This window comes from Paenibacillus sp. F024, assembly GCF_057814255.1.
The window spans coordinates 1-57,671 of the sequence record NZ_JBVASZ010000003.1; the positions used below are offsets into that span (position 1 = coordinate 1).

Below are 57,671 nucleotides of genomic sequence, written 5' to 3' on the forward strand. Positions count from 1 at the left end.
ATTACTCTGCAAAATGTATGGACTAAAGACGCTTTTGTAAATCGCATGCGCATGAATGACGAACATCGGAAAGCCGTATGAGGGAAAACTTCACGTACGGTTTGATGAGGAGGGGCTGAAAAAAAAAAAAAAAAATTCAGTCCTTTACTCTAGAGATAAAATTTTAAGAGCGGCCTATAACTATGTATGCTTATGAATCGTTTTATGGTTCAAGAAAGCGGCCTTTCAAGAAAGCGTAGGTTTGCTCTAGCTCAGATATTGCTTGCTTCTGGTTCCTTTAGCTTCTCTTATAGCCGCTCTAAAGCATGGCCCAGATTTATTAAACTTTGATTAATTTTGGCTTCGCTCATAAAGTACCTTGCCCTCCTTTTCAATTTTAATTTTAAGCTCTGAAGAGGCTTCTTCCAACCGAATGACATCAATCGGAAGCAATGTATCCAAATCCTCTAAAGACTGTAATATATTCATCCACGCCTTCAAATCTGCGTCCGGTGCCTGGACAGCCAGATCGATATCCGATCGTTCTTCCGCATCCCCCCTAGCGCGTGAGCCGAAAAGGAGAACCCTTTCGATTTCTTTAAAAGGGGACAAGGTATCAATAATGTGAAGATACAGAGGTTCCTGGAGAATCATCATAGCACGTCCTTCATCCAAGACAACAAAATGGAAAAGAAAAAGACTCGATCCAAGGGTCGAGTCTTTAATGCAAAATCTGAGTTACTTTGTATAAGGCAAGTAGCGCTTCACCACGACTGCCGCTTGAGCGCGTGTAGCTGTCCCACTAGGGCTAAATGTATCTTCAGTCATGCCATTCATAATTTTGGCATTCAGTGCCGCTGCAATTTCCTTGTGGGCCCAAACGATTTGATCGGCATCTTTAAACTGGGAAAGAAGTTCCTCCTGTTTTGAAGCTGATACTGTGGTAGCCACGTCGGCATATGTAAGTGCACGAATGACGATGGCAGCCATCTCTTCACGAGTCACCGGAGCTGCAGGGCGGAAGCTGTTATCCTCATAGCCATTGATCAAGCCCGCATAGGTCGCAGTGGATACGGTGTCCGCATACCAAGCCGAAGCGTCCACATCGTTAAAATAAGTGCTAGAGGTAACCGAGGTCAGACCCAACGAACGAACAACAAGAGCGGCAAATTCAGCGCGTGTAATGCTGCGGTCCGGCTCAAACTGCGTAGGGGTAACACCATCTACAATCTTTTGTTCAACCAAGACTTCGATATCCTTCTTAGCCCAGTGGGAAGACAAATCATCAAATGCGGCAAATGCCAAGACGGGCGTTAACATCGATACAATCATCAAGACCGCGAGGACTTGAGCGACTTTTTTCAAAACCATATTCTTCATTACTATAGTAATCCTCCTGTAATATCTGTGATTTTCAACAAATTCTACTATACCATCTTATACCTCCGTTTGAATACCCTAAATAATGGGTGAAAACTTGTTATATTTTTTTAATCAGGTTATACTTGTAAGCAGTTAAATGCAAATTATAGAGAATTGTGTCATTTTTTGAAGTACTACATAGATGTCAGGAGCGAACCGGAAAATGCAGGAAGAAATTAGTTTGCGAGAGGTTATTGATATCGTATGGAAAGGTAAAAAATTAATTGCAGCCGTTACTCTTATTTGTATGCTGATTTCTGGTTTGTATAGTTTTCTTATGTTATCTCCCATCTATGAGGCGGAATCCATCGTGCGCTTTAGTAATAGTCTCAAGGATAGCGGAGAAAGAAATGTTGCGGTAGATGCGCCCACCTTGAATTCATATATGGAGAGTTTAAAGAGCGATGTGTCTCTTAATAGAGTGATAGAAAAATTAGAATTGGACAAAAGCGGATTTAGCATTAATAGCTTGCGTAATAATATAGAGACTTCACTTGTAAAAGATGCGAATGTTATCAAGATCAGGCTAAAAGGCGGGGATCCTGTAACGATAACGCGGATAACCAATTTATTGGCATTCGAATTGGGAGTCCGTGCAGAAATAACAGACCGTACTGATATTGTGGTTAAGGCCAAGAACCGGTTGCTTCAGCTTGACGACGAAGTCAAAATTGCACAGAGCGAATTGAATGAAACAAACAAGCGATTGCAAGAAACTCCGGAAAAACTAGTTACGAAAAAGTCACTGGCGGAAGATGCTTTCCTGAACTCTTTAGCCACTGAATCTAACAGAATAAACAGTAGAGATGCGGCGGCATTGCAAATGATGAACGAGGAAGTCAACCCTGTATATACTGAGTTGCAAACTAAAATTGCACAAGTATCGATCAATCTAGCTAAGCTTCTTGAAGAGAAGATCACGTTGGAGAACAAAATCAATACCAATGAAAAAGCGATTACTGATGTGTTGGGGCAGCTGGATAATGAGAAATTAACGGCTAGAAATACAGAACGTTTTCTCAATGGTTTAAATGCCGTATTTATTTCCCCTGCAATAGAACCGAATGAGCCAAGCGGACCAAATAAGCTAATGAACATCATGTTAGCGGCGGTTGTAGGGGTGATACTTAGTGTATTGATGGTCTTTTTCAGGCATTACTGGAAGAACAGCCCTGGAGCGACCGATAAGAATTCTATGTTGTCGGCTTAAGAATCAAACAACTCATTACATACCAATCAAGACATTTGATGATGATGTAATGGGTTTATTTCTTTTCATATGCTTTACAGGGGGGCGAACATGAGCAAGCATGGAAGAACGGCAATTCTTGTCATCATTGACGTCATCATTATTGCCTTAGCCGTTTATTTAGCCTATTTGCTGCGGTTTGATTTTAAAATTAGACAAGAATTCATCTCCACATTGCCCTATGCAATAACGGCTGAAGTACTAATCACCATCGGTTTCTTCAGCTATTTCAAAATCTATAAACGGGCGTGGAAATATGCCAGTATAGGCGATTTAATATCAATAGTCAAGGGTGTAACCGCCGCTACGATGTTGTTCTTTTTGATACATAAACTTGCGATCCATCCCTTTTTTCCCAAGGTCATTGTTCCTCGCAGTATTTATATACTTGCTTGGATCATTGCGATTACAGGGATCGGCGGTTCACGCTTTCTCTGGAGAATGATGAGGGATAACTATTCCAAAATAAAGCCTCATCATCGCCGGGCTTTAATTGTTGGAGCAGGGGATGCAGGTACGATGGTCGTCAAAGAATTAAAGCATACACTTTCGGAACTTTATCCAGTCGCTTTTATCGATGACGATCCGAGAAAAAGGAATCTCGAAGTACTAGGTGTTCCAGTGGTTGGAGACCGAACAATGATCATGGATGCCGTCGCACGACACGAGATCCAAGATATCATTATTGCAATTCCCTCCGCCTCTAGAAGTGAAATTGCTGAAATCGTTGTGATTTGTAAAAATACGGGCTGTAAAATTAAAATGATTCCCCGTATGAACGATATAATAAACGGCAAGATCTCAATTAACATGATTCGAAATGTCAATGTCGAAGATTTGTTGGGCAGAGAACCAGTGAAAGTCAATTTGGAGGAAATTGCAGGGTATCTTTCAGGTCACATTGTTATGGTTACAGGCGCCGGAGGCTCTATAGGTTCTGAGTTATGTAGGCAAATCGCTTGTTTTTCGCCAAAACAATTAATTTTACTGGGACATGGAGAAAACAGCATATACGAAATTGAACTGGAGCTTAGAAAAAAACATACTGATTTACTCGTTCAGCCGGTCATTGCAGATATCCAGGACAAATACCGTATCAAACAGGTGTTTGAAGAGTTTGGTCCCAAGGTGGTTTTTCATGCTGCAGCCCACAAGCATGTCCCGCTGATGGAGCGCAATCCTATGGAAGCGATAAAAAATAATGTTTTTGGAACAAAAAATCTTGCGGAATGTGCTCATGAATATGGCGTGGCACGCTTTGTGATGATTTCCACCGATAAGGCGGTAAACCCGACTAATGTGATGGGGGCAACGAAGCGAATTGCCGAAATGATGGTACAAAGTCTGGATAAAATCAGCCCTACGCAGTTTGTAGCAGTCCGATTCGGGAACGTATTGGGAAGTCGTGGCAGTGTTATTCCTGTGTTTAAAAAACAGATCGAAGAAGGCGGCCCTGTGACGGTAACGCATCCGGATATGATTCGTTACTTCATGACGATTCCGGAAGCGGTGCAGCTGGTGATTCAAACCGGTGCCCTTGCAAAAGGCGGGGAAATCTTCATCCTGGATATGGGCAACCCCGTGAAAATAGCTGACTTGGCAGCGGATTTAATCCGCTTATCAGGGTTAGAACCGAATAAAGATATACAAATTGTTTATACCGGCATTCGACCGGGAGAAAAGTTATTTGAAGAAATTTTAACCAACGAAGAAGGCGCGATTGCCACCAAGCACGATCGTATCTTTGTAGGCCGGCCATTGGATCTGTCTTTCGAGGAACTGCAATTAAAGCTGAAGCAGCTTGAATATTTGACTTTAAGAACAGAAGCGTTAAATGCTGAAGAAATCAAAGCGGTATTGAAAGAGATGGTTCCAACTTACCAGTGGCTTGATGTGCATGGTGAACAAACTAACGCAGCTATTCAAGAGGCCATTCGCACATCCCTTGAGTTGGTTGCCGGGTTGGAAAAGAAATGATATAGGGGAGTATGTCCATGTATAAGCAATACGTTAACAAAGTCAAAAGCCATGATGAACGGAAATCGATCCTGTTTTGGTTACTTATGGCCTTTGTTGTACTATTTTTGTTTATCGCCCCATTTTATAAAGGTTTATTTAATGGTGGTCAGGCAACCTTTGAAGGACCGATCTATTCAGCTGTTGTATGGAGTTCTATCGCCCTTTTCTTACTGTCTATTTATTTGTTTTCTAACAAACAGATGATAGGCCGTAGAGATTTTTTAGGAGTCTTGGTATGGCTTTTTCCTTTAAGCTATCTGATTTCATCGATTAATGCCGCTTCTTATCATTCTGCAATCAACAGTATTTATTTTAATGTGATTTATGCGGTGTTCTTCATGATAGGTTTGATTTTTGCACAAAAGAAGACAGGTTTAGTTGTCATACTGTATAGTATTGTTCTCTCAGGGTACTTCCTTGTAATTTACGGTCTGATGAACTGGTTTGGGAATGCCAATTATCAGGATGCGATTTTGCCAGGAAACCGATTGTCCAATGTATTTCAATACCCTAACACCTATGCGGCATATTTAATTGGGATATTTTTGAGTGCATTGCATTTGGTTCATGCATCTAAGAGAAAATTTACAGTTTTAATACATACTATCATGCTTGTCCCAATCTTCGTTTCACTGCTATTGACTGTATCTCGTGGCGGGTTATTAATTTTCCCGGTGCTTTTGTTGGTCTACTTGTTATTTCTATCATGGACAAGGCAGTTGATTACTCTGTTCTTAGTGGGAATTTCGGGTGCCGCATCGCTTTTCATCTTTAATTCAATGGTCGGTATAAGAAGCCAGCTTGCCAAGGAATTTGTCAGTACCGTTTCTTTGCAGGGTTGGAGTTGGCTTATCGTTTCTTCGGTAATAGTGTCTGTTGTGGTTTTATTGATCCTAAGATACGCGGCTGCGCCGTTGTACAGTAAATTCCCTCAGACTAAAGTTTTCCGGCTTGTCGATTTTATTATCCCGTTCGCTGTAACTATCATTGCTGCTGTGGGGTTATATCTTTTACTTGGAACCTCAATCATTACTGATAGACTGCCGTCCGGTATTAAACAAAGAATCGAAAATTTGAATTTGGACAGCAACAGTGTGCTATCAAGAGGGAGTTTTTATCAAGATGCTATTCAAATTGTGAAGGATTACCCTATTTTGGGAGCAGGCGGGGGTGCATGGAGCAACCTGTATGATACCTATAAAAGCTACCCCTACACCAGCCGCCAGGCACATAATTTTTTTCTGCAGTATCTGGTCGAAACGGGAGGTATAGGGTTCATTATACTACTAGGTTTTATAGGATATATATATTATATTTTCATAAAAAAATACTATAGGCAGGGAAATAAGTCGGATGGGGACGTACAACTGATTTTTTTGGTAATATCGGTTTCCATATTGGGGCACAGTATCATAGATTTTGATATGAGTTTTATTTACGTTGCTGTATTAGTATTCTTATGTCTGGGTGCAATGGCTTACCTGCCGGAACCAGTCAAGACCTCAACAATAACTGAACCGTCCCCCCAAAATCAGTGGTATAAATGGTTCCCTTTAGTATTCGGGTGTCTTAGCATTTTTGCATTTATATTTTCGATATTGTCTTTAAACGCAAATTCATCATTCGCTGACGCCTTGAAAACAGCAGCCGAATCGAAGGATTATAACCTGATAACTGAAAAATTGGATAAAGCTTTAGATCTGCAGCCCAATCATCCGGATTATCAATTGTTTAAAATCAATTTATTGAGACAAATTTATCAGCAGACCAAAGATGAGAAGTTTTACTTGGAAGCTCAGGAACGGATTCAGCAATTGAAGCGAACAGAGTCGTTTAACCGTCGTATAGTAGAAGAAGAGTATACATTATATCTGATTAAAGAAGATATTCAGCAGGCGTTGTCTCTGATTTCATCAGAAGTTAACAGATTTGCGTGGGATATCAGTCTGTACGAAAGAATCATAGGATTGAATTTTGATTTAGGAAATCGTGCTCGTTTAACAAACGCTCCATCAAAAATGGATGAACATTGGGGAAAAGCACTTGAGGTTTATCAAGTGGTGGAAGAGAAAAGGGGGAATTTTGATCAGCTTTCTCCTGCCCAGAGAGGTGAGGCCAAGGATTTTAAAGTGACTCCCAAAATGGCTTTGGCGGTAGGTCAAATCTATTACATGCGGGGAGACTATGCTACAGCCTCTTCAGTTTTTGGAATAGGCCGAGTTTCAAACGATTTTAATGATCCGGTAAATCGAATGGTAGCTAGGTGGTATTTGGCTTCATTACAAAAGCAAAATAAAAATAATAACTCACTTTTGGCTTTATTATTGAAAGCTGATCCACAGGAGAAAAATCTAATTCAGTCCATCGTGGATCAAAATTTTTAAATGAGATTAGGAGAACTATTATGATCAATTTCGCGATCATCGGATGCGGGCACATTGCTAAAAAACATGCCGAAGCCATTCACAATATAGAAGGGGCATCATTAATAGCGGTGTGTGACAAAATATCCGCTAATATGGAATATTATGTTAACCATTACGGTGCCGAAGCTTTTGAGAATTTATCCGAATTATTAGCCGATCCATCAATTGATGTCATCAATATTTGTACTCCAAGCGGTTATCATGCATCTATTGCTATTCAAGCTGCCAAGGCAAAAAAACATGTAATCATTGAGAAACCCATTTCTTTGACCATTGAAGATGCCGATGCCATAATTTCAGCATGCAAAGAAAATAACGTTAAATTATCAATTGTACATCCGAACCGTTTCCGGCCTATTATCATGGAAGTTAGAAAAGCAATAGATGAAGGAAGGTTTGGCAAGCTAAGCCATGTAAATGCAACTGTACGCTGGAACCGGAATCAGGCTTATTATGAACAAGCTCCTTGGCGGGGGACCAGATCATTGGATGGCGGTGTGCTAATGAATCAGGCGATTCATAATTTGGACTTGCTGATCTGGTTAATCGGGGACATAGAAGAAGTTTATAGCATGAATGCCACGCGTCTAAGAAATATTGAGACGGATGATGTCGCGGCAGGAGTGGTTCGTTTTGCGAACGGAGCTTTGGGTGTAATTGAAGCAGCAACAACGATTTACCCGCGTAATTTAGAAGAAACGTTCAGTATTTTTGGTGAGGAAGGTACTGTGAAAATCGGCGGTACTACTGCCAATCTGATTGAGCATTGGAACATGGCTTCGATGGATGAGCAGAAAACTGCAGAATTAATGAAAAAAATCAAGGCAGATCCTTTGGGGAAACCAGGACATCAATGTATTATTGAAGATATGATGGCTGCCATCTATGATAACCGCGATCCAGTAGTAACAGGTGAAGACGGCAGAAAAGCTTTGCAGTTGGTATTGGGGCTTTATGAATCTGCTGAAAATAATCAGCCCGTAAAGTTTGCTCGTGAAGTGAGTTATACCTGATTTAGTTGGGTTAGGAGGAGAAAAAATGGAAATTACTATTGATTTGAATGAAAATCCCTTGGCAAAACACTTACTGAACAAATTGGAAACAAAGCAGGCTGTCATCGGTGTTATCGGTTTAGGATACGTTGGGTTACCGTTGGCTGTTGAAAAAGTAAAGGCAGGTTATCAAGTCATTGGGTTTGATATTCAGGAAAAACGAACGGAAATGGTTAACCAGGGGATTAATTATATCGGGGATGTAGTTGACGAGGAGTTATTGCAAATCACAAGAGATCAGCGTCTAATAGCAACTACGGACTATTCGAAAATCAAAGAAGTGGATGCTGTAGCTATATGTGTGCCTACACCTTTGGACGTTTATCAGCAGCCAGATACTTCTTATGTAGAGAATTCAGCTAAGGAGATTGCAAAATATCTCCACAAGGGAATGCTTATTGTACTAGAAAGTACAACCTATCCGGGAACAACAGAAGAAGTCCTGAAACCTATTCTTGAATCAACTGGCCTTGTTTGTGGACAAGACTTCTTTTTGGCGTATTCGCCCGAACGGGTTGATCCAGGAAATAAAACGTTTAAGACTAAAAATACACCAAAAGTTGTAGGTGGTGTTACGTCTATATGTACGGTTATTGCTGCCGCGATGTATCGTAATGTTTTAGAAGGAGAAGTACACGAGGTATCCAGTCCAGCAGCCGCAGAAATGGAAAAAATTTTAGAAAATACATTCCGTAATATTAATATTGCCTTAGCTAATGAAATGGCCATATTATGTAACAAAATGGGAATTGATGTATGGGAAGTGATTGATGCTGCGGCGACTAAACCATACGGTTTTATGCCGTTCTATCCCGGACCTGGTTTGGGAGGCCACTGCATCCCGATAGACCCGTTTTATTTAACATGGAAAGCTCGAGAGTATAACTATCATACACGGCTTATCGAAACTGCGGGTGAGATTAATAACAGCATGCCGGACTTTGTTATAGATCGTTGTATGAAAATATTAAATAAAGAAAAGAAATCTTTAAATGGTTCTAAGATTCTTGTTCTTGGTATCGCTTATAAGAAAGATATCGATGATTATCGTGAGTCCCCTGTTATACCAATACTAAAGCAATTGAAGGAAGCTGGAGCAGATTGGGTTGTAACTGATCCCTATGTCAAGGAATTTAAGTTGGATGGGGAAATTATTGATACGTTTCAGTTAACGGAAGAACTAGTCAAAGAGGCTGATCTTGTGTTGATCACTACGGATCACACTAAATTTGATTATGTAATGATAGAAAAAAATGCTAAGTTAATTTTTGATACTAGGAATAGTATGAAACAGATCGGGAAAGCAGAAAATTATTATAAATTATAATAGACAGTTTGTTCCCAAATTAAGAAGGTGACCTATCTATTGTTTTTGTTTAATAGGATAATAAATAAACGAATATTTAAGAGCGATTTTATAAGAAATGTTTTAACTTTAATGACAGGTACAACGATTGCTCAAGTTATTCCTATCGCCATTTTACCTATACTCACAAGAATATATAGTCCAGAAGATTTTGGTATATTTGCATTATATATGTCAATCACATCGATTTTATCAGTTATTGCTACTGCAAGATATGAACTAGCAATAATGCTACCAGAAAATGATAACGATGCAAAAAATGTAGCTGTACTGTCTCTTTTAGTGTCCGCAAGTTTAAGTTTCATATTTTTCTTATTATTTTTTATATTTAATGGTGTGATTACAAATTTTTTTGGAAACCCTGAACTCTCTAATTGGCTTTATTTAGTTCCATTATCCGTTCTGTTTACCGGAATATATCAGACCTTGAATTACTGGAGTAATAGAAAAAAGGATTATAAATTGCTGGCAATAAATAGAGTTTTGAAGACGACAAGCACATCTGTTACCAATATTATTCTGGGGTATAGCAAGAGCGGGATTATAGGTCTTATTGGTGGTGCTATTTTAGGTCAAATTATTGCAACAGTATTATTAGGGTGGTCTGCTTGGAAAAAAACTAATTTAAAGAAGTCTTCGATATCAGGGAGGCTTATAAGGCAGAATGCGAAAAAATATATAGAATATCCGATGTATAGTACACCTACAGCATTGCTAGATACGGCTTCATTGCAAGCGCCGGTTTTTTTTCTGGGGAAATTTTTTGAAAGTTATACCGTTGGTTTTTTTAACCTAACATTAAGGGTAATCAGCGGTCCTGCAAGTATTGTTTCATCTGCATTGTCGCAAGTATTTTACCAAAAGATTTCTAGTTTGAAAAATAATAATCAACCAATAAAACCATTCCTATTAAAAACAATATTAGGGTTATTAATGATTTCTTTATTTCCTTTAGTAATATTCGTTTTCTTTGCACCTAACATGTTTTCGATTATTTTTGGTGAAGAGTGGAGAATTGCTGGCGAATATGCACAAGTTCTTTCAATTGCATTTGCTGTTAGATTTGTGGTTTCGCCTCTAAGTACTATCTTCTTAGTATTGGAACAAGTAAAAAAAATTGCGACCTGGCAAACTTTATATTTTATAACTACAATGATTGTACTAGTTATTAGTATGAATTATAATATTGAAACTTTTATTCTTGTATATACGGTACATGAAGTGTTACTATACTTATTTTATTTATTCTTGATGTTCAAAGAAGTGAATAAATACAGTGTAAATGTAATGATTAATTCAACAGAATAAGTCTTACTTATTCTTACTTACTGATATTAAGGAGTAAGAAATTCCGTGAATAAAAATCTCAGAAATATTGGGCTAATCGTATTACTAAAATTATTGTTAGAAACAACATATATATTTTTTGTAAGTACAAAATTTGAATATATGGGTTTTTATAATGACATTAATTTTATTAAGCTTATTGAATCTTACTTAATTACAATATCAATATATTTGGTTCTAAATAAACAAGAAAACAAAATTTCTTCTATAGTAATCATTCTTCTTTACTTTTTGATGATAATACCAACTCTTTCATTATATGCTATGAAGAATGAGTCACGTTTATTTATGTATTTTTTTATCGCAAGTTATTTAATAACTCTATTGGTGACAAGATTACCTCGACTTAAATTGGTTAAGATTAGAGTGAGTAATTATATATTATTTTTAGTATTAGCTTTTGTTTCATTATTCACATATAGTTATTTGTTAGTGTATAATGGGCTGCCTAAAATAACAGCTCTTAATCTTCTTAATGTCTATGAAGTTCGGGATGAATTTAATTATGGACCTTTGAAAATTATGAATTACTTAATAGTATGGCAAGCAAAAGTAATAAATCCATTTATTATTGGAGTTTCACTATATAAAAGAAAATATCCATTAGCGGCAATTGGGGTTTTTTTGCAAATAAGTTTATTTTTATTTACTGGTCACAAAAGTTATTTATTAAGTATTATTTTGATTCTTGCAATAATTTACGGTGCTCAGAAAAAAAAGATTTTTATTTATAGTGTTCTAGGATTAAGCGCAGTGGCATTTTTTAGTTTTGTTCTTTATTTGTTCAGTATAAGTGATCTATATGCTTCAATATTTATCCGGAGGTTACTCTTTATTCCTGCCCAGAATTATTTTTATTATTATGATTTTTTCTCAAAAAACGAATACATGTTTTTGGCGCATTCTGTTTTAAGTTGGCTTTTTAAAAACCGGTATGATACTCCTATTCCGAATTTAATAGGAGAGATTTATTATCATAACCCAAATTCATGGGTTAATACAGGTTACTTAGGTGATGCATTTATGAATTTTGGTTTTATTGGATTGATAGTATTTTCCGCAATTTTAGGTTTTGTACTTTTAATTTATGATTCAATTTCTAAAAATATTAATATTGTAGTGGTTATTTCTACGAGTATTATAAGTTTTCAGAATTTGGTTGACGGTGGTTTGCTAACAACTCTTTTAACAGGAGGGCTTATCGTTTCCATGCTTATATTATATTTATATTCGAATACAGACAAACAAAATATTGAATATATAAGGGTTAGTTTAGATTATAAAAACGATTTATAGCTTAAATATGCTTGATCAAGGAGTTGAAAATAGTGTGTGGAATTGCAGGAATAATTTCAAAAAAAGAATATAAAAAGAATCAGTACGAAAACATAAGCAAGATGTTAAATGCCATTGCTCATCGTGGACCGGATGACGAAGGGATTATTGAAGAAGAGAATATTATTTTGGGTCATAGACGTTTATCCATAATCGATCTTAGTGATGCAGGGCATCAGCCCATGAAATATAAGCATTATACAATAGTCTTTAATGGTGAAATTTATAACTTTTTAGAGATAAAAGATATTTTAATTCAAAAAGGTCATACCTTTAAAACTCAAACTGATACTGAAGTGTTACTTCATTCTTATGAAGAATGGGGAGCAGATTGCCTTAATTATTTAAATGGCATGTGGGCATTCGTTATTTTTGATAAAAAAAATAATATTTTATTTTGTGCTAGAGATCGTTACGGTATTAAACCCTTTTATTATTTCAATAACCAATATGCATTTTTATTTGCATCTGAAATCAAGGGTATTTTGGCTGCAGGCATTAAAGCTCAACCTAATATTGATACTTTAATGGCCTATTTGGTAGTAGGTTTTTCTGACCATACAGAGAACACTTTTTTTCAGGATATTTACCAACTATCACCAGGTTATTATGGGATTTTAGATATAAAAAATGGTGATTTTTGTACTGAGCAATATTATAATTTAAAAGATCATATAAATAAAAGTACTGATTTTAACGATAGCATTGAAAAATTGAAGTCATCGATAAAGCTTCATCTTAGAAGTGATGTGCCAGTAGGAACATGTTTATCAGGAGGAATAGATTCTTCGATCGTTGCGGCAACGGCATCAGAATTGATTAAGAATGATTTAAATACTAAATTTATTGCAGTGACTGCACAATCTGAAATATCAGAGAAAGATGAGAGTGGTTTTGCTAAAGAAGTTGTTGATCACTGCGACTTGGAATGGCATTTGGTAAAACCAACATATCTTGATTTTTCGGAACATATTGAAGAATGTTTACGTATTCAAGAAGAGCCTGTGGGTGGGCCATCTGTTTTTATGCAGTACTGGGTAATGAAAAGAGCAAGAGAAGCTGGTGTCAAGGTAATGCTTGACGGACAGGGTGGAGATGAAATATTTCTTGGGTACGAGAGGTATTACCCTTTTTATTTTAAGGATTTATTAATAAATTTTAAATGGTTTTTGTTTATTAAGGAGTACTTTTTAGCAAGTAAACATTCTAAACTATCAATGAAAGAATTAACTGCATATACATTATACTTTACAGTAATGTCACTTCGAAAGAAAAGACTATCAAGTCGGTTGTCCTTTTTAAGGAAACATTATCTTGAATTAGGGTTGAATGCACTTAAAAAAAATAAATCAGAAATAACTAATGTATATGATCTTCAAGCGTTGGAATTGACAAAGACTAATTTACCTCACTTACTTCATTATGAAGATCGTAATTCTATGGCGCATTCCATTGAAGCGAGGGTACCATTTGTTGAACATCAAACCATTGAAGCAGGACTTACTTTGAAAACTAAAGATAAGATTCGGAATGGATATACTAAATATTCATTAAGAAAATATGCTGAAGAAATATTACCTAAGAGCATTGCATGGAGACGAACTAAAATTGGTTTTGAAGCACCGGATAAGTTGTGGATCAGCAAACATATGCTTATTATGCAAGAAAAAGTAGATAATTCAAAAGTATTGAATTTAATATGTGAAAAAGTTCCTCAATTAAATCAACTTCCACTAAATATTAGTTGGAGACTCTATAATATCGCTGTTTGGGAGGAACAATATCTTGTCAGTTAAAATATGTCATATGACTTCTGTACATCCACATACAGACACAAGGATATTTTTGAAAGAATGTAAATCACTTAGTGATTCCGGTTACGAGACGCATTTAATAGCACCTGATGCTCCAGAAGGGATTATTAATGGAGTGTATACACATGCTGTAAAAAAAACTTTGGGAAGTCGTTTAAAGCGAATGACTAAAACTGTTTGGAGAGTATACAGTATATCGAAGCAAGTTAATGCGGATGTATATCATTTCCATGATCCAGAGTTAATTCCAATTGGATTGTTGTTAAGATTTAAAGGGAAAAAAGTGATATATGACGTACATGAAGATGTTCCAAGACAAATTTTGTCAAAGTTTTGGATTCCCAAATATCTCAGAAAGTTTATAGCTGCTATTTATGAGGTATTTGAAAACTATGCTGTAAAATATTTCGATGGTATTATTACTGCAACACCACATATTAATAAACGTTTTTTATTATTGGGTTGCCAGGCAATTAATGTTAACAATTACCCACTTTTGAAAGAACTGCAGGTATCTGAAACCGACTGGTCGAAAAAAGAACAGGCGGTTTGCTATGTTGGTGGTATTGGGAAAATCCGTGGTATTTTTGAAATGATTGAGTCAGTTAATCTAACTGATGTAAAGTTGTTACTGGGTGGCAAGTTTTCTAATAATAAAGAACGAGATTTAGCAATACAAATGGATGGTTGGGGAAATGTAATAGAGTTAGGATATTTAAACCGAGAAAAAATTGTGGAAACTTATTCGAAATCTTTAGCAGGATTAGTAGTTTTACATCCAGTCTTAAATTATCTAGATGCACTACCTGTGAAGATGTTTGAATATATGTCAAGCGGTATTCCCGTAATAGCTTCAAATTTTCCTTTATGGAAGGAAATTATTGAAACCAATAATGCAGGGTTATGCGTTGATCCGTTGAACCCTGAAGAAATTGCAAAAGCAATTCAATGGATAGTAGACCACCCTGATGAAGCAAAGAATATGGGTGAAAACGGACGTAAAGCGATTGAGGAACATTATAACTGGGAAGCTGAAAGTAAAAAATTGATAAATTTATATAAGCATTTGGAAAATCAATAAATAACTTAAGGTGGTATCGCTATGAAAATACCAATGCTCGATCTATCTGAACAATATCAAAATTTAAAGGAGGAAATTGGACAAGCACTGGAGCGAGTGATGTCCTCTTCTCATTTTATTTTGGGCAGTAATGTAAAAAAGCTGGAGCAAGATATAGCACAATACAGCAATGTATCCTTTGGAATCGGCGTTGCTAACGGGAGTGATGCGTTGCATCTATCTTTACTTGGATGTGGAGTTCAACCGGGGGATGAAGTCATTACAACGGCCTTCACCTTTTTTGCAACAGCAGGGGCTATCGCCCGTATAGGTGCCAAGCCTGTGTTTGTAGACATTAATCCAAGGACATTTAATATAGATCCTGCAAAAATTGAAGCTGCAATTACAGATAAAACCAAAGCCATTATTCCAGTACATTTGTATGGTCAGACTGCGGATATGGATCCTATTACTGATATTGCTAAAAAATACAACTTATTTGTTATTGAAGACGCTGCACAAGCCATCGGCGCTAAATATAAAGGGAAACACGTTGGCGAATTAGGAGCAACGGCCTGCTATAGTTTCTTTCCTACGAAGAACTTAGGTGCTTATGGGGACGGCGGTATGGTTGTTACTGCTAACGAAGAAATCGCGGAAAGAATACGTGTGCTAAGGGTACATGGAAGTAAACCGAAATATTATCATCATGTACTAGGATACAATAGCCGATTGGATGAACTGCAAGCTGCGATTCTAAATGTGAAATTCCCCCATCTGGATGAATGGAGCTTGCTGCGAAGAGAAAAAGCATTTTTCTATACCCAATTGTTAGAAGAACAAGTATCCCAATTTGTAACGACACCTTATATAAAAGAACACAATTATCATATTTTCCATCAATATACTATACGGGTGAAAAACAGGGATCAATTGCAAGTCTATCTTAAAGAACAAGGCATTGAAACGATGATCTATTACCCCAAACCGCTGCATCTACAGCCTGTATTTGTTGAGCTAGGTTATCAAAATGGTGATCTTCCCGAGACGGAAAAAGCCTGTCAGGAAGCAATATCTTTGCCGATGTTCCCTGAGTTGAAGGAAGAACAACAACTCTATGTTGTAAATAAAATTGTAGAGTTTTATCAGGAGGCGCAATGAAAAAGATACTTACTATCGTTGGAGCCAAGCCGCAAATTATAAAAAGTGGAAGTCCTTTCATGATATATTAGTTCATACTGGTCAGCATTATGACATAAAATGTCGGATATTTTTTTGGGAATTAAATATTCCTAACCCGCATTATGCTCTGGGAGTGGGTTCAGGTAATCACGGTAAGCAAATTAGAGATATGATGACCAAAATTGCGAAAAACCGGGCGTGGTTCTCGTCTATGGCGATACGATTTCAATCCTTTTCACGGCTTGTTTGTTGCAAGTAAATCGTATTTTCTCTTATTCTAAATTGAAGCAGGGGTAAGAAGTTTCAACAAGACAATACCGGATGAAGTTACATAGTGTTTACGGATCATGGATCCAATATTCTTATTGAAACTGATGGAATTCCCGTCCAAAGAAGAAACTGAAAGACTTTGGATTATACAATATCATTGAAGAAAGCAAAGACTATCAAAACGGTTAGTCCAGTTTCATATTTGGAAATGTTGATTTTGAAAAAAAATGCTGGTAGCATCGTTATGGATTCAGGTGGTGCATTAAAAGGAAGCCTATTATGCAAAAGTCTCTTGCTTTATATTACGTGACCAAACTGGAGTTGTTAGAAACACTTGAAGCCGGTTGAAATAAGCTTCTTGATCCTCTCCATCAAAGCTTGAAAGACTGAATTTCTATAAAGGGATGCTGATACTATGAAGCCTTTGTCCATAGGGGAGAATGTTGTTATTAAAGAAAATGTTACATTCGGAGAAAATGTAACTATTGGTAATAATGTTGTAATCTATGAAGATGTTATTATTGGAGATCATGTGCTGATTCAGGATAATGCAGTTATTGGAAAACAGCCTACGCGGGCCAAAAATTCCATTTTACCGGATGTGAAAAAGCTGCCCGCGGCGATTATTGGTTCTGGGTGTACGATTGGAACCTCAGCCATTATTTATGCAAATGCAGCACTGGCCGATGATGTTTTTGTTGCTGATTTAGCTACGGTACGTGAACGAGTAACCATCGGCGAAAAAACGATTGTCGGCCGCGGAGTAGCGGTCGAAAATGATTGTAAAATAGGGAAGAAATGCAAGCTGGAAACAAATTGTTATATTACCGCTTACTCGGAGCTCGGAGATTATGTGTTCGTTGCACCATGTGTGGTAACAACAAATGATAATTACATGGCTAGAACCCAAGAACGTTTCTCCAAGTTTAAAGGGGTAACGATCAAGGATGGTGGAAGGATTGGAGCTAATTCTACTATTTTGCCCGGAAAAGTGATAGAAGAAGACGGAACAGTAGCGGCAGGAAGTGTTGTGACGAAAGATGTTAAGAAAGAAGAATTGGTTGTAGGTGCTCCTGCCAAAAAATTAAGGAATGTGCCTCAAGAACAGTTATTGGGAGAGCAGGAAATTTAAAAACTCAAGAGGTTAAGATGAATTGATTGAAGCAGGAGTAAACATTCATGGAAAAAATTTGGATTATAAAGACAGGAGAACCTTTGCATACAGACGGGCAGGATGTTCGTTTATACCGTATGGGAATTTTAGCATCAATGCTGAGTGAAAATGGGTATGAAGTTACATGGTGGACATCAACAGTTGATCATGTGAGAAAAAAACAAAGGTTCGATCATAATAAATTAGTTAAGATAAATAATAATCTTGAAATTTATCATTTACATTCTATTCTGTATAAAAAAAATGTCAGTTTTTCCAGAATTGTTAGTCATAGACAAATGGCAAAAGCTTTCAAAATATTATCTAGAGAAAGTACTCCACCAGATATAATATTATGTAGTTTTCCTACATTGGAGTTTTGCGTTGAAGCAGTAAGGTATGGTGAAGAGTTTGGTATTCCTGTGATTATTGATATTAGGGATTTATGGCCGGATATTTTTGTGGATCTCTTTCCCAAAAGATTTAATTTTTTATCCAGGTTTCTTTTATCTCCGATGTTTTCAATGGCCACTGAAGCCTGTAGAAAAGCGACTGCGATTATTGGCATTACTCCTGAATTTGTACAGTGGGGACTTAACTATGCTGGTAGAAACTCAACTGAGCTTGACAAGAGTTTTCCATTAGGATATATGGAATCTATTCCTGATAAAGATAAGATTGCCGAGGCAAAAAAGAAGTGGGAACAAGTAGGTATTGGTAACTCAAAAAAAGAATTTATAGTATGTTTTTTTGGTAATTTTGGAAGACAATTTGATTTTGAAACTGTAATAAATGCGGCAAAGATGATCGAAAAAAGAAACAAAAATATTAAATTTGTATTGTGTGGAAGTGGGGATCAGTTTGATCACTATCGTTCTCTAGCTAATGGTGTTTCCAATATTCTGTTTCCTGGATGGGTTAATACTAATGATATATGGACATTAATGAAAATGAGCTCAGTAGGGCTAGCGCCTTATAAAAGTAAAAAAGATTTTATGTTAAGTCTACCCAATAAGATTATTGAATATATGTCCTCCGCTCTTCCTATTATAACCAGTTTGGATGGGCGATTAAGAAAGATGGTTACTGAAGGAAATTTTGGTATTTATTACAAAAATGGTGATGCAGAAGCTTTAACTGAACTCTTAATAAATTTATATGATAATCGTGAATTGCGAGTGGAACTATCGGACAAGTCTTTTGAATCATTTCAAAGTTCATATTCAGCAGAAATAGTTTATAATGATTTGATTAATCACATGAATAAAGTTTATTGCAATTATCAAGCAAAAAAATAAGTTGAAGCTTGAGAGGATATAGTTATGAAACGTTTATTTGATATTATTGTCTCTTTAATAGTATTAACTTTACTATTGCCACTTTTAATAATCATTGCATTATTAATTAAAATAAGTTCAATAGGACCAGTAATATATAAAGGTAAGAGAATTGGTAAATACGGCAAACCATTTCTAATGTATAAATTTCGCACAATGGTAGCTAATGCAGAAAAAATTGGAGGCACCTCAACGGCAGAAACTGATCCTAGAATAACCAGAGTTGGTGGAATTTTGAGAAAGTATAAGCTGGATGAGATTCCACAATTATTTAATGTTCTTAAAGGTGAAATGAGCCTTGTTGGTCCTAGACCTGAAGTTGAAGAATATACAATAATGTATAATGAAGAGGAGAAAGAAATACTCAATGTGAGTCCGGGAATAACAGACTATTCTTCTATCAAATTCAGAAATCTAAACGCAATCTTAGCTAATAGTGAAGACCCTGATCAATATTATAAAGATATTATAAGACCGGAAAAAAATAAATTAAGACTGTATTATGTTAGAAATTCCAGTTTTTGGGTAGATGTCAAAATTTTATTTCAAACCATCAAGGTAATTATTAGAAAATAATATTAAGTAAGGATGATTTTTATTGGAATACATGCAACTCGGTAATACCGAATTACAAGTATCTAGAATTGGATTCGGTTGTTGGGCAATTGGTGGACACGGTTGGGGAGGAAATATAGATGATCAAGTGTCTATTTCTGCAATAAAACAAGCAGTTGACTTAGGAATTAATTTTTTTGATACGGCTGATGTCTATGGTTTTGGACATTCCGAAGAAATCTTAAGCAAGGCTTTGGGAAGTAATAGACATGATGTAGTTATCGCCACTAAATTCGGTGTTTCTTGGGATAAAGATGCGAATATTGGTAGGAATAGCAGTCCGAAATACGTCTTGCAAGCATTAGAAAATAGTCTCAGAAGACTAAGAATAGATTGTATTCCACTTTATCAGATACATTGGCCAGACTACAATACCCCCATCAACGAAACACTGGAAACTTTAAAGAAGTGTCAAGAGCAAGGGAAAATACGACATATTGGAGTTTCTAATTTTAATTTGGAGCAGGTAAAAGATGCTTGCGAATTCGGACAACTGGAGTCAATACAAGCTCCATACAGCTTAATAAATCGTGAAATGGAAAAGAATATTTTAGACTTTACATCAAAAAACAAATTAAGTGTTATAGTATATGATGCTTTAGCTAAAGGTCTACTTACTGGAAAATTTAATTTAGATTACAAATTTAGCAAAGATGATGTTCGTAGCAAAGACAGTAATTTTATAGGAGAGAAATTTAAACGAAATTTGGAATTGGTGAACTTTCTAAAAGAAATTGGTTTAAGATATAATAAAAGTCCAGGACAAGTTGCTTTGCGGTGGATTCTTGACAACCAATCGGTTACTACGGCATTAACTGGAATAAAAAAACCTGAACAAATCAAAGAAAATATTGGTGCACTAAATTGGAGTCTTGCAGACAAAGATAGGGAAGTGCTTTCCAATTTAATATCTTTTAATCAAATTACAGGAGGAAACACGAATGAATGATCTATTTTGGAGTCTATATATAAAAATGTTACGAATTCGAGTTTTTGAGGACCGTCTCGCAGAATTAGTTGAAAATAAGGAAGTAGGGACTCCTAGTCATTTGTATGTAGGTCAAGAAGCTGTTGCAGCAGGGGTTTGTGAAAATTTAACAGTCGGGGATTTAATTTGGGGGAATCATAGGTCTCATGGGCATTATATAGCAAAGGGCGGGAATTTGATTTCCTTAATGAGTGAAATTTTTGGTAAGGAGACGGGGTGTTCTAAAGGCAGAGGTGGGTCAATGCATGTGATAGATAATAATGTTGGTATAGTGGGTACTGTGCCAATTGTGGCAGCCACTATTCCATTAGCTGTAGGTGGAGGATTCACTATAAAGATGCGAAATGAAAACAAAATATCGGTGGCATTTTTTGGTGATGGTGCGATAGAGGAAGGGCATTTTCATGAATCGGTTAATATCGCAGCTATAAATAAATTACCGGTTCTCTTTGTATGTGAAAATAACCTTTACTCTAGCCACTTGCATTTATTGGAAAGACGTATGAAGGACAATATCGTATCCCTAGGGGATTATCATGGGATAGATAGTTATGTTGTAGACGGTAATAATGTAGAGGAAGTGTATAATATAACGAAAGAAGCTATCTATAAAATTAAAAACAACGGAGGGCCAATTTTTATTGAATGCAGAACTTTCCGTTGGCGTGGGCATGTTGGTGGATCCTATGACATTGATGTTGGACTTACACGTAAAGGAGAATTGAAGGAATGGATGCAAAAAGATCCTATTAAATTTGTAGAAAATAAACTAATAAATTTAGGTTATAAGCAAAAAGATTTGGATATGGCTCGATCCCAAGTACATGAGGAAGTTGAAACATCAGTTAATGAGGCTCGTAAAGCGTCTTACCCTGATGAAGAGCGTGTATTAAAGTATGTGTATAGCTAAGGCAGTTGAACTTATTAAACTTTATGAAGGGCTTGGTAGTAATGAAGAAAATCACTTATAGTCATGCTATACGAGAAGCTCATGCAAATTTACTTCGTGAAGATTCTCGTGTATTTTTAATTGGACAAGGTGTACGCAGCCCATGGTATGCGGGTAGTAGTCTTAAGGACCTGGATAAAGAATTTGGAATAGAACGTGTTATTGATACACCTGTAAGTGAAAATGCTACAACAGGTGCAGCGATTGGAGCAGCGATTACAGGCATGCGACCCATTGTTTTCCATCCCAGAATGGATTTTATGTTATTAGCTATGGACCCTATTATCAATCAAGCTGCAAATTGGTCATATATATTTGCGGGTCAATCTCAGGCGCCTGTTGTGATCCGATCAGTAATTAATAGGGGGGGAGAACAAGGGGCACAACATTCGCAGGCATTGCATGCCTTGCTGATGCATATCCCAGGATTAAAAGTAGTAATGCCTAGTACTCCGTATGATGCAAAAGGGCTTCTTATTGCCTCAGTAAATGATAATAATCCTGTCATATATATTGATGATAGATGGTTGTACGATGAAGTTGGAGACGTACCTGAAAACACATATGAAGTTGAAATCGGAAAAGCAGCTATAAGAGTAGAGGGTACAGACGTTACTATTATTGGAATTTCCTTTATGGCAGGACAAGCATGTAAAGCGGCTAAAGAACTTGCCCAGAAGGGGATTTCTGCTGAAGTAATAGATTTAAGAAGTCTAAAACCCTGGGATCAAGAAACGGTGATCAAATCAGTTCGTAAAACAGGAAGATGTGTTGTTGCTGATTCAGGTTGGATTACTGGGGGAGTTTCAGCCGAGATTGCCGCTGTAATCGGTTATCATGCATTTAATGATTTAAAAGCACCCGTAAAGCGTGTTGCTTTACCTGATGCCCCAGCTCCCGTTTCTAAGACTGAAGAAAAGGCTTATTATAAAAATTACAAAAATATTATTTCTGCTGTTCAAGAAATCATGTTATATGAGAAGAGATGATTTTAACAGTATAAATTTAATGTGTTAGTTATCGCGATTCATAATGTCATAGACATTCAACCCCTATAACTACCCCGTTATAGGAGTTTTTATTTTCTCTCCAACCCTTGTCTGCATAATTGTCCAAGTCCCCACATAGACATGTTATCAAGTTCAGTTTGATTATGTCGTGGAGGGGATGAAGCTATGCGGCGGTTCACGTGGGTGGTTGCCCTTGTGATGGTTTGCTTGAGCTTGGTGGTCGGCGGATGCGGCCTGGTGGGAAAGAAGGATGCGGGATCGGTGGTAAAGGATTTGGATGGGGTAAGGAGCAAGCTGCAGAGTTATCACGGCAAAGGCAAGATGACGCTGAATACGGGGCAGGAGCCGCAGGAGTACGACGTTGAGGTGTGTTACATGGAGCCTTCATACTATCGGATTGTGTTGACGAATGCAAAGAAGGACATTACGCAGATTGTGCTTCGCAACGATGATGGGGTGTTCGTGCTGACGCCGCATTTGAATAAGAGCTTCCGCTTTCAGAGCGATTGGCCGGAAAATCAGGGACAAGTTTACTTGTACCAGTCGCTTGTGGACAGTATTCTGATGGATAATCAACGTCAATTTACGACGGATGAGAAGTCGTATGTGTTTGATGTGGTGGCGAACTACCAGAACGGATCGCTCGCGCGGCAGAAGGTGTGGCTCGATAAGAAAAATTATGCGCCGCAGCATGTGGAAGTGTCGGATGCGAATGCGAATGTGATGGTGATCGTGCGGTTTGATACGTTTGAATTCGGTACGAAGTTTGAAAAGGATCATTTTGACATGCAGCGCAATATGACCGGCTGGAACCTGATGACACAGCCGACGATGACGCATAACCATGACGGGGCGCAGGCTGGGTCGGCCGGCGCGGGAACAGCAGATAAGGGCCAAGGCGCCGCAGCGAATGGAACCGAAGCAAAAGGTATGGCCGCGGGTGCAAAGACGAATGCAGCCAAGCAGCAATCGTTTGGCATCATCGAGCCGAACTATATGCCCAGCGGAGTGAAGAAGCAGGATGTGACGGAGCTGACCCTGGGGGAAGATAAGGCTGTGATGCTTCGGTACTCGGGAACATATAACTACACGCTGGTGGAATCGCGTCCGGTGACGAAGATGGTGACCAATTTGCCGGGAGACATACTGGATTTGGGCTTTACGCTCGGCGTTGTGACGGGGGATGCGAAAAAAACGCTGACCTGGACCTATGACGGCGTAGAGTTCCGCTTGTCGACCGCAGATCTGCCGGAAGCGGAAATGATTAAGGTCGCACAGGCGGTCCAAGGAGAAATGGGAAAATAAACGATAATGAAACATCAACATGCCCTGTAGGAGATCCTGCGGGGCTCTTATTTGGCTATTGCCGACGGAAAATAGCTGAATATGTGGAGGAAAAGAGCTTGTCACAGCATACTTATTACTTATGGGGCTGATAAAGAGGGGGGAGAAAACATCCTCCGTTGGTTTACATACAGGCATCATTCCAGTCAAGCAAACCATTCTCTGGGATGTTGTTGATTCGGCTACTTATTTTTAAGCATTTGGATTTCGGTCTCCAAACGGAGCCGGTTGTTATTCAGGACCTCGAATGTAAAATCGTGACGGCTGAGCTCTTGTTTGATTTCGGTAAAGCGATCGTTGATTTCGGCGCGAATTCCCTTTTGACCGTCTGCTAACATTTGAAGCTCCGCCCGTGTTTCTTGTCGGAACTCTTTCAGCTCCTTGTCCAAGGAATCGACTTTCGTTTCCAGCGAACCCATTCGGTTTTCCAACGAATCCATGCGGACGGTATTTTGTTTAACCTCGCCTTTGACCTCGCGCAGCTCCTCTATGATTTGATGGAGCAAATGTTCGCTCATAAGCTTTGGCCTCCTTTCTCTCTTATTTTGGTTACATCATTAATTATAGATTAAGACTTTGTGCGAGTAAACAGAAACTTTACTATTGTAATCTTTCCCAATCTGTTAAAAATCCGTGATATCGTTGACAGGACGAGGGTATACGGATTAACATAGTTCTAGTCATTAAGGGAAGCTCTTCCCCAAATGGGGTGGCTTCCCTTGCTTTTGTGAGACTTAAGAAGAAGGTGGACCTCGTGGATTCGTTTTACCGGCCGACGCGGGTAGAAATTTCGCTTGATGCACTGCGTCACAACCTGGAGGAGTTTCGAAGAGTACTTCCTGAACACGTAAGCATGATGGCTGTGGTCAAAGCAGACGCGTATGGCCATGGCGCTGTAGAGGTTTGCAGAGAGGCGCTTAGCAGCGGTGTGGAGTATATTGCTGTCGCTTTTTTGGACGAGGGCTTGGAGCTGCGGCAAGCGGGGATTACGGCGCCGATTCTGGTGCTCGGGTACACGCCGCCTGAGGGACTGGAAACGGCCTGGGAAAACGAGATTACATTAAATATTTACACGCATGAGCTGTTGGATGCATGGGAGAATTTGGGGCCCAAAGAGCGTCCGCTGAACATTCATATTAAGATTGATTCCGGTATGAACCGGCTCGGATTGACGGAAGAGCATGAAGCGATTGGACTGATCGAACGGGCCATGCGTATTCCGGGGCTGCGGGTGGAAGGGCTCTTCACCCATTATGCTTGCGCGGATGAGACGGACAAAAGCTATACGCTGGAGCAGTACGGACGTTTTGAACGGGTGGTGGAGCATTTTCACCGGCAGGGGATCCGGTTCCCTTGGGTGCATGCAGGCAACAGCGCTGCGGCAATCGATACGCCGAATTTGACGTTTAATATGGTACGGCTTGGGATCAGCATGTACGGCTTGTATCCTTCGGAGGAAGTCAATCAGCAAAAAGTCCGGCTCCAGCCGGTGCTAAGCATCAAGTCGGGCGTCGTTATGGTCAAGAAGGTGCCTCCCGGTTCGGGTGTCAGCTATGGTGCGATTTATCGGACGGAGGGCGAGGAGACGATTGCGACGCTGCCGATCGGATATGCGGACGGATTCTCAAGAATGCTGACGGGCAAAGCGCAGGTGCTGATCAGAGGACAGCGAGTGCCGATTGTAGGCCGAATTTGTATGGATCAATGTATGATGAATGTAACGGGGCTTTCCGATATATCTATAGAGGAAGAAGTCGTCATTCTGGGAAGCCAAGGGGAAGAACGAATCACAGCCGAAGAGCATGCCGGCTGGCTTGGAACCATCAATTACGAAATTATTTGCATGATCTCGCACCGTGTTCCCCGAGTCTATATCAAAGAAGGGCGCGCAGCGCATGCGGTCAATCCGCTGCTCCGCCACAGATGGGAACGTACAGTGTAACGGGTTGATTTTCCAATTGGATTTTTTCTTCGGGCTGAGAGGATTTTCGTGGTTTTCCGCGAATATGTATAGTCATATATTCTGTGGGCGCCGAGCGGTATAGCATATTTGCTATATCTTGTGCATATATTGATTTTGTATATTTTAACTGGGATTTTGCCATAATGGAAATAGGTGTTTGCATGTTTTTGGGGGTGCATGTTGGTGGCGGGTGCTCATAACACGAAGCGAATCATGATCAGCTTGCCGGATTATTTGCTGCAGGAAGTGGATCATCTGGTCGAGAAGGAAAATTCCAACCGCAGCGAATTTATCCGTCAGGCAATGAAGCTGTATTTGATCGAGCGGAAGAAAAGGCATTTGCGCGATTCGATGCAGCGCGGCTATATGGAGATGGCTAAGATCAACCTACACATGGCCTCGGAAGCATTTCAGGCGGAGGAAGAAGCGGATGACACGCTTGACCGTCTTGTAAGCGGGGTGTGACGAGTGATTGTCAAACGTGGCGATGTTTTTTTCGCGGATCTATCACCGGTCGTGGGTTCAGAGCAGGGCGGCATTCGGCCTGTTCTGATCATTCAGAATGATATCGGCAATCGCTTCAGTCCCACGGTCATCGTGGCAGCGATTACAGCACAGATACAGAAGGCCAAGCTGCCGACGCACGTGGAGATTGACGCGGAAGCGCACGGTTTTGACAGGGATTCGGTCATTCTGCTCGAACAAATCCGAACCATCGATAAGCAGCGGTTAACGGATAAAATCACGCACTTGGATGAAGAAACCATGCGCAAGGTCGATGAAGCTTTGCAAATCAGCGTAGGACTAATCGAGTTTTAAAAAATGCTGACGAGGCGGGGGGTGCGTGTGCCCTCGTTTTTTCGTTTTTGGACAGATAGAGAGGAGTAACTGTGGATGGCAAAAGAGCAAATGGTACAAGCGGGGGATGAACAAAATCAGGCGGAGTTGACCGCAGAGATGAAGGCGGCGATTCAGGAGCGGATTTTGAAGCAGATCTCCTCCGAGCTTCAGATTGCGGCAAGCCGGGTAAAGACGACCGTAGGGCTTTTGGATGAGGGGAATACGATTCCTTTTATTGCGCGGTATCGTAAGGAAATGACGGGTGAGCTTGATGAAAATCAGCTGCGCGACATTGAGGAGAGACTGACGTATCTGCGCAATCTCGAGGACCGGAAGCTGGAGGTTGTTCGTTTGATCGGCGAGCAGGGAAAGCTGACAGACGAGCTGCGCAGCGCCATTGAACAGTCGGCGAAGCTGCAGGAGGTTGAAGATCTGTACCGGCCTTACCGTCAAAAACGCAAGACGCGGGCAAGCGTGGCCAAGGAGAAGGGGCTGGAGCCGCTGGCGGAGTGGATTTTGGCACAGCCGAAGCAGGGAGAGCTGCTGTCCGAAGCCGCAGGCTATATCAGCGGGGAGAAGGGCGTGCAGACGGCTGAGGAGGCCGTACAGGGCGCAATGGATATCATCGCCGAGCAAATCGCCGATGATGCGAAAATCCGGGCCTGGGTGCGCCGCTATACCTTCGAGCAGGGTGTGCTTCGCACGGAAGCCAAGGATGCGCAGCAGGAATCCGTTTATGAGATGTACTATAGCTATCAGGAGCCGGTTCGCAAGCTGCCGCCTCACCGCATTCTGGCGGTGAACCGCGGGGAGCGGGAGGATGTGCTCAAGGTAACGCTGGACGTGCCCGTAGAACGTATTCACGACTACATAGCCAAGCAAATGATCAAAGGGCCGTCCGTAGTCTCGGATACACTGCAGGCTGTCATTGAGGATGCCTATAAAAGACTGCTGTCCTCATCGATCGAGCGGGAAGTGCGCAATGAGATGACGGAGAAAGCGGAGGAAAAAGCGATCGAGGTATTCGCGGAAAACCTGCGCAACCTGCTTTTGCAGCCTCCGGTCAAAGGCAAGGTGGTCCTCGGCGTAGACCCTGCATACCGGACGGGCTGTAAGCTCGCAGTCGTGGACGATACGGGCAAGATGCTCGAAATCGCCGTCACGTATCCGACGCCCCCGAACAACAAGGTTGCGGAGGCAAAGGTCGTCTTCGGCCGTCTGATCGACAAGTACGGCGTGGAATTGATCGTCATCGGCAACGGGACGGCCTCCCGTGAAACGGAGCAGTTCGTAGCCGATCTGATCGGCGAAGTGAAAGCGCGGAAGCTGCAGTATCTGATCGTGAGCGAGGCTGGAGCGAGCGTATACTCGGCGTCGAAGCTGGCGGCGGTAGAGTTCCCTGACCTGGACGTAGCGGAGCGAAGCGCGATCTCGATTGCCCGGCGGGTGCAGGATCCGTTGGCGGAGCTGGTCAAAATCGAGCCGAAAGCGATCGGTGTGGGACAGTACCAGCACGACGTCACGCAAAAAAGACTCGATGAAAGCCTGACCTTTGTTGTCGAGTCGGTGGTGAACCATGTTGGCGTTGATGTGAACACGGCCTCTCCGTCGCTGCTGTCCTATGTGTCGGGTGTGAACAGTACACTGGCCAAAAACATTGTGAAATATCGGGATGAGAACGGGAAGTTTGAAAGCCGTAAACAGCTGCAGAAGGTACCGCGGCTTGGGGCGAAGGCGTTTGAGCAGTGCGTGGGCTTCCTGCGAATCCCAGAGGGTGCGAATCCGCTCGATAATACGCCGATTCATCCCGAGTCTTACGGCGTAGTGGGACAAGCTGTTCCGTGAGCTGAAGGTAGAGCTCTCGCGGCTTGGAACTGCGGAGCTGAAAGAGATGCTCGGCAGGCTGGAGCCGGAAGAGCTGGCTTCAAAGCTGGACGTTGGCGTACCGACGCTGCGCGACATTCTCGATTCGCTGCAGCGGCCGGGCCGTGACCCGAGGGAGGAGCTTCCTGCGCCGATTTTCCGCACCGATGTGCTGCAGATCGAGGATTTGGCGCCGGGCATGGAGCTGAAGGGGACGGTTCGCAACGTGATCGACTTCGGCGCGTTCGTCGATATCGGGATTAAGAACGACGGACTTGTCCACATTTCGCAGATGAGCGACGCCTTCGTAAAGCATCCGATGGATGTGGTATCCGTAGGCGATGTAGTAACGGTATGGGTACTTAACGTCGATGTGAAAAAAGGCCGCGTCGGTTTGACGATGAAAAAGCCTTCTTAAGCAAAGAATAGAGCATAGGCCGGAGGCAAGGGGGTTCGCTTGGTTGATGTCGAAGCGAGTCCCTTTCGACTGGCATATGCTCTATTTATATTTGTCCGGATACGTTCAATGAAATTGGGATTCCGTAAAATGCGCATCTTGCTTACGTGTTCGATAAAAGAACCAGCAATCGTTAAGCAAACGGATTTGCCGGTGGTTCTTGTTATAAAAAGCGCGCATCAATTGGTTGCATAGCCACTGTGGCAAGCCGATCAGCCCCTTCCCGTCATGCTGCTGTACATCTTAGCATATGGCGAAAGGGACTGCGGGGTGCAGGTCCTTATGAATTACGCGAGCTCTTCTTCCTCTTCGTACCACTGCTCAAGCTGTGCTTGAAGGGCGCGGATTTCCGTAAGAAGGGAAATGAGCGGATATTCTTTTTCCTGCTCTTGAAGAGCGGAGAAGGTGCTCTCGAGCGCGTTGATGTATTCCAGGCCGTGCTGCAGCTTGTATGCCGGGTGAATAATCTCAAGCTGTTCGAACTCCGCGATAAACACCGGCAGGACAGGCTTGGACGGGATGGTTAGCTTATCGAGCTCTTTGTGTAATCTTTGATTCAGTGCGGCCAATTGGTACATATGTGTTGACGGCATCTCTACGAATTCCACCTGGTCGTTATGTTGAAGTAAAGCGTGTTTCATTTTGGACATGGGAAAACGGGCTCCTCTCACAAGATAAGACGTTAGTTCGTGCGTTAAAATGATTTTTCATGATTCCTACTTGACAGTGTAGCCTAACCTACGGTTACAATTCAAGTGAGAAACTTAAAGAGAGAAAGAGAATAAAGGATGGGAAAAATCGATGGATGACCGGCAGCTCCAGCAGTGGGTGGAGCAAATATCGTTGTCGTCGTTTGGGCTTCCTTTTGAGCATCAGGCTCGATTTAACCGGCGTTTGCGTTCTACCGGCGGACGGTATTTTACACGTACGCACGACATTGAAATCAGTTGGCTTCAGTATGAGCAATTCGGTACCTCCGACGTGGAGAAAATCATCAAGCATGAGCTGTGCCACTACCATCTGCATCTGCGGGGCAGGGGTTATCAGCATCGGGACAATGATTTTAAGCAGCTGCTGGCCAAAGTAGGCGGAACCCGCTATTGCAGATCGCTGCCCCAATCGCTCAAGCGCAAGGAACCGTATCGGTACAAGCTCGTGTGCGTGAGCTGCAAGGCGGAGTATTTGCGTAAAAGGAAGGTCGATCCGCGCAAATATGTATGCGGATATTGCAAGGGGAAATTGAGATTACACAGTATAATTCATTAGAATGGATTAATGGTTTGTTTCCGTAGAAAATAACACATTTGCGATAAGATAAATTTGCAATTCCCGTTCATATAGGTAAAACTAAAGGTAGGAAGTTGGAGTCTAACTACATTAGCGTTCGGATTCACTTGGCCTACATATCGTATTGCTGTATATGAAATAAGCTGATTCTGGTGGAGGAAAAAACGTGGACTTACAAGAAATAAAACCTCGGAAAATTTACGAACAAGTAGCAGAACAGCTGAAAAAAGCAATTGTATCAGGGCAATATCAGCCTGGGGAGAAGCTGCCTTCCGTTCGGGAACTAGGCGAATTGCTGAATGTCGGTCAGCCTTCTGTTCGGGAGGCGCTTAGCGCGCTAAGGGCCATGGGACTGGTGGAAATTCTGCAGGGGCACGGAACGTTTGTGGCCAAATATGATGCCGGAGAGTTAACCTCGAAAATTAATGAATTCGTTTTGGTCGGCAAAGAAGATATTTTGCATTTGATTGAAGTGCGAAAAATGCTGGAAGTTGGCGCGGCCCGCTCCGCTGCTGAGAAAAGGACGGGGAAAGACCTGCTGGAAATGGAGAAGTCGATTGAAATTATGAAGCGGAAGCTGACCTCTCCGGATGAGTGGGATAAGGCGGATTGGAGATTCCATTATGCGATTTCCCAAGCCACCCAAAATCCGATCCTCACATCACTTATGCAGTCTATTTCCGGCCGAACGCAGCAGGCACTAAAAGAAAACCGCCAAAAGCTTTTCACCACACAAGCGAAGCTGGAGCATTTACTCCATCATCATATCGCCATCTACGGTGCGATCAAAAACGGACTTGTTGATCAAGCGGAGAGCGCCATGCTGGAGCATCTTCTCTATGTTGAGACCCAATTAAAAGAATCGGTGCCTAATGAAAAAAGGGTAGACGAAATGAAATAGATAAAATATTATTATATTGAGGTGAAGACAAGGGATTTTTTTCCTTAAGGTCATAAGATGACCTTAATACCTTTTGACCTTATTTCTAAATTGTACCTTTATGCCGGTGCATCAGTAACTTCCACCTGGTAAACACCATTTGGGGAAGAGGAGAAATGGAGGAGAAGAATGATCGAGCTGGGGCGTAAAGAGAGTATTGAACCAATGGTGAAGGCATTGGCTTCCATTGTTGGGGAGTCTAACGTTGAAGCGGCCGACTTGGCCGGCGGGAATGCGGGAGAATATAGAATTCACGCTTATGTAACCGCTTACCCTGGAAACGAGACGGAAATTGCCGAGATTATGAAATTTGCCCATGCCGCGGAGTTGTCAGTCGTTCCGCAAGGAGGGGGCACGAAAGACGCCTTTGGCCTGCTGAAGCAGCAGCCGGATATTCTTTTGTCACTGCGCAGATTGACCGGTATCGTAGATCATCCTGCCGGGGATATGACGGTTACTGTTTTGCCGGGCACAACGGTTTTCCAAATACAGCAGCAATTGGCGCAATATCAACAGTTTTTGCCGGTTGATCCGGCGTGGCCGCAGGATGCGACGATCGGAGGTATTGTATCAGCCAATACGACCGGACCGAAGAGAGCGCTTTACGGTTCGCCGCGGGATTTAGTGCTTGGGGCGAGAGTGGTTTATCCTGACGGCACGATCATTAGAACCGGGGCGAAAACCGTGAAGAATGTGGCCGGCTATGATATGAATAAGCTTTTTATCGGTGCGATGGGGACGTTAGGAATTATTACGGAGCTGACGTTTAAAGTGAGGCCAATGGCGAAATATACGGCTAATGTGATCGTTTCGCATCAACGGGCGGAAGACTTGATGAAGCTTCAATTGGAAGTGCTTGACTCCTACCTGGAACCGACGGCCATGGAATTCGTCAATCCTACGCTAATCCATCAGTTAGGTTTGGACGTGCCGCAAAGTCATGCCCTAATCTTCGCCTTTGAGGATGTGGAAAAATCGGTTAGGTACCAGGTGGATTGGTTGACCAGGCAAGCCTCTGTACTGGGATTGGAGGTTACTGCCGTTCAGGAGCAAGAGAAGGCCCAAGATTTCTGGAAAAGCTACGTGAATTTGCTTCCCAATTCATTGTATGCGGATGCACGGAAGTGCGTCGTTTCCTTGAAAATATCCTGTTTGCTTACGCAAATGAAAGGTCTGCTTGATGCGCTTGAGAGCGCTGCCATCGAAACCGGCCTTTCCGTGCTGGCCATGGGCGGAGGAGCGACAGGAATTGGCCGAATGGTTTTGGAAGCCGGAAATGAACATGAACAGGGGATTGTACAATGGATTGAGCGATCCATGGAAATCGTCGGCGAGCAAAAGGGCCATTTGATTATTGAATTTGCTCCGCAAACGATTCGTTCAAAGCTTCCCGTTTGGGGAAAAGAACGGGCTGATTTTACGCTGATGAGAGGGATTAAAGCTAAAATTGATCCGCTTTGGATTTTGAATCCGGGCCGATTCGCAGGGGGGATATAGGAATGTCCGAAAATGCGTTAAAAACGATGACTTCACCGGCGTGCGACACGATTTCTCTAAAATCGAACTATCCGTTTGAAGATGCGCCTGACCCGAATAAGTTCTCGGAATGCGTTCACTGCGGAATGTGTCTTGAGGCTTGTCCGACTTACCAGGAGGAGCAGCTAGAGGCCCATTCGCCCCGGGGCAGAGTATATTTAATTAAATCGGTTGCCGAAGGGAAAATGGAACTGAATGACGTGTTTAAAGAGCCGGTTTTCACTTGTTTGGACTGCAGAGCGTGTGAGACGGCTTGTCCTACAGGAGTTCAAGTGGGCGGTCTGATCGAAGAGGCCCGCGGCCAATTGTATAAAGCCGACCCGCCGAAGGGATGGAAGGGGGCCGCCAGCCGTTTCTTTCTGAAAGGGATTTTTCCGCACAACAAGCGTCTGCGCCTATTGGGCAAATTAACGCGGGTATATCAAAAATCGGGATTGCAAACAACCGCGCGTAAATTAAAGCTGCTGCAAATTTTGCCCAAGCATCTGCAAGAGATGGAAGCGGCAATGCCGGAAATTCCAAAGTCTTCTGTCCTTGCTTCCTATCCTGAAGTTGTTCCCGCCGTCGGGGAAAAACGGGCTCGCGTAGCTGTTCTGACCGGGTGCATTATGGATGTGATGTTTAGCGATATTAACGAAGCGACGATTCGGGTGCTGCAGCGAAACGGCTGCGAGGTGGTCATTCCCAAAAGTCAGAACTGCTGCGGGGCGCTTCAAGTCCATGCGGGTGACCGCGATACGGCCAAAATGCTGGCTCGCCAAAATATCGATACCTTTCTTTCGAACGACATCGATGCGATTATTGTCAACGCCGCGGGATGCGGGGCAGCGCTTAAGGAATACGAAGAATTGCTGAAGAATGATCCGGCCTACCACGGCAAAGCGGAAATGTTTTCGGAGAAAATCAAAGATGTTTCGCAGTTTATCCATGACCTTGGGCTCGTTCCTCCGAAGGGGGCGCTTGATGTGACCGTTACTTACCATGATGCTTGCCATCTGGCCCACGCGCAAGGTGTCAGGGCGGAGCCTAGACAGCTGCTGGCCAGCATACCTGGAGTGAACATGGTTAACCTGCCTGATGCCGATCGCTGCTGCGGCAGCGCCGGAATTTACAATATTACGAATCCCGATATGGCCGGTGCGCTGCTCGATCGAAAGATGAATGATATTCCGTCCGGCTGTGACATGGTTGCGATGGGGAATCCGGGCTGTATGATGCAGTTTAACATAGGTATCGTACGTCACGGCCGTCAGGAGAAAATCGTTCATACGATTCAACTGCTGGATTGGGCCTACCAAAAAGAAGAGGAGTGACGGGATGGAACAGATGCACCGCGATTTTATCGACATGCTGGGCACCAAAAGTGTGCTGTATCGATATGAAGATCTGGTGGCATATGAATGTGACGGCTATACGATTCATAAAGCGAAGCCAAGCGCCGTCGTATTTCCGAAAAATACGGAAGAAGTCGCCCAAATCGTGAAATATTGCTATGACCGGAAAATTCCGTTTCTCCCGCGAGGGGCCGGCACCGGACTAAGCGGAGGTGCGATTCCGTTGAACAACGAAGTCATCATCAGTCTTGTCAGAATGAATAAGCTGCTGGAGGTGGATCTTCCCAACCGGCGCGCCGTTGTGCAGCCGGGATATGTGAATCTGAAATTAACGAATTCCATTGCCTCGAAAGGTTATTACTACGCGCCTGATCCTTCCAGCCAATACGCTTGTACGATCGGAGGAAACGTTGGGGAGAATGCGGGCGGGGCCCACTGCCTTAAATACGGTGTAACGACCAACCACGTGATTGGACTCGAAATGGTTCTTCCGAATGGGGAGATCGTGGAATTGGGCGGCTTGCCCGACACCCCGGGATACGATTTGCCAGGCATTGTCGTCGGTTCTGAAGGGACGATGGGGATTGTCACCAAAATCACGGTTCGTGTATTGAAAAAACCGGAAGCGTTTAAAACCGTATTGGCCTTGTTTGATGATGTGGGCGATGCCAGCCGTGCGGTTTCGGGAATTATCGCCAAAGGGATCGTCCCGGCCGCGCTTGAAATGATGGACCGCATTGCCATCGAAGGGGTTGAGAAAGGAAACTACCCGGTTGGCTATCCGAAGGATTTAGCCGCAGTTCTCATCGCCGAAGTAGATGGAATTGCCGCCGGGCTTCAAGATCAGATTGACGATATTATGGAGGTTTGCCGCACTCACAATATCCGGGAGCTTAAAGCAGCGGAGACTCCCGAGGAAAGAGCCCGTTGGTGGGCGAACCGCAAGCAAGCTTTCGGCGCGATGGGGACGATTTCACCCGGATACCTTGTACAAGACGGATGCATTCCCAGGAGCCGTCTCCAGGAAGTGCTTGAGGAAATCGAACGCATCAGTGAAAAATACGGGCTGCGGATTGCCAACGTTTTTCATGCGGGAGACGGGAATTTGCATCCGCTCATTCTGTTTGACGCAAGAATCCCGGGGGAAACCGACCGCGCGATGAATGCCGGGTCTGAAATTCTCAAGAAATGTGCCGATGTCGGGGGCTCCATTACCGGAGAGCACGGTGTGGGGATCGAGAAAATGGAAGAGATGCGATTTATCTTAAACGATGATGAATTGCAGGCTCAGATGGATATCAGGTCTGTATTCAATAGCGAAGATTTGTGCAATCCCGGCAAGCTGCTGCCCAAACCGGCCCGCTGCGCTGAAGTGAAACTATACGACAAAGAAAAGAGTGCCGTTTAGCGATTGTCGATGAAGTAACGAAAAATATACCCCGGGGAATCTCCCCGGTAAAGAAATTTGTATACGCTTACATTGTAAATTGTGCTCAATCTTCAGCTTGATTTTCACACTCCATTGTGAATGTATTGAGCAATTCAATAATAGCTATATGGTGAAGGAAAGGAGGCAGGTGGAATAAAGGATCGGCTTCGGCTCTGATCGAAGGCTCAACTCGACGGTTTTCAAAGAATACGATTTACATTTCGAAGGAGGTTATGTTTTATGATGGCTCTGTTAGCTCTCTTGCCTATTGCTGCCGTATTTTTGTTTCTTGTCGTTCTTCGTTGGCCCGCTAGTAAAGCCATGCCCCTTGCCTACGCGGTGGTTGTCATTTTGGCATTGTGGATATGGGGAATCCCGTTCAACATGGTTGCCGCTTCAACGGTCGATGGTTTTATAACCGCTATTACTTTGCTGTACATTATTTTCGGCGCCATTCTGCTTCTGAATACATTGCAGGAAAGCGGCGGGATTTCCGCCATTCGCGCCGGTTTATCCAGTATTTCACCGGACCGGCGGATTCAGGCGATCATTATTGCTTGGCTGTTCGGCTCCTTCATTGAAGGCGCCGCCGGATTTGGAACTCCGTCCGCCGTCGCGGCGCCGCTTCTTGTTGGGCTGGGCTTCCCGGCGATGGCTGCGGTTATGTCTTCCTTGATTATCCAAAGTACCCCCGTCTCCTTCGGTGCATTGGGTACCCCGATTCTTGTCGGCGTAAGTACGGGTCTTGGGAACGGACAGCTGGCAGATGTAACCTCAACATTGGGGGTGACAAGCGCTCAATGGGGCAGCTATTTAGCTTCAATCGGTGCTAAAGTTGCCTTTTTGCATGCGGTTGCCGGTACGCTTGTACCGCTGTTCCTGGTTTGTTTATTGACCAAATATTTCGGCAAAAACAAGTCGTTTAAGGAAGGGCTGGGTGCTTGGAAGTTTGCCATATTCGGCGCTTTCGCTATGACGGTTCCTTATTTCATTGTGGCTAACACGCTTGGACCGGAATTTCCGTCAATGTTCGGCGGCTTGATCGGCTTGGCGATTGTTGTTTTCGGCGCCAAAAAAGGCTGGTTTTTACCCAAAGACGGTGTCTGGCAATTCGAAAAGAAGGATAACTGGGACCCGATTTGGAACGGAACGATAGAAATTAAGGACATCGTTCACAGATCAGGTGGCATGACCGGCTTAAAAGCATGGGCACCGTATGTACTTGTGGGATTGTTCCTTGTGGCTACCCGCCTTACCTTTTTGCCGATTAAAGGATGGCTTACCGGGATAAGTGTAAAGCTGGAAAATATTTTTGGGGCCGGCGTTAATGTCGCTGTGCAGCCGCTTTATTTGCCCGGGACGATTTTTATCGTTGTTGTATTGCTGACTTATTTCATTCATAACATGGATGGCAGTTCGTTTAAGCGGGCATGGGGAAATTCATTTAAGTCAACGCTTCTCGCTTCAACTGCGCTCATCTTTGCCGTGCCTATGGTGAAGGTATTTATAGGCAGTGCCAAAGGGACTGCAGGCTTTGAGAGCATGCCGATCGTGTTGGCTGAAGGGGTTGCCTCAATTGCAGGCTCGTTCTGGCCGATCTTTGCCCCGTTTATCGGTTCGCTGGGTGCCTTTATCGCCGGAAGCAACACGGTAAGCAACATGATGTTCTCTTACTTTCAATTCGGTGTCGGGACGCGAATCGGTGTTGATCCGAGCTGGATTGTCGCGCTGCAAGCGATTGGGGGAGCGGCAGGTAATATGATTTGCGTACATAACGTCGTTGCCGCATCCGCGACAGTAGGCATGGCTGGAAAAGAAGGTCTGCTGATCCGTAAAACATTGCTTCCGATGTCCTACTATGCTTTGTTTGGCGGTTCTATCGGCTATGTCACCCTCTATGGTTGGGGACTCAACGCCGGAACTTTAATTATTGCGGCTGTAGTCATCGGAACGATTTATATCATAACCAAGTATGGAAGCGGCCAATTTCCGACAGGATTAAACTCCGGTGGTAAAAGCATCGACAGAAACATCAGGTAGAGCTTATTGAAAGAAATGAATTTAATTCAGGATTAAAGCCGAAATCAGAGTCGCTATATAGCGGATATTTTACGATTGACAGGGCTTCTTGACCAAAAGGCAGAATACGTTTTGCAGGCAGGGATTCGATGTCAGGTTATATATTAGGCGAAGTACCTGATAGATTCGACGCGCAGTGTGAGCATCACGGGTGATCGTAAACGCTTACCTGCGTAAGCGCTGGCGCAGCGTGGGGCTGGACAGTACCCCTTATTCACTTGCACGCCAATCGGAAAGACAGCATCGTCGCTCAAAGGCTCGATATCATCCAAATCGCTTCTGTCTTGGCAGTGTATGCCTGCGAGCTTTTATTTACATCGCGTGCAAGTGAAAGGGGGTTCGCAAATGAATAAATGGATTGATTCGAAAAGCTTGAAAATTAAACAGTGGGATGAGGTCAAACATGTTATTTTCGGAAAGAAGCCTTCGTAATCCCTGTTATATGATGCACGATGGATGTGCGCTTGAGATGACTCACGCTTGACTTGAAGCGTAATTCATGATAAATTTTTAGTGTCGTTCCCTGATAGCTCAGTTGGTAGAGCACTCGACTGTTAATCGAGTTGTCACAGGTTCGAGTCCTGTTCGGGGAGCCATCTTTTCTTGGAGAGATACCCAAGTGGCTCAAGGGGACCCTCTGCTAAGGGGTTAGACTGCGTAAGTGGTGCGAGGGTTCGAATCCCTCTCTCTCCGTATACATAATGAAAAAACTACCCATAGTTCTGGGTAGTTTTTTTCGTAAGGAGAGAACGGGAGGGATAAGAACCGGAGAAGAGGGGGTGTGGAGCAGCGTAGGGAACGCCGCGAGACTCCGTAGGACGGCACATCATGCGCTGTCTCTTTTTCGTTGTACACACCTGAAAATGATATCGGCATCTTTTCTGTGGATATGTAAAAGCGCGGTATCGTCAAGAAAGATCACCTTAAGGATTATAGAATGAGCTGCTGGCGTTGTTTTGGAATTTCTATTGCGATAGGCAACAGGAGAAAGCAGGCAGCTTTTTTCTCAATGTAATTCCTTAATTACTCATGGTACGGGGAGCGGGCCCCGGGTGTTCTCTTTTCGGCTCCTATGATGTTGAGGTGAACTTCCCAATCTAACGCCCGCATTTCAAATCCATTTTTTCCATTTAAAGATGCGCCACATTCCAACGGATACGCCAATCATTAAAATCCATACGTACAAATAACCGAAATCCCAATTCAGTTCAGGGATATTTTTGAAGTTCATGCCGTACAATCCGACAATAAAGGTCAGCGGGAGAAAGATAGAGCTAATGATCGTAAGAGTCTTCATAATCTCGTTCATGCGATCGGATTTCATGCTCATTTGCAGTTCCAGGAGGCCTGTCAATGATTCTCGGTAAATGTCGAGCGAGTCGATTACCCGGGAAATATGATCATAGATGTCGATGAAATAAACGTCCGCTTCCTTACGTAAATAAGGGAAGTTCTGATGGCTCATGGCACCGAGCAGCGATTTTTCCTCAACGATAATTCGGCGCAGCAAATGCATCGTACGTTTGAGATGGAACACCTCTTTGGATATGCGAACGTAAGGGCTGCGGTAAATGTTCCGTTCCATACGATCCACGCGATCCTCGATTTGATTGATAATGTCGGTATAATCATCGACACAGCGGTCCAAAATCCGATACAAGATACGTCCGGGATGCTCCATACTATCGTCCGTGTGTAAAAACTGCTTCTGCAGCTCTTCCATTATCGGGATCGGTTTTTTACATACGGTGATTACGAAGTTCGATCCGATGACGAGGCCGAATTCGACAGTCGAGAGATTCTTATCGACAATGGCAAAAAACGTCAGAAAAATATGATTCTGATGGCGGTCCATTTTGGGGCGTTGTTTAAGCTTGATGCAGTCCTCCACCACTAGAGGGTGACAATGAAAGAGTTCTCCGAGAACATGCTCAACCTGCTCCGGAGCCGGGTCGGTCATATGTATCCAAGCAATTTCATCTTGATCCGGAACGCGAATATCTTGTTCGGTGATGTGGCCTGTCGATAATCGGTAGATCAGCATGGCTGGCACCTCGTTATTATGCTGTAATTTTCTTCTATTTTAGCATACCGGAATTTTTGATCAAAAACCTTCTTGTATTCCCGGAAATTTTCAAAAAAATATCTTGTCAACCTTGGAGTATTCCGCTATAATAACACTTGTCGCTCAAAAGGCGGCCGATATCTTCATAGCATGGCCCGTTGGTCAAGGGGTTAAGACACCTCCCTTTCACGGAGGTAACAGGGGTTCGAATCCCCTACGGGTCATACCGAGGGTTCGTCGGAGGATAAGCTTTGTTAGCTTCGGCTTCGCAGCTAGAAGCGCGCGGAGAGTATCCTCTGCGGGTCCGTATAATAACATGCGGTTGTGGTGGAATGGCAGACACGCTATCTTGAGGGGGTAGTGGGCGTACGCCCGTGGAGGTTCGAGTCCTCTCAACCGCATAATCACCAATAAGCCTGGTGATCCTAAAGGATCATCAGGCTTATTTTTTTGATTGACGTTAGGGGGAGGCTTCTGGAGATAAACGCCTGGATGCTTTCTCCTCTCTCCCGACTCTGGGGCGATGCCCAAAAAATAAACGCTAGCCTGTTCGCTGAAATGCCAGGAAGCGGGTGCCTTGGTATGAAAGTGTCCCCTGATCTCCTTCGGCCATTAGACCGAATTCGCCGGGACGCACATGAAATTCGCGGCGTTCTCTCTGATCAAATTCAAATGTGACATAATAGGTAAAGTTATCGATATAGTCTAAACGCAATTCCGTGTCGGGATGTTTCAAGAATTGGAATTCGTTAAGCCGTAAAGAGAGGCTATTAGTGAAAGCGTTCCGAAGCGCGTGAGGGTGGAATGTGCTCGTAAGGGCGGACTTTACTCATGCCGGAGAAAAAGATATAATTATTTTATTCGCGGTTGTGGTGGAATGGCAGACACGCTATCTTGAGGGGGTAGTGGGCGTACGCCCGTGGAGGTTCGAGTCCTCTCAACCGCATTCTGACGTAAGCCGTAAACCCTTGATATCCAAGGGTTTTTTCTTTTGTATTTGCAGGGCCCATAGTTAGATGCACATTTTTTACGTGTTCAGCATATAAATCAGACATGCCTTGATGGGAGCTGGTTTGGTTGCTGTACCATAAAATCGTTGCAATCCTGACGGGAAGCTTGCTGATCGCCATAGGTGTGAATTGTTTTTTGATGCCATTTAAGGTTTTGGACGGCGGAATTATTGGAATAGCTCTCATCCTTAATTATTTATTCAAAATCAAAGTGGGGCTTGTGGTGATCCTGTGCAGTATCCCCATCTTTGTGTTTGCGTGGCTTTATTGCCGTGAATTGGTCTACAACAGCTTGCATGGAATGCTGCTCTCCTCCTATCTGATCGATATATTGGAGCCGTTCCACTTTTATTTTCTTTATTATGTGAATTTGCCGCCGGTTAACAGCAGCATCATCGGCGGCATCGTTGTCGGCGCGGGTATCGGAATTATGCTGAGATATGATACCAGCACCGGAGGAACGGATTTAATGGCTCAATTTCTATCGAGGCATGTTCGGTTTAATGTGGGAATTCTTATTTTTTTCATCGATGCGATCATCGTAAGTCTCGGGGGGGTGTTGATCTCCGCAGAGACATTTGTGTTATCTGTCATTACGATAACGGTTGGTGGCGCGGCGACGACGCTGTGTACGCTCAAATATACCGAACGTTTCAATTGAAAAAAAACAAAAAGCCTCCCTTTCTGGGAGGTCTTTATGTATAAGCTATAGGCGCAGCAGGGCTTGACGTTCGGCCTGTGGACGACACGCTTTGCATACACCGACCACTTTATCGCGGCCTGAATAAAAGGTTAGTTCCTTCGGAGGAACCTTCTTCTTGCAGTAAGAACAGCTCTGTTTGGACATGGGTAGTTTGCTTCGGCGGGGACCGAGGCGCCGCGGGCCCTTTGGTTTCATCCTTAAGGCAAACCAGATGGCGGTCGCAGCGATGAAAAGGATGAGTCCGTACAGGAATATCTTTTCTTGATCACCGAACATGTTGTCATCCCCCTCATGTTGTCCGGATGATAGACAGGGTCTCGCTACACCAATATTTCGTCAGCCGGGCTTTGATTCCTTTTTTTTCAGCAGTAATGTCTGATTTTTCGGTTCTCTAAAACGGATCCCATCTTATCTTATGTAATGATGGGGGTGCAAATATGCAGATGAACGGGGCGCTGAATGCGGCGGCAAGCGGAGATGCTTTGAAGCAAGCCGTCGGTGCTTGCTATCCAAAGTGAAGGATACCCAAGTGTTTCGGACGGCGGTAATGCTTCAGGATCTCGCTGCTGGGCGGCATCCGAAATTAGGTATGAGCTGGATATCCGAGTGCAGCATAGGGATCCGCTAAACTTTAGGAAAGTACAGAACGAGCACATAAAGTGAAAAATGAAACGAAACCCGCGTGCCTAATTTTTCCCGTCATATTTCATGAGACAATGGACCGCCAGAAGGTTCGGCAGTGCGGAAGCTTGCTTGCGACGTGGCGGTGGAAATCCTTAATGGCAGGCGGTTTTTGTGATGCCATAGGGAAGGTTTAGAGCGGTTGCTGTAACAAAATTGGCCTCATGTACCGATAAAAAAGGAAAGTGATGGGAGGTTTCGCGATTCATGAGAAAAGCTAGCGGCCAGATGTGGCGCAAACTCGTGCTTTTGGTGTCATTCGCTCTTTTGTCGTCGTTATTGCCGGTTCGGGTGTTCGGCGCAGAGAGCGGCTTTCGGGATGTCGATCCGCAGCGTTATGCCTGGGCGATCAACTCCATAAAGCTGATGACGGATAAACAAGTGCTAACCGGTTATCCCGACGGCCTGTTCCGGCCGGATCAAACGATCAGCAAAGCGGAGTGGACAATCATGGTCCACCGTCTATTTAATAAGTACCGTCCCAATCAGTATGCGGTAGGGATGAAGAAGATCAGCTATTTTACGGATGTGCCTCCGCTTCACTGGGCGCATGGGCCCATTTCGGATATTTATGACGCGTCCTTTCGCATTGGCGGATACGGGATCAGCCGAACGGGTGATTTGGCCTTCCGGCCGGATCAAGCGATGAACCGGCTTCAGTTGGCGCAGATGCTTTACGCCTTCTTTGATCATCGGCTCATGGATCGCAGACTGAGTGAAAACGATGTGTGCGCTGTCATGATGGAGTTTAGGGATGTACCTTTCAAGTTGTTTCTTGACCCTGAGGAATATGCTGCCGCCAAAGCGGACGGAAGGTACGGAGCGGGGGGATTGATGGATGTTGAAAGCAGCAATGTATATCCGTCGCTCTTTATGGGAAATCATTCAAGCAACTGCAAGTTCGGAGACGATCCGCTCTCGAATGTGCAATCTACGGCGCTCGTCAGTCTGAAAGCAAACGGCATCATGACGCCTAACGATAACGGGTACTTCCGGCCGAAGGATAGAGTGACACGGGCGGAGGCTGTGACGATTCTCAATCGGATTTATAATTACCTTAATAATAACAGCTTTCTCTCGGACTATACTTCAATTGAGCTTGATGCCTCCGGTTCCGGCGGCGTTTCTGCCGGGACAGGCGGGGGGGCACCCTCATCCGGAGGGGGCTCCTTCAATAACAATCCAGGCAGCAGTATCATCGTTCCACCGAATTCGGGCGGAAATACCGGAGGAGGGGGCGGATCCGGCGGCGGGAATAACGAGAACCCGGAATGGTCGGATAAATCGGTCATTCGCGTTACGGATTATTTTAACGACCAGGGCGTCATTGTGAAAAATGTGAAGTTGTCCGGAGAGATCGAGACAGCGGTGCAGCCTAACGGGAAAAAGTTTTTGACCATCGATATGAAATCGAAGGAGAAGGTTGATCTGTACATTATTTTGGACGGGCGCGTAGGCTTCGTCAGGCAGGAAGAGCTGCCGCTGACCTTGCCTTTGAGCGGTATTGGCACCGTGGGTCTCCGATCGCAGAAGCGGGATACGAAATCGACACGGACGACGGAATATCATACCACGCTCAGCGTGGCATTATATGACGAGGATCCGGGAAACGGCAAAAAGCGGAGATAGACAGTTGGAAGGCCCTTATCCCTTCCCTATGGGAGGATAGAGGCCTTTTTGCCGAGCTTGAAATAGAGGCAGGCCTAACAACAAAAAATCCCGCCCGACGGATCGAGAGGGATTCCTGGTTCACTGCAGCAGATGCTTAAAGGAGCTATAGTCGATTTGCTTTTTGTCGAGATAGGAGGTCAGGCTCTTGTAATCGCGTTTGGGCGTGGCCAGAATGTAACCCTTGATGCAGTGATCCTGCGTGACTTCTTTCGCTTTATCCTCCAGAGCGACTTGTCCGATCTGCGCGGCGATGGAGTGTCTGGCGATGTCGCGAAACGGCGTGGGAACCGGTTCAACAAGGATTTCGAGGAAGGCTTTGGATTCTTCTGTCCATAAATGGCGGGATGCTTCAACATAATGGTTCTGCCAGTCGAGCTTGGACTTGCCGTCATTGCCCATTGGCAGCACCTTCAAAAATTTACGGAACATAAAATAGCCGCCGACCGACATGAAGAAAAGCAGCACGAACACCCAAAACAGAATAAACCACATAAACCCCGAGGGCGGGGCGGAACTGGATAAAAACATCGTACATTTCACCTCGACACCATTATACCGTAAATTCAGGCTTCTGGAAAACGGCAGAATGAAGCGGTCGTGAGGCTTTTTAAATGATAAAGGCAGTATACATTTCTTCATCGAAAAGGCTTCGGTCAGAAGCTTTTCTTTGAAGAGAAACATTTCCTATCCTAGATTTCCGGACGCAATCCTAGTAAAATAAAGAGATGTGATATGAAAAGGAGTGAGTCCCGATCATGATTAAAATCGGATCGCACGTATCGTTTTCAGATAAAGGTTTGCTAAACGCCGCGAAAGAAGCTGTTTCGTACGGGTCCGGCACATTTATGATTTATACGGGTGCGCCGCAAAACACGCGCCGCAAGCCGATCGAATCGCAGTATATTGAAGAAGGCAAAGAGATGATGGACAAGCATGGCATTGGTGAAATTATTGTACATGCTCCCTATATCATTAACTTGGGTTCGTATAAAGAGGACACGTTCGAGCTGGCGGTACGTTTTCTTCAAGAAGAAATTCGCCGTACGCATTATTTGGGCGTGAAGCAGATTGTGCTGCATCCCGGCGCTTACACGGACAAGGATGCGGAGTTCGGCATAGCGCGCATCGCTCAAGGCTTGAATGAGGTGCTTGCAGGCGTGAAGGATACGGATGTCCATATCGCGCTGGAGACGATGGCCGGCAAAGGGACGGAAATCGGCCGCAGCTTTGAGGAGCTGGCGCAGATTATCGAGAAGGTGGAGGATAACGGCCGTCTGACCGTGTGTTTGGATACGTGCCACGTGAATGATGCGGGCTACGATATCGTGAACGACCTGGACGGTGTGCTGGAGAAGTTTGATCGCGTGATCGGTCTGGACCGCATTGCGGTGGTTCATCTAAACGACAGCAAAAACCCGATCGGAGCCGGAAAAGACCGCCATGCTCCTGTAGGCGCCGGCTGGATCGGCTTCCAAGCGATGAACGGCGTGGTTCATCACGAGAAGCTTAAGCATCTGCCATTTATACTGGAGACGCCGTGGATCGGCAAGCAGGACAGCTCCCAGCGACCCATGTATGAGGCGGAGATTGCTCTTCTTGGAGGTACCGTGAAAGAACGGTTCGGCGAAGAGTTCCTCTCCGATGTCGAGCGGTTGGGGCACTTTTTTACGAAACAGGAGCTGGATCCGAGATCCTTTGTGCTCCAGACATGGGAAGTCCTCAAGACGGATGCGAAGGCCAAGAAAGCGGATGGCCGCGAGCCGATGGAGCGCCTTTATGATATGGTCGTGGCAGAAGGGTTATTCTCCGAATTAACCGAAGAACAGATTAATCACCGTTTGACCGCATGGTTTGCCGGCGAGCATGTATTTACCGCTGTGTAATGAAGGTCAGCATAATGAAGGAGTAGAAAAGAGCAATGGTTCCAAAAATCACCCCTAAGAGAACAAACAACGATTTGCAAAATCGCGCCCGCATGCTGGTATCCTGCCCGGACAGGCCGGGTATTGTGGCTGCCGTATCCCGTTTTTTATACGAGTATGGCGCGAATATCGTGCAGTCCGACCAATATACGATGGATCCGGAGGGAGGCCTGTTCTTTATCCGGATTGAATTCGATCTCGATCGTTTGGATGAGCGGATCGAACAGCTCAAAGTGGATTTCGGCACAGTGGCCGGAGAATTTGAGATGGATTGGAGTATTACGCGCGCAAGCCGCAAGAAGCGCCTGGCCATCTTCGTATCAAAGGAGGATCATTGTTTGCTGGAGCTGCTGTGGCACTGGCAGTCGGGAGACCTCGATGCGGAAATAGCGATGGTCATCAGCAATCATAACGATATGCGGGAGCTCGTTGAGCCGCTCGGCATACCTTATTATCATATACCTGTTACTCCGGATACGAAAGCCGAAGCGGAGAAGCGTCAGCTTGAGCTGGTGACAGGGCAGGCGGACGCCGTCATCTTGGCCCGCTATATGCAGATTATCTCGCCGAAGTTCATCGAGCACTTTCCGAACCGGATCATCAACATTCACCATTCGTTCCTTCCGGCCTTTATCGGCGGCAAACCGTACGCGCAAGCCTATAACCGCGGCGTAAAAATCATTGGCGCTACAGCCCATTACGTGACGGAGGAACTCGATGGCGGACCGATTATCGAGCAGGATGTGCAGCGGGTTAGTCACCGTGACAATGTGGATGATCTGAAGCGCATCGGGCGTCATATCGAAAGAACGGTGTTGGCCCGTGCCGTCAATTGGCATGTAGAGGATCGTGTCATTGTGCACCAAAATAAAACGGTAGTTTTCAGTTAAATCCATCGCAGAAGGGCCGGGGCCCGGATGCTCATCGAAAAGTAAAGATCGATTCGTTTTCTTTGAAATAAAGAAACGGGTCGATCTTTTTTTGTTGGGCCGAATTTTACAGATCAAGGCGATGAACCAAACCGGAGCTCCGAATAACGCGTAATAAAACATAACATTAAATTTGAACTTAAGGTTTAATTTTGAGTTAAAGGAAAGGACTGCATTCAAATAATCACGAACTATATAACGTAATTAATGATTTATCATGCGTGTTTTAAAAAATATAAACGTAAAAAATCACTGAAATTCAGAAGAAACTATTGTATAATACGGATTTATCATGTATATTGGTTTTACACAAACAAAATGTAAATAAACATTACACAAAATTGCGTATATCACAAAATTGAATGGATAACCCGCTAAAAAGTTACATTTTGTGTTATGTATATCGGAATGAGGAGTGGAGAGGCATGAAACGGAAGCTGGTGCTGGTTGGCAACGGGATGGCGGGCGTATGGTGTGTGGAGCATATATTGAAGCTGGCCCCTCAGAAGTTCGATATTACGATTTTCGGAGCGGAGCCGCATCCGAATTACAATCGGATTTTACTTTCGTCGGTGCTTGCCGGGGATTCCAGTATGAAGGACATTGTCCTCAATGACTGGGACTGGTATCGGGATAACAACATCACGTTCCATGCAGGGCATGCCGTGACGAAGCTCGATACGGTGAACAAGCAGGTCGTTTCCGATAAAGGCGTGACTTCAGCTTATGATGAGCTTATCCTTGCAACAGGCTCGCTTCCGTTCATGCTTCCGATTCCGGGGGCGGATAAGGAAGGGGTTATCGCGTTCCGGGATATCAAGGACTGCGAAACGATGATGGAGACGGCCAAGCAGTATAAGAAAGCGGTCGTCATCGGCGGGGGGCTGCTTGGGCTGGAGGCGGCGCGCGGACTGCTGAATTTGAATATGGAAGTATCGGTTGTCCATATTAACCCTTATTTGATGGAGCGCCAGCTGGATGAAACGGCGGCGAGAATGCTGCAGGCCGAACTGGAGCGTCAAGGGATGAAGTTTCTGCTGGAGAAGCAGACCGAGCAAATCGTGGGCAAGAAAAGAGTCACCGGGGTCAAGTTTAAAGACGGCAGCCTGGCGGAGGCCGACCTCGTCGTCATGGCGGTCGGAATTCGGCCGAACGCTGCGCTTGCCAAGGAAAGCGGGATCGAGCTGAATCGCGGCATCGTGGTGAACGATTACCTGCAGACCAATGTGCCGAACATCTATGCGATCGGGGAGTGCGCTGAGCACCGCGGTGTGGCTTATGGACTTGTGGCTCCGCTGTACGAGCAAGGCGACGTGCTGGCCAAGAAGCTGTGCGGTCTCGAGGTTGACGGGTATCAAGGGTCGGTTACGTCCACCAAGCTCAAGGTATCCGGTGTTGACGTTTTCTCCGGCGGTCAATATAACGATGAGCCCGGTACGCGGGCCATTAAGATTCAAGATGAATTTGACGGCATCTACAAAAAGGTTTTGATCCGGGAGGGAAAAGTGGTCGGCGCCGTGATGTTCGGCGATACAAGCGACAGCTCCCGTATCTTCAAGCTGATACGAACAGGCGAAGATATCAGCGGCCGGGAGAAGGAAGTCGTGCTGGGCGAGGGCTTTGGCGCCAAGAACGGAACCGGCGGCGGCCCGGCCGTCGAGGCGATGAGCGATGACGAGATCGTATGCGGCTGCAACGGGGTAACCAAAGGCTCCATCGTTAAGGCCATTCAAGAAAAAGGACTTACCTCGGTTGAAGAGATCAAAGCTTGTACGAATGCGTCACGATCCTGCGGAGGCTGTAAACCGCTCGTCGCCCAAGTACTGAACTGTACGCTGGGTGAGGATGCCGTCATCGCGGGCAAAGAAGGAATCTGCGGCTGTACGACGCTGGACCGCGACGAGGTGGTCGCGGCCATTCGCTCGATGCATTTGACGACGAGCAGAGAGGCTATGCATGTACTTGATTGGAAGAATCCGGAGGGCTGCTCCAAGTGCCGTCCCGCGCTGAATTATTATCTCGGCATGGCTTGGCCGGAGGAGCACGCGGAGGAGCGGGAGTCGCGCTTTGTCAACGAGCGGAACCACGCCAATATTCAGAAGGACGGCACGTATTCCGTTATACCGAGAATATACGGCGGTGTCACATCGCCTAAGGAACTGAAGAAAATCGCCGAAGTGGCGGAGAAATATGACGTGCCGATGGTCAAATTTACAGGCGGGCAGCGAATCGATCTGCTGGGCGTGAAGAAAGAAGATCTGCCGGGAATGTGGGCGGAGCTCGATATGCCGTCGGGCTATGGCTACGGCAAGGCGCTCCGTACCGTGAAGACTTGTGTCGGTTCGACCTTCTGCCGCTTCGGGACGCAGGATTCGATTTCCATGGGTATCGAATTGGAGCGGCGCTTTGAACGGTTGAACACGCCGGCGAAGGTGAAGATGGCCGTATCCGGGTGTCCTCGGAACTGTGCCGAATCGGGGATTAAGGACTTTGGGGTTGTAGCCATCGACGGCGGCTGGGAGCTGTACGTTGGCGGCAATGGCGGCGTCAAGGTCAGAGCCGGTGATCTCATGTGGAAGGTCAAGACGGAAGAGGAAGTGCTCGAATATTCGGCGGCTTTCATGCAGTATTACCGGGAGAACGCCAAATGGAACGAACGGACGAGTGAATGGGTGCAGCGCGTCGGTCTGGACGTGATTCGGGAAGCGATGGATACCGAAGAGAAGCGGCAGGTGCTTGTGGCGCGTATTGATGAGACGCTGAAGCTGATGAAGGATCCTTGGAAGGAAATTATCGAGACGCCCGAGCTGCGGGCTATGTTCGAGGCGCTTCCGGAGAAGGAAGCTGCCGCAGCGGCGGAATAAAACGGCAGAGGCCTGGATTTGATCAACATTATTTTGAACGAGGTGAGCGCTTATGGAACGTATTATGGTAGCTCGGGCGTCGGATATCCCGGCGCTGCGGTCCAGAACGGTAAAGGTAGCCGGTACGGAGATTGCCATCTTCAAGCTTTCGAGCGGCGAATTCCATGCCATCGAGAACCGCTGCCCCCACAAGAACGGAAAGCTGTCGGAAGGAATCGTTTGCGATCATCACGTGTTTTGTCCCCTGCACGACTGGAAGATTAATATGAAGGACGGTTTGGTGCAAGCACCGGATGAAGGCTGTGTGACGACATTTCCGGTGGAGGTCGATGCGGAAGGAACGGTATTTCTGCTTTTGAACAAAGGGAGTTTGTCCGCGTAGCGGAAAAACCGGAAAAAGAAAAAGACGGTGCTGACCGGCTAGGGGTCGGTGCCGTCTTTTTGATTCTTCTTTAGCAGCTTGTCCACATACCAAAAGCCGCAGCGGGAAAGCAGCACATAATAGAGGAAGTGGCCTGCCAGCCACCAGGCCAGCGCCTCCATGTCGGTAACCGCCGGAGTACGCTCGGATAACAAAGTTAAGGGGATAAATAAGAAGGATGGAAGCATACCAAGTACAAACCCTGTCGTACCCGGACGAAATCCGCGTCCGACAAGCAGGGCGTACCCTATCCCGATGATGACCGAAACCGCCAGATGCAAAGAAAACTCAAACCATTCCGGCAGCGGATGCATCCCGGTCCAGTCAGTTAAAGGGAAGAAATCGACATTCAGCAGCAGCGTATATACAAGACTGCCTGTTGCAGCTTGAACAAGCTTGAGGAACAAGCCGAGGGCTGCCCCTGTCCATAAGCCGAACAGGGATCCCCATAAAACGGTACGTCCTAGGTTTGGTTTTTGGAATTTGGCCTGTGTGTTCATCATCCTGGCTAAGCTCCTCCCGGTGCCCGAAAAATCGTTTGCATCACGTCGTCTAGTTCTCCATCCAATCTGAAAATCCTTTAATATCAACAAACATATTGCAAAATGAATATTTCGGGATAGACGTTTTCAGGTTATGGAAAACTGATGCAGAGAGTGGTACAATAGGGCAAGTACTTGAAGTTGCCGGAGAAATGTGCACACGTGAACAATTCGCGCTGCATAAGGGGGAGCCGCCGTTTGTAATGAGGGCGATTCACGGCTTTGATACGCTGATGCGACACAAGACAAAACAATGTAAGTGGGAGGATAACAATGACGGTAACAAACAAATCGATTGAGCAACTTTCCGTAGATACGATCCGCACCCTTTCCATCGATGCGGTGGAGAAGGCCAAGTCCGGACATCCCGGCATGCCCATGGGAGCTGCGCCGATGGGGTATGAGCTGTTTGCCAAGCTGATGAAGCATAATCCGGAGCAGCCGAATTGGATCAACCGTGACCGTTTTGTGCTATCGGCCGGACACGGCTCCATGCTGCTGTACAGCTTACTGCATCTTAGCGGATACGATTTGTCGATGGAAGAGCTGAAGAACTTCCGGCAATGGGGCAGCAAGACTCCGGGCCACCCGGAAGTAGGTCACACGGCCGGCGTTGATGCGACGACAGGCCCGCTTGGTCAAGGTTTCGGTATGGCTGTTGGGATGGCTATGGCGGAAGCTCATTTGGCAGCCGCATATAATCGTGATCAATTCCGTGTGATCGACCATTATACTTATGTGATTTGCGGTGACGGCGACCTGATGGAAGGGATCTCTTCGGAGTCCGCATCGCTTGCCGGTCATCTGAAGCTGGGCAAATTGATCGTGCTTTACGATTCAAACGATATCTCGCTGGACGGCGAGCTTAATCTGTCCTTCTCCGAGAATGTGGCCGCACGCTTTGAGGGCTACGGCTGGCAGGTGCTTCGCGTTGAGGACGGCAACGATCTTCAGGCGATTCACAAGGCGGTGCTGGAGGCGCAGGCGGATTATCGTCCGACCTTGATCGAGGTGAAGACGGTCATCGGCTACGGCAGCCCGAACAAGGCAGGCAAAGGCGGACATGCAGGCCCGCACGGATCGCCGCTTGGCGTGGACGAAGTGTCGCTGACGAAGAAGGCGTACGGTTGGGACGATCAGCAGCACTTCTACGTGCCGGATGAAGTACGAAAGCATTTTGAAGACGTCAAAAAGCGCAATCAGGATATATACGTAGGATGGAACGCCATGTTTGCCGAATACGCCAAGGCGTATCCGGAGCTGGCAAAGCAGTTTGAAACCGCCGCGAAGGGTGACCTTCCGGAAGGTTGGGATAAAGACATCTCAGCGGCTCCGCCGGCAGAAAAAGGTACGCGGACAGCTTCGGGCATCGTGCTTAACGAGATTGCCAAGAATGTGCCGTATCTCGTCGGCGGATCTGCGGATCTCGAATCTTCGACGATGACGCATATGAAGGACCTCGGCGTGATGACGGCGAAGGACTACAGCGGCCAGAATATTTACTTCGGCGTGCGTGAGTTCGGAATGGGCGCTGCAGTGAACGGGATGCTGCTGCACGGCGGCTTGAAGGTATTCGGCGGGACGTTCTTTGTTTTCTCGGATTACCTGCGTCCGGCGATTCGTCTTGCATCCATTATGAACGTACCGGCTATCTATGTGTTTACGCATGACAGCATCGGTGTCGGCGAAGACGGCCCGACGCATGAGCCGATCGAGCAGCTGGCAGCGCTGCGCGTCATTCCGGGCGTAACGGTGATTCGTCCGGCGGACGGAAGCGAAACCGCGGCGGCATGGCGTTATGCGGTAGAGAATAAGAGCGGTCCGGTTGCACTGATCTTCTCCCGCCAAGCGGCTCCGAAGCTGGAAGGCTCGGAGAAAGGCGCGATCGATCGCGGCGCATACGTACTTTCGGATGCTCCGGGAGGCAAGCCGCAAGCGCAAATTATCGCGACAGGAACGGAAGTGCAGTTGGCTGTAGCGGCTCAGAAGCAGCTTGCCGAAGAAGGCGTGGCCGTCCGTGTGATCAGCATGCCGAGCTGGGAACTGTTCGACAAGCAGACGCAGGAATACAAGGATTCGGTTATTTTGCCGGAAGTAAAAGCGCGTTTGGCTGTGGAGATGGGGCATGAATTCGGTTGGGAGCGTTATGTCGGCGAACAAGGCGCAGTGCTTGGCATCAACAAGTTCGGAGCATCGGCTCCTGGTCCGGTCGTTATCCGTGAGTACGGATTTACGGTAGAGAATGTGGTAGCCCGCGTGAAGCAGCTTTTGAAATAAACCGATATAGAGGGGAACGTTGGAGCGATGTCGCAGTTTGAGAATGTAACGGTTGTAAAGAAAGCAAACGTCTATTTCGACGGAAAGGTCACCAGCCGTACGGTTTTGTTCGCAGACGGCACGAAGAAGACGCTGGGCATTATGCTGCCGGGCGAGTACGAGTTCGGTACGGATGTGAAAGAAATCATGGAAATTCTGGGCGGGGAGTTAAAGGTGCTGCTTCCGGGTGCTTCAGAATGGCTTGAAATTAAGGATACGGGTGAATTTACCGTACCGGCCGGCGAAAAATTCAAGCTTGAAGTCCGTACGGCGACGGATTACTGCTGCTCCTACATCAGCGAGTAACGCAGCACGATAAACCCCGCTTGTCCGTTCCATTCCATGGCGGATACGCGGGGTTTTCATCTATCAAAGTATCGGGTTGTCCGACACTGTCAAACGACATACGGCTGATCGTCTTCATTTGATCGCCCTTTGCATGAATTTTAGCAATTCATGGGCAGACTGTGAATGTTCTCTTGCGTTATGGACAGAAAGTAAAGTATTCTAGTTGGTAGGGATTTACGACATAGTCTTCATAAAAAGAGAACCATATGAATGGATAGGAGGACATGTTTACGATGGGTACAAAACTTCGTTTTGATTACAGCAAGGCGCTGGGCTTCATTGGACAGCATGAAGTGGATTATTTGGGTGGAGCGGTAGCCTTGGCGCATGACCAACTGCACAATAAAACCGGTGCGGGTAATGATTATCTCGGCTGGATCGATCTTCCTGTCAACTATGACAAAGAGGAATTTGCCCGTATTCAGAAGGCGGCCCGGCAAATTCAGTCCGATTCCGACGCGCTCGTGGTCATCGGTATCGGGGGCTCTTATTTGGGAGCCAGAGCGGCGATCGAGATGCTGTCGCACAGCTTTTACAACCTGCTGCCTAAAGATAAGCGCAAGACGCCTGAAATTTATTTCGTAGGGCAAAACATCAGCTCCACCTATGTTACTCATTTACTGCAGCTGCTCGAAGGCAAGGATATCTCGGTGAACGTCATCTCCAAATCCGGTACGACGACGGAGCCGGCGGTCGCCTTCCGTATTTTCCGCGAGCTGCTGGAGAAAAAATACGGCAAGGAAGCGGCACGCAAGCGTATTTATGCGACAACCGACCAGGCCCAAGGAGCTTTGAAGAAGCTGGCCACGGAAGAAGGCTACGAAAGCTTCGTGATTCCCGATGACGTGGGCGGACGGTATTCGGTGCTGACTGCAGTAGGCTTGCTGCCGATTGCAGCGGCCGGCATAGATATTGAAGCGATGATGCGCGGCGCGGCGGATGCGCGTGAAGCTTATTCCAATCCTAACCTGAAGGAAAATGAAGCTTACCAGTATGCGGCAGTACGCAATGCGCTTTATCGCAAAGGCAAAACCACCGAAATTCTCGTCAACTACGAGCCATCGCTTCATTATGTGTCGGAGTGGTGGAAGCAGCTGTACGGTGAAAGCGAAGGTAAGGATAACAAAGGAATTTACCCGTCCTCGGTTGATTTTTCAACAGATCTTCATTCCATGGGACAATTCATTCAGGAAGGCTCGCGCAATTTGTTCGAGACCGTGATCCAAGTCGAAGAGGTTGCCGAGAAAATTGTGATCGGTACCGACCCGCAGGATTTGGACGGACTCAACTTCTTAAGCGGCCAAACAATGGATTTTGTCAACACGAAGGCGTTCGAAGGCACGATGCTCGCCCATACGGACGGCGGTGTACCGAATTTGATCGTCACCCTGCCGGATATGAGCCCGTACACGTTTGGCTACATGGTTTACTTCTTCGAAAAAGCGTGCGGAATCAGCGGATATTTGCTTGGCGTCAATCCGTTCGATCAGCCGGGCGTGGAAGCCTATAAGAAAAACATGTTCGCGCTGCTTGGAAAACCGGGATACGAGAAACAAAAAGCTGAGCTCGAAGCCAGACTGAAACAGTAAGGCGGACGGACTACGACACATGCAAAACAGCGGCTCATCCCTCCGGAGAGCCGCTTTTTTCAGACCTGCACATGTCCTGACAGGCAGGGCTGTTGGATATAAAGGAGGTATGGGAAGACCATGCTCACGCAGTACAGAACGGTAAAGCGTTTCGGTTCGGCGGAGGTCGTCATCAAAAAATCGCGTTTTATCGGCTATGCGAAGCCGGTAGAAACCGAAGACGAGGCCATCGCTTTTATCGACAGCATCAAGAAAGAGCATTGGAACGCTACGCATAACTGCTCGGCTTACATGATCGGGGAGCGGGATGAAATTCAGAGAGCGTCGGATGACGGGGAACCGAGCGGTACGGCCGGAAAGCCGATTCTCGAGGTCATCAAAAATCAGGGGATGAAAAATGTCGCTGTCGTCGTCACCCGATATTTTGGCGGTATCCTGCTTGGTGCGGGAGGCTTGGTTCGCGCTTACACGGACGGAGCGGTCATTGGACTCGCGGCAGCGGAGCCCGTATACAAGGTGCTGCACACCGAGGTATTGGTGGAGGTTGACTACACCTGGCACGGCAAAGTGGAGAACGAGCTGAGGAACCGGGGGACGCTGATGGGCGAAACCTCTTTCACCGACAAGGTGACGCTGACCTGCTTGCCTCTGGCCGAGGAGGCGGAGCGCTTCATTCTTTGGATGACGGATATCACGCAAGGACAAGCCGTGATCATGGAAGGGGAATCGCGTTATGTAGATCATGCCGAACTGCCGTAAAGCGGGGATCGGCTGATATAAATTCGTCCGTTATAATAATGAAACAGGGGAGTTGGGGGAATTTGGCCAGGAAGGCGGTTGCACAGGAGCTGAGTCGCGAACGAATCTTGGAGGAGGCGAGACAGCTTTTTATCGAGCACGGATATCATGCTTTAACGATGCGAAGCATCGCAAAATCAATGGGTTACAGTCATGGGGCATTATACTATCATTTTAGCGAGAAAGCAGAACTGTTCTACGCATTGGTTACCGAAGATTTCCAGATGCTGTTAGAGCGCCTGAAGGATATGCTGAGACGCACCCGCTTAGGGGATCTGGGGCAGCTGGAGAAGCTGATGTTCGAATTTATCCGCTTCGGGCTGGAGAATCCGAACCATTACGAAATTATGTTTATGATCAAAGATCCCGAGCTGCAGCGTTATTCCCGGACGGAGCAGGCGGAGTGCCTGGATCTGTTTGCAACCGTTGTGCGGTCGGTCGTCTCGAAGCTGCCGGACAGCGATAAGAAGATGTACAGCCTGCCATGGAGCTTATTCATGTCACTGCACGGATTTATTTCTTATAACATTCGTTATAATCAATCGTTCGAAGATGTCAAAAAGCTGGCGGAACAACATGTCAAATATTTGTGCGAGGGGCTGCAAGGATAGCGTAATCTCGGCATCCGGAGATTCTTTGCAGCCCCTTGCTTCATTTCGTTGAAGCTCCAAAGCTATCCGCGCATAAACTTTACCATACAGCTCCGTTGGCGGGGGCCGTCGAATTCGCAAAAGTAAATGCCCTGCCAACGTCCCAATAACAGACGAGAGCCCGCAATGAGTACGGTTTGCGACGAACCGACGGTCATAGCCTTCAAATGGGAAGCCGTATTTCCTTCGGCATGCTTGTATTTCGGATGCTCCCATGGATAGACCTCGGATAGTCTCATCAGAACATCGTGCTTTACATCTGGGTCGGCGTTCTCCTGAATGGTGATGCCTGCTGTGGTATGCGGGCAATAAATGATAGCGGTGCCGTCCTCAAGCCCTTCCTGCTTTAAGAGATCGTGCACCAAGCGGGTGATTTCAATCATTTCGTCCCGTTCTTTCGTTTGCAAATGCAGCGTATGGATCATGGAAGCCCTCCTTCGATGCGGGGATGATTGCTTTGATTTCGTCATCATTATATTACACGACGCACCCGTTCACAAAACATGTTACAATAATGCATATCCTGACCACCTCCAAATCGAAAGGATGATCCCGGTGAACTTGACGGCCAATACAATGGAAAATACCGAGTTTATGATAGAAGAAATCAAGAAAAAACTGCGCATGGCCAGCGGCGCCGCGCTTAAAGCGTCCAAGCTGAACGATGATCAGTACGATGATCTGCGCGATATTTATGAAATGGTGGCCGGAAAAAACCAGTTTAGCATCAGCGAGATTGAAGCGATCACGATGGAGCTCGGTCGATTGCGCAAGCCTTAAATGTCTCCGGAGGCCTGGGACAAAGCACATCTTGCCTGAACTAAGGACAGAGATACAAGCAGTAGAAGATCGCACCTCGTACAATATATAGCATTCACATCAATGCTGGGGGCTTCTAAGCCCGACGCTAATATTATGGAGGTGCATGACTATGCAAAAGGCAGTCCGCAAGCAGGATACGACCAAGCTGATCGGTAAGCAGATTTATGCGTTGAAAAAAGATGGCACCGTTGTTCAAGGCCAGCTGGTCCGCATCAGCGGCGGCCAGCTGTTTGTCGCTCAGCAAAAAGGCAAACAGGTCCGTACATCGGCTATTATCCCTCTCGTGCTCTTCGATCTGCTCGCGATTGGCACAGCCCCTTTCGCTTACGGAGGATACGGCTACGGCGGTTATGGCGGTTATGGCGGCTTCGGCTATCCGTACGGCGGCGGCTTCTTCTGGTAAGATGGAAGTTAAAAGAACCCGCGTTTTGCGATTCTCCCGCAGAACGCGGGTTTTTATTCGTTCCTCGGATCATTTCATTTCATTGTCCCGGGACAGGCCGCTCCACATGAACAAAAAGATGAATGCGGTGAAAACAATGACCGGCGGAGCGATCATGATCAAAAAGAAGTCCATAAGGGTTCAACCTTTCTTCATAGGCTTGCCTTGCACATACCCGGCATCAAACAAGAACAACCGCATCAACAGCACAAGGGACGGTATGAGGACGAATAAACCTGCAATGAAGGCCGCC

General features: G+C 45.2%; 52 protein-coding genes, 5 tRNA genes and 1 pseudogene (1 of these 58 running past the window's edge). 45 read left to right on the forward strand and 13 right to left on the reverse strand.

Annotation, left to right across the window (positions count from 1 at the left end):
- Positions 1 to 330 precede the first annotated feature (330 nt).
- On the reverse strand, positions 331 to 636 hold the full coding sequence (mntA, locus tag ACZYR9_RS05170; protein WP_488977408.1) for a type VII toxin-antitoxin system MntA family adenylyltransferase antitoxin: 306 nt from the start codon (positions 634 to 636) through the stop codon (positions 331 to 333).
- An 81-nt stretch (positions 637 to 717) separates the two neighbouring features.
- Complete coding sequence (locus tag ACZYR9_RS05175) at positions 718 to 1,359, reverse strand: S-layer homology domain-containing protein (RefSeq protein ID WP_488977409.1); 642 nt, start codon at positions 1,357 to 1,359, stop codon at positions 718 to 720.
- Between the two features lie 205 nt (positions 1,360 to 1,564).
- On the opposite strand from ACZYR9_RS05175, the gene ACZYR9_RS05180 reads away from it, so the two are divergent.
- From ACZYR9_RS05180 to ACZYR9_RS05260, 17 genes are all read left to right on the forward strand, one after another.
- Positions 1,565 to 2,611: a GumC family protein gene (locus ACZYR9_RS05180; RefSeq protein ID WP_488977410.1), complete on the forward strand. Its 1,047-nt coding sequence runs from the start codon at positions 1,565 to 1,567 to the stop codon at positions 2,609 to 2,611.
- 90 nt (positions 2,612 to 2,701) lie between these two features.
- Positions 2,702 to 4,627 (forward strand): polysaccharide biosynthesis protein, encoded by a 1,926-nt coding sequence (locus tag ACZYR9_RS05185; RefSeq protein WP_488977411.1) that lies wholly within the window; start codon positions 2,702 to 2,704, stop codon positions 4,625 to 4,627.
- Positions 4,628 to 4,644: 17 nt separating this feature from the next.
- Positions 4,645 to 7,053, forward strand: a complete 2,409-nt coding sequence (locus ACZYR9_RS05190; protein WP_488977412.1) for an O-antigen ligase family protein — start codon at positions 4,645 to 4,647, stop codon at positions 7,051 to 7,053.
- A 20-nt stretch (positions 7,054 to 7,073) separates the two neighbouring features.
- The gene (locus tag ACZYR9_RS05195) at positions 7,074 to 8,108 is read left to right on the forward strand and encodes a Gfo/Idh/MocA family protein (RefSeq protein WP_488977413.1); all 1,035 of its coding nucleotides are present in this window, start codon (positions 7,074 to 7,076) and stop codon (positions 8,106 to 8,108) included.
- A 25-nt stretch (positions 8,109 to 8,133) separates the two neighbouring features.
- Positions 8,134 to 9,474 (forward strand): nucleotide sugar dehydrogenase, encoded by a 1,341-nt coding sequence (locus ACZYR9_RS05200; RefSeq protein ID WP_488977414.1) that lies wholly within the window; start codon positions 8,134 to 8,136, stop codon positions 9,472 to 9,474.
- Between the two features lie 39 nt (positions 9,475 to 9,513).
- On the forward strand, positions 9,514 to 10,821 hold the full coding sequence (locus ACZYR9_RS05205; protein WP_488977415.1) for a lipopolysaccharide biosynthesis protein: 1,308 nt from the start codon (positions 9,514 to 9,516) through the stop codon (positions 10,819 to 10,821).
- 45 nt (positions 10,822 to 10,866) lie between these two features.
- A complete protein-coding gene (locus ACZYR9_RS05210) occupies positions 10,867 to 12,156 on the forward strand; it encodes a hypothetical protein (RefSeq protein WP_488977416.1) in 1,290 nt (429 codons plus the stop codon).
- A gap of 32 nt (positions 12,157 to 12,188) precedes the next feature.
- Positions 12,189 to 13,991, forward strand: a complete 1,803-nt coding sequence (asnB, locus tag ACZYR9_RS05215) for an asparagine synthase (glutamine-hydrolyzing) (protein ID WP_488977417.1) — start codon at positions 12,189 to 12,191, stop codon at positions 13,989 to 13,991.
- Positions 13,981 to 15,090 (forward strand): glycosyltransferase family 4 protein, encoded by a 1,110-nt coding sequence (locus tag ACZYR9_RS05220; RefSeq protein ID WP_488977418.1) that lies wholly within the window; start codon positions 13,981 to 13,983, stop codon positions 15,088 to 15,090. The genes asnB and ACZYR9_RS05220 overlap by 11 nt, the downstream gene beginning before the upstream one ends.
- Positions 15,091 to 15,111: 21 nt before the next feature.
- Positions 15,112 to 16,230 (forward strand): DegT/DnrJ/EryC1/StrS family aminotransferase, encoded by a 1,119-nt coding sequence (locus tag ACZYR9_RS05225; protein ID WP_488977419.1) that lies wholly within the window; start codon positions 15,112 to 15,114, stop codon positions 16,228 to 16,230.
- Positions 16,231 to 16,936: 706 nt separating this feature from the next.
- Positions 16,937 to 17,653, forward strand: coding sequence for an N-acetyltransferase (locus ACZYR9_RS05230; RefSeq protein ID WP_488977420.1), 717 nt, complete (start codon positions 16,937 to 16,939; stop codon positions 17,651 to 17,653).
- 47 nt (positions 17,654 to 17,700) lie between these two features.
- Complete coding sequence (locus ACZYR9_RS05235; RefSeq protein ID WP_488977421.1) at positions 17,701 to 18,972, forward strand: glycosyltransferase family 4 protein; 1,272 nt, start codon at positions 17,701 to 17,703, stop codon at positions 18,970 to 18,972.
- 24 nt (positions 18,973 to 18,996) lie between these two features.
- Positions 18,997 to 19,587 carry a sugar transferase gene (locus ACZYR9_RS05240; RefSeq protein ID WP_488977422.1) on the forward strand — a complete coding sequence of 197 codons (591 nt, stop codon included), beginning with the start codon at positions 18,997 to 18,999 and terminating at the stop codon, positions 19,585 to 19,587.
- 31 nt (positions 19,588 to 19,618) lie between these two features.
- Entirely contained in the window at positions 19,619 to 20,575 is a 957-nt protein-coding gene (locus ACZYR9_RS05245) for an aldo/keto reductase (RefSeq protein WP_488977593.1), read from the forward strand.
- Positions 20,568 to 21,524: a thiamine pyrophosphate-dependent dehydrogenase E1 component subunit alpha gene (locus ACZYR9_RS05250; RefSeq protein WP_488977423.1), complete on the forward strand. Its 957-nt coding sequence runs from the start codon at positions 20,568 to 20,570 to the stop codon at positions 21,522 to 21,524. The genes ACZYR9_RS05245 and ACZYR9_RS05250 overlap by 8 nt, the downstream gene beginning before the upstream one ends.
- 41 nt (positions 21,525 to 21,565) lie before the next feature.
- The gene (locus ACZYR9_RS05255; RefSeq protein WP_488977424.1) at positions 21,566 to 22,552 is read left to right on the forward strand and encodes an alpha-ketoacid dehydrogenase subunit beta; all 987 of its coding nucleotides are present in this window, start codon (positions 21,566 to 21,568) and stop codon (positions 22,550 to 22,552) included.
- Between the two features lie 186 nt (positions 22,553 to 22,738).
- Positions 22,739 to 23,878, forward strand: a complete 1,140-nt coding sequence (locus tag ACZYR9_RS05260) for an outer membrane lipoprotein-sorting protein (RefSeq protein ID WP_488977425.1) — start codon at positions 22,739 to 22,741, stop codon at positions 23,876 to 23,878.
- Between the two features lie 221 nt (positions 23,879 to 24,099).
- On the opposite strand, the gene ACZYR9_RS05265 is transcribed toward ACZYR9_RS05260, so the two are convergent.
- Entirely contained in the window at positions 24,100 to 24,435 is a 336-nt protein-coding gene (locus ACZYR9_RS05265) for a hypothetical protein (RefSeq protein WP_488977426.1), read from the reverse strand.
- Between the two features lie 236 nt (positions 24,436 to 24,671).
- On the opposite strand from ACZYR9_RS05265, the gene alr reads away from it, so the two are divergent.
- From alr to ACZYR9_RS05285, 4 genes and pseudogenes are all read left to right on the forward strand, one after another.
- Positions 24,672 to 25,859, forward strand: a complete 1,188-nt coding sequence (alr, locus tag ACZYR9_RS05270; RefSeq protein ID WP_488977427.1) for an alanine racemase — start codon at positions 24,672 to 24,674, stop codon at positions 25,857 to 25,859.
- A gap of 204 nt (positions 25,860 to 26,063) precedes the next feature.
- Positions 26,064 to 26,345 carry a CopG family ribbon-helix-helix protein gene (locus ACZYR9_RS05275; protein ID WP_488977428.1) on the forward strand — a complete coding sequence of 94 codons (282 nt, stop codon included), beginning with the start codon at positions 26,064 to 26,066 and terminating at the stop codon, positions 26,343 to 26,345.
- A gap of 3 nt (positions 26,346 to 26,348) precedes the next feature.
- Positions 26,349 to 26,699 carry a type II toxin-antitoxin system PemK/MazF family toxin gene (locus tag ACZYR9_RS05280; protein ID WP_010494553.1) on the forward strand — a complete coding sequence of 117 codons (351 nt, stop codon included), beginning with the start codon at positions 26,349 to 26,351 and terminating at the stop codon, positions 26,697 to 26,699.
- Positions 26,700 to 26,789: 90 nt separating this feature from the next.
- A pseudogene (locus ACZYR9_RS05285) lies at positions 26,790 to 29,001 on the forward strand (Tex family protein).
- Between the two features lie 105 nt (positions 29,002 to 29,106).
- Here ACZYR9_RS05285 and cmpA read toward each other — a convergent pair.
- Together cmpA and ACZYR9_RS05295 are read right to left on the reverse strand one after the other, a co-directional pair.
- A complete protein-coding gene (cmpA, locus tag ACZYR9_RS05290) occupies positions 29,107 to 29,247 on the reverse strand; it encodes a cortex morphogenetic protein CmpA (RefSeq protein WP_488977429.1) in 141 nt (46 codons plus the stop codon).
- 80 nt (positions 29,248 to 29,327) lie between these two features.
- Positions 29,328 to 29,690 (reverse strand): hydrolase/acyltransferase, encoded by a 363-nt coding sequence (locus ACZYR9_RS05295; RefSeq protein WP_488977430.1) that lies wholly within the window; start codon positions 29,688 to 29,690, stop codon positions 29,328 to 29,330.
- Between the two features lie 151 nt (positions 29,691 to 29,841).
- Between ACZYR9_RS05295 and ACZYR9_RS05300 the strand changes: the two genes are divergently transcribed.
- The 8 genes from ACZYR9_RS05300 to ACZYR9_RS05335 all read left to right on the forward strand — a co-directional run bounded on the left by ACZYR9_RS05300 (position 29,842) and on the right by ACZYR9_RS05335 (position 38,338).
- Complete coding sequence (locus ACZYR9_RS05300; protein WP_488977431.1) at positions 29,842 to 30,306, forward strand: SprT family protein; 465 nt, start codon at positions 29,842 to 29,844, stop codon at positions 30,304 to 30,306.
- A 187-nt stretch (positions 30,307 to 30,493) separates the two neighbouring features.
- Positions 30,494 to 31,228 carry a FadR/GntR family transcriptional regulator gene (locus ACZYR9_RS05305; RefSeq protein ID WP_488977432.1) on the forward strand — a complete coding sequence of 245 codons (735 nt, stop codon included), beginning with the start codon at positions 30,494 to 30,496 and terminating at the stop codon, positions 31,226 to 31,228.
- Positions 31,229 to 31,396: 168 nt separating this feature from the next.
- Positions 31,397 to 32,764 (forward strand): FAD-binding oxidoreductase, encoded by a 1,368-nt coding sequence (locus ACZYR9_RS05310; RefSeq protein ID WP_488977433.1) that lies wholly within the window; start codon positions 31,397 to 31,399, stop codon positions 32,762 to 32,764.
- Between the two features lie 2 nt (positions 32,765 to 32,766).
- Entirely contained in the window at positions 32,767 to 34,116 is a 1,350-nt protein-coding gene (locus tag ACZYR9_RS05315; RefSeq protein WP_488977434.1) for a (Fe-S)-binding protein, read from the forward strand.
- 4 nt (positions 34,117 to 34,120) lie between these two features.
- Positions 34,121 to 35,545, forward strand: a complete 1,425-nt coding sequence (locus tag ACZYR9_RS05320; protein ID WP_488977435.1) for an FAD-linked oxidase C-terminal domain-containing protein — start codon at positions 34,121 to 34,123, stop codon at positions 35,543 to 35,545.
- A gap of 261 nt (positions 35,546 to 35,806) precedes the next feature.
- The gene (locus ACZYR9_RS05325; RefSeq protein ID WP_488977436.1) at positions 35,807 to 37,606 is read left to right on the forward strand and encodes an L-lactate permease; all 1,800 of its coding nucleotides are present in this window, start codon (positions 35,807 to 35,809) and stop codon (positions 37,604 to 37,606) included.
- 559 nt (positions 37,607 to 38,165) lie between these two features.
- Positions 38,166 to 38,241: transfer RNA gene (locus ACZYR9_RS05330), tRNA-Asn, on the forward strand.
- 9 nt (positions 38,242 to 38,250) lie between these two features.
- Positions 38,251 to 38,338 (forward strand) — tRNA-Ser (locus ACZYR9_RS05335).
- A 418-nt stretch (positions 38,339 to 38,756) separates the two neighbouring features.
- On the opposite strand, the gene corA is transcribed toward ACZYR9_RS05335, so the two are convergent.
- Positions 38,757 to 39,689, reverse strand: coding sequence for a magnesium/cobalt transporter CorA (corA, locus tag ACZYR9_RS05340; protein WP_488977437.1), 933 nt, complete (start codon positions 39,687 to 39,689; stop codon positions 38,757 to 38,759).
- Positions 39,690 to 39,862: 173 nt separating this feature from the next.
- Between corA and ACZYR9_RS05345 the strand changes: the two genes are divergently transcribed.
- A tRNA-Glu gene (locus tag ACZYR9_RS05345) sits at positions 39,863 to 39,934 on the forward strand.
- A gap of 94 nt (positions 39,935 to 40,028) precedes the next feature.
- Positions 40,029 to 40,111 (forward strand) — tRNA-Leu (locus ACZYR9_RS05350).
- Positions 40,112 to 40,251: 140 nt separating this feature from the next.
- Here the strand turns inward: ACZYR9_RS05350 and ACZYR9_RS05355 are convergent.
- Positions 40,252 to 40,446: a DUF2500 domain-containing protein gene (locus tag ACZYR9_RS05355; protein WP_488977438.1), complete on the reverse strand. Its 195-nt coding sequence runs from the start codon at positions 40,444 to 40,446 to the stop codon at positions 40,252 to 40,254.
- Positions 40,447 to 40,573: 127 nt separating this feature from the next.
- Here ACZYR9_RS05355 and ACZYR9_RS05360 point away from each other — a divergent pair.
- Positions 40,574 to 40,656: transfer RNA gene (locus ACZYR9_RS05360), tRNA-Leu, on the forward strand.
- A gap of 131 nt (positions 40,657 to 40,787) precedes the next feature.
- Positions 40,788 to 41,381, forward strand: coding sequence for a YitT family protein (locus ACZYR9_RS05365; protein ID WP_488977439.1), 594 nt, complete (start codon positions 40,788 to 40,790; stop codon positions 41,379 to 41,381).
- A gap of 45 nt (positions 41,382 to 41,426) precedes the next feature.
- On the opposite strand, the gene ACZYR9_RS05370 is transcribed toward ACZYR9_RS05365, so the two are convergent.
- Positions 41,427 to 41,699, reverse strand: a complete 273-nt coding sequence (locus tag ACZYR9_RS05370) for a hypothetical protein (RefSeq protein WP_488977440.1) — start codon at positions 41,697 to 41,699, stop codon at positions 41,427 to 41,429.
- 612 nt (positions 41,700 to 42,311) lie between these two features.
- Here ACZYR9_RS05370 and ACZYR9_RS05375 point away from each other — a divergent pair.
- Positions 42,312 to 43,733, forward strand: coding sequence for an S-layer homology domain-containing protein (locus ACZYR9_RS05375; RefSeq protein ID WP_488977441.1), 1,422 nt, complete (start codon positions 42,312 to 42,314; stop codon positions 43,731 to 43,733).
- Between the two features lie 120 nt (positions 43,734 to 43,853).
- Here ACZYR9_RS05375 and ACZYR9_RS05380 read toward each other — a convergent pair whose 3' ends face one another.
- On the reverse strand, positions 43,854 to 44,303 hold the full coding sequence (locus ACZYR9_RS05380; RefSeq protein WP_488977442.1) for a DUF2621 domain-containing protein: 450 nt from the start codon (positions 44,301 to 44,303) through the stop codon (positions 43,854 to 43,856).
- 227 nt (positions 44,304 to 44,530) lie between these two features.
- On the opposite strand from ACZYR9_RS05380, the gene ACZYR9_RS05385 reads away from it, so the two are divergent.
- The 4 genes from ACZYR9_RS05385 (at position 44,531) to nirD (ending at position 49,872) form a co-directional block, all read left to right on the forward strand.
- On the forward strand, positions 44,531 to 45,658 hold the full coding sequence (locus ACZYR9_RS05385; protein WP_488977443.1) for a deoxyribonuclease IV: 1,128 nt from the start codon (positions 44,531 to 44,533) through the stop codon (positions 45,656 to 45,658).
- 35 nt (positions 45,659 to 45,693) lie between these two features.
- Complete coding sequence (purU, locus tag ACZYR9_RS05390) at positions 45,694 to 46,587, forward strand: formyltetrahydrofolate deformylase (protein WP_488977444.1); 894 nt, start codon at positions 45,694 to 45,696, stop codon at positions 46,585 to 46,587.
- Between the two features lie 464 nt (positions 46,588 to 47,051).
- Entirely contained in the window at positions 47,052 to 49,490 is a 2,439-nt protein-coding gene (gene nirB / locus ACZYR9_RS05395; protein ID WP_488977445.1) for a nitrite reductase large subunit NirB, read from the forward strand.
- A gap of 52 nt (positions 49,491 to 49,542) precedes the next feature.
- A complete protein-coding gene (gene nirD, locus ACZYR9_RS05400; protein ID WP_488977446.1) occupies positions 49,543 to 49,872 on the forward strand; it encodes a nitrite reductase small subunit NirD in 330 nt (109 codons plus the stop codon).
- A 38-nt stretch (positions 49,873 to 49,910) separates the two neighbouring features.
- Here the strand turns inward: nirD and ACZYR9_RS05405 are convergent, their stop codons facing one another.
- Positions 49,911 to 50,414, reverse strand: a complete 504-nt coding sequence (locus ACZYR9_RS05405; protein ID WP_488977447.1) for a hypothetical protein — start codon at positions 50,412 to 50,414, stop codon at positions 49,911 to 49,913.
- Positions 50,415 to 50,726: 312 nt separating this feature from the next.
- On the opposite strand from ACZYR9_RS05405, the gene tkt reads away from it, so the two are divergent.
- The 5 genes from tkt to ACZYR9_RS05430 all read left to right on the forward strand — a co-directional run bounded on the left by tkt (position 50,727) and on the right by ACZYR9_RS05430 (position 56,115).
- Positions 50,727 to 52,730: a transketolase gene (gene tkt / locus ACZYR9_RS05410; protein WP_488977448.1), complete on the forward strand. Its 2,004-nt coding sequence runs from the start codon at positions 50,727 to 50,729 to the stop codon at positions 52,728 to 52,730.
- 27 nt (positions 52,731 to 52,757) lie between these two features.
- Positions 52,758 to 53,075 (forward strand): pyrimidine/purine nucleoside phosphorylase, encoded by a 318-nt coding sequence (gene ppnP / locus ACZYR9_RS05415; RefSeq protein ID WP_488977449.1) that lies wholly within the window; start codon positions 52,758 to 52,760, stop codon positions 53,073 to 53,075.
- A 275-nt stretch (positions 53,076 to 53,350) separates the two neighbouring features.
- Positions 53,351 to 54,706 (forward strand): glucose-6-phosphate isomerase, encoded by a 1,356-nt coding sequence (locus ACZYR9_RS05420; RefSeq protein WP_488977450.1) that lies wholly within the window; start codon positions 53,351 to 53,353, stop codon positions 54,704 to 54,706.
- A 120-nt stretch (positions 54,707 to 54,826) separates the two neighbouring features.
- On the forward strand, positions 54,827 to 55,465 hold the full coding sequence (locus tag ACZYR9_RS05425; RefSeq protein WP_488977451.1) for a YigZ family protein: 639 nt from the start codon (positions 54,827 to 54,829) through the stop codon (positions 55,463 to 55,465).
- 62 nt (positions 55,466 to 55,527) lie between these two features.
- Positions 55,528 to 56,115: a TetR/AcrR family transcriptional regulator gene (locus ACZYR9_RS05430; RefSeq protein ID WP_488977452.1), complete on the forward strand. Its 588-nt coding sequence runs from the start codon at positions 55,528 to 55,530 to the stop codon at positions 56,113 to 56,115.
- Positions 56,116 to 56,177: 62 nt separating this feature from the next.
- Here the strand turns inward: ACZYR9_RS05430 and ACZYR9_RS05435 are convergent, their stop codons facing one another.
- On the reverse strand, positions 56,178 to 56,579 hold the full coding sequence (locus tag ACZYR9_RS05435) for a secondary thiamine-phosphate synthase enzyme YjbQ (RefSeq protein ID WP_488977453.1): 402 nt from the start codon (positions 56,577 to 56,579) through the stop codon (positions 56,178 to 56,180).
- Positions 56,580 to 56,709: 130 nt separating this feature from the next.
- On the opposite strand from ACZYR9_RS05435, the gene ACZYR9_RS05440 reads away from it, so the two are divergent.
- Positions 56,710 to 56,934 carry a DUF1128 domain-containing protein gene (locus tag ACZYR9_RS05440; RefSeq protein ID WP_488977454.1) on the forward strand — a complete coding sequence of 75 codons (225 nt, stop codon included), beginning with the start codon at positions 56,710 to 56,712 and terminating at the stop codon, positions 56,932 to 56,934.
- Positions 56,935 to 57,085: 151 nt separating this feature from the next.
- Positions 57,086 to 57,379 carry a hypothetical protein gene (locus ACZYR9_RS05445; protein WP_488977455.1) on the forward strand — a complete coding sequence of 98 codons (294 nt, stop codon included), beginning with the start codon at positions 57,086 to 57,088 and terminating at the stop codon, positions 57,377 to 57,379.
- Between the two features lie 69 nt (positions 57,380 to 57,448).
- Here ACZYR9_RS05445 and cydS read toward each other — a convergent pair whose 3' ends face one another.
- Together cydS and ACZYR9_RS05455 are read right to left on the reverse strand one after the other, a co-directional pair.
- Complete coding sequence (gene cydS, locus ACZYR9_RS05450; protein ID WP_488977456.1) at positions 57,449 to 57,553, reverse strand: cytochrome bd oxidase small subunit CydS family protein; 105 nt, start codon at positions 57,551 to 57,553, stop codon at positions 57,449 to 57,451.
- A 6-nt stretch (positions 57,554 to 57,559) separates the two neighbouring features.
- Positions 57,560 to 57,671, reverse strand: the end of a protein-coding gene (locus tag ACZYR9_RS05455; RefSeq protein WP_488977457.1) for a cytochrome d ubiquinol oxidase subunit II. It continues 914 nt past the right edge of the window; the window shows 112 of its 1,026 coding nt (coding positions 915–1,026); its start codon lies beyond the right edge, outside the window — the gene reads right to left on this strand; the stop codon is at positions 57,560 to 57,562.

What these genes read in the sequence shown, in the direction of transcription:
- ACZYR9_RS05230 (WP_488977420.1), top strand. Translation starts at nt 16,937, where the DNA reads ATGAAGCCTTTGTCCATAGGGGAGAATGTTGTTATTAAAGAAAATGTT.
- ACZYR9_RS05240 (WP_488977422.1), top strand. Translation starts at nt 18,997, where the DNA reads ATGAAACGTTTATTTGATATTATTGTCTCTTTAATAGTATTAACTTTA.
- ACZYR9_RS05235 (WP_488977421.1), top strand. Translation starts at nt 17,701, where the DNA reads ATGGAAAAAATTTGGATTATAAAGACAGGAGAACCTTTGCATACAGAC.
- ACZYR9_RS05195 (WP_488977413.1), top strand. Translation starts at nt 7,074, where the DNA reads ATGATCAATTTCGCGATCATCGGATGCGGGCACATTGCTAAAAAACAT.
- ACZYR9_RS05370 (WP_488977440.1), bottom strand. Translation starts at nt 41,699, where the DNA reads ATGTTCGGTGATCAAGAAAAGATATTCCTGTACGGACTCATCCTTTTC.
- ACZYR9_RS05300 (WP_488977431.1), top strand. Translation starts at nt 29,842, where the DNA reads ATGGATGACCGGCAGCTCCAGCAGTGGGTGGAGCAAATATCGTTGTCG.
- ACZYR9_RS05255 (WP_488977424.1), top strand. Translation starts at nt 21,566, where the DNA reads ATGAAGAAAATCACTTATAGTCATGCTATACGAGAAGCTCATGCAAAT.
- purU (WP_488977444.1), top strand. Translation starts at nt 45,694, where the DNA reads ATGGTTCCAAAAATCACCCCTAAGAGAACAAACAACGATTTGCAAAAT.
- tkt (WP_488977448.1), top strand. Translation starts at nt 50,727, where the DNA reads ATGACGGTAACAAACAAATCGATTGAGCAACTTTCCGTAGATACGATC.
- ACZYR9_RS05185 (WP_488977411.1), top strand. Translation starts at nt 2,702, where the DNA reads ATGAGCAAGCATGGAAGAACGGCAATTCTTGTCATCATTGACGTCATC.
- ACZYR9_RS05315 (WP_488977434.1), top strand. Translation starts at nt 32,767, where the DNA reads ATGTCCGAAAATGCGTTAAAAACGATGACTTCACCGGCGTGCGACACG.
- ACZYR9_RS05320 (WP_488977435.1), top strand. Translation starts at nt 34,121, where the DNA reads ATGGAACAGATGCACCGCGATTTTATCGACATGCTGGGCACCAAAAGT.
- nirB (WP_488977445.1), top strand. Translation starts at nt 47,052, where the DNA reads ATGAAACGGAAGCTGGTGCTGGTTGGCAACGGGATGGCGGGCGTATGG.
- ACZYR9_RS05435 (WP_488977453.1), bottom strand. Translation starts at nt 56,579, where the DNA reads ATGATCCATACGCTGCATTTGCAAACGAAAGAACGGGACGAAATGATT.
- ACZYR9_RS05445 (WP_488977455.1), top strand. Translation starts at nt 57,086, where the DNA reads ATGCAAAAGGCAGTCCGCAAGCAGGATACGACCAAGCTGATCGGTAAG.
- corA (WP_488977437.1), bottom strand. Translation starts at nt 39,689, where the DNA reads ATGCTGATCTACCGATTATCGACAGGCCACATCACCGAACAAGATATT.
- ACZYR9_RS05265 (WP_488977426.1), bottom strand. Translation starts at nt 24,435, where the DNA reads ATGAGCGAACATTTGCTCCATCAAATCATAGAGGAGCTGCGCGAGGTC.
- mntA (WP_488977408.1), bottom strand. Translation starts at nt 636, where the DNA reads ATGATGATTCTCCAGGAACCTCTGTATCTTCACATTATTGATACCTTG.
- ppnP (WP_488977449.1), top strand. Translation starts at nt 52,758, where the DNA reads ATGTCGCAGTTTGAGAATGTAACGGTTGTAAAGAAAGCAAACGTCTAT.
- ACZYR9_RS05190 (WP_488977412.1), top strand. Translation starts at nt 4,645, where the DNA reads ATGTATAAGCAATACGTTAACAAAGTCAAAAGCCATGATGAACGGAAA.
- ACZYR9_RS05375 (WP_488977441.1), top strand. Translation starts at nt 42,312, where the DNA reads ATGAGAAAAGCTAGCGGCCAGATGTGGCGCAAACTCGTGCTTTTGGTG.
- ACZYR9_RS05425 (WP_488977451.1), top strand. Translation starts at nt 54,827, where the DNA reads ATGCTCACGCAGTACAGAACGGTAAAGCGTTTCGGTTCGGCGGAGGTC.
- cydS (WP_488977456.1), bottom strand. Translation starts at nt 57,553, where the DNA reads ATGGACTTCTTTTTGATCATGATCGCTCCGCCGGTCATTGTTTTCACC.
- ACZYR9_RS05295 (WP_488977430.1), bottom strand. Translation starts at nt 29,690, where the DNA reads ATGTCCAAAATGAAACACGCTTTACTTCAACATAACGACCAGGTGGAA.
- ACZYR9_RS05225 (WP_488977419.1), top strand. Translation starts at nt 15,112, where the DNA reads ATGAAAATACCAATGCTCGATCTATCTGAACAATATCAAAATTTAAAG.
- ACZYR9_RS05385 (WP_488977443.1), top strand. Translation starts at nt 44,531, where the DNA reads ATGATTAAAATCGGATCGCACGTATCGTTTTCAGATAAAGGTTTGCTA.
- ACZYR9_RS05420 (WP_488977450.1), top strand. Translation starts at nt 53,351, where the DNA reads ATGGGTACAAAACTTCGTTTTGATTACAGCAAGGCGCTGGGCTTCATT.
- ACZYR9_RS05200 (WP_488977414.1), top strand. Translation starts at nt 8,134, where the DNA reads ATGGAAATTACTATTGATTTGAATGAAAATCCCTTGGCAAAACACTTA.
- ACZYR9_RS05175 (WP_488977409.1), bottom strand. Translation starts at nt 1,359, where the DNA reads ATGAAGAATATGGTTTTGAAAAAAGTCGCTCAAGTCCTCGCGGTCTTG.
- ACZYR9_RS05380 (WP_488977442.1), bottom strand. Translation starts at nt 44,303, where the DNA reads ATGTTTTTATCCAGTTCCGCCCCGCCCTCGGGGTTTATGTGGTTTATT.
- ACZYR9_RS05325 (WP_488977436.1), top strand. Translation starts at nt 35,807, where the DNA reads ATGATGGCTCTGTTAGCTCTCTTGCCTATTGCTGCCGTATTTTTGTTT.
- nirD (WP_488977446.1), top strand. Translation starts at nt 49,543, where the DNA reads ATGGAACGTATTATGGTAGCTCGGGCGTCGGATATCCCGGCGCTGCGG.
- ACZYR9_RS05250 (WP_488977423.1), top strand. Translation starts at nt 20,568, where the DNA reads ATGAATGATCTATTTTGGAGTCTATATATAAAAATGTTACGAATTCGA.
- ACZYR9_RS05260 (WP_488977425.1), top strand. Translation starts at nt 22,739, where the DNA reads ATGCGGCGGTTCACGTGGGTGGTTGCCCTTGTGATGGTTTGCTTGAGC.
- ACZYR9_RS05310 (WP_488977433.1), top strand. Translation starts at nt 31,397, where the DNA reads ATGATCGAGCTGGGGCGTAAAGAGAGTATTGAACCAATGGTGAAGGCA.
- ACZYR9_RS05180 (WP_488977410.1), top strand. Translation starts at nt 1,565, where the DNA reads ATGCAGGAAGAAATTAGTTTGCGAGAGGTTATTGATATCGTATGGAAA.
- ACZYR9_RS05405 (WP_488977447.1), bottom strand. Translation starts at nt 50,414, where the DNA reads ATGATGAACACACAGGCCAAATTCCAAAAACCAAACCTAGGACGTACC.
- ACZYR9_RS05245 (WP_488977593.1), top strand. Translation starts at nt 19,619, where the DNA reads ATGCAACTCGGTAATACCGAATTACAAGTATCTAGAATTGGATTCGGT.